Raw genomic sequence first — 56,679 nt, forward strand, 5'->3', positions numbered from 1 at the left:
ATGGCGGTCATCACAAGGGTGACGACAACATAGGGTTCACTGCGCCAGAAACTGTTGAAATAGGTGGTGGCTGCCAAGGCAACCAGCGCAACCGCCGTGGCCGCTATCAGATAGCGCGGCCCATACCGCAACCCGTTGCCGACAGTAACCCATAATACCATCGCAAACACCGGTGCAGTGATTGCTCCGCCGACAGCCATTGCAAACGTCATCGCCAGATAGTCGTTGGACATGGCAAAGATGCGGCGTTTTAGGTTGTAACCGGGCCGTTTTACGATGTTGTGAAGCAGGAGCCAGGAAACGGGAATGTAAAAGACGGAGTAGATGAGCAGCGCTATGGTAACCGTATTCAACTCGCGCTCGCTCGCGGAAAGTGCGATTATGATATAGGTTGCAATGAACGGGACTGTAACGATGCGCGATATTGCCTGGCCGCGTTCCGCATCATATTGGCTTCCTCTGTTATCAGCATAAGACGCTATTTTCCCGAAAAGGCTGTTCACCCAGCTCATATTTGTGCCCCTTGCCCATAGTTCCCCGATTGAATGTATCATTTCAGCCAATCGACAGACAGTCCTCGCTGAGGTGGTGCGGCGGTAATCGCAAGTGCGACTGTCTTCCGCCATCTGTCGCTTTATCTGATGATTTTTCCCAGGAGGAGGGCTATGGCCAGAAGAAGAACATGGCTTGCAAAACTCTGAATAGAGTAGGCAGCAAGCCACAACCGGAATCACCGAAAAGTCTGTTGGAGCGGGTGAAGGGAATCGAACCCTCGTATGCAGCTTGGGAAGCTGCCGTTCTACCATTGAACTACACCCGCCTATCTCGCTCGAGCCGTGCCAGACAGACAGACAGACAGACAGACAATCGAAATCAAAAGCAGACGAGACCGATAGTCAACCCGATTCGCTGATCATGCTGCAAACTATCTGTATATCAGCCCCTGCGCATCCGCCCGGTCACGACAGCCACACCAAGTCCTATCCAACCCAGCACTGCAATCAGCAGGACAGGTGCGGCAGGGATCATCAACCAGCCCATCACACCCATCGTATAGAGCGTGTCGCCGATATCCATGCCGCCCAAAAGGCAGGGATGAACACTGCCCTCATCCACTGTGCAGCCAAGCGTTGTGGCGATCGCGTAGGTCGCCAATACTGAAAACAATGGCAGCAGAGCAATGATAGTGATGACCGTCAGGAGGATGACAAGGAGGCGTCGTTTGGACTGGGGCTGCTGGGGCATTGCGAATATCCAGTTCTTTCAGGGAAATCCGTTATGCATATCAGCCTCTGCCAAACCAAAGTTTTGTCAATCAGTGACTGCTCACGACCGGAAATGTTTGGAGAGTTTCAGGCCCTGCGCCTGATAGTTCGAGCCGAGATCGGTGCCATAAAGAGCTTTCGGCCGCTCCAGCATGTGTTCATAGATGAGGCGGCCAACAATCTGGCCATGCTCCAGAATGAATGGCACCTCATGGCTGCGCACTTCGAGCACCGCGCGGCTGCCCGTGCCTCCCGCTGCGGTGTGGCCAAACCCCGGATCAAAGAACCCGGCATAGTGAACGCGGAACTCACCCACCAGCGGATCGAACGGCGTCATCTCGGCTGCGTAGAGTGGCGGCACATGCACAGCCTCACGCGATACGAGAATATAAAATTCATCCGGATCGAGCACCAGTTCGCGCGCGCCGCGATCATGGATCGGCTCCCAGAAATCGAAAAGGTCGTGGGCACCGCGCTTGTCAACATCCACCACGCCGGTGTGATGCTTGCCGCGATAGCCAACAAGACCGTTCTTGTCGCCGGTCAGATCAATAGACAGGGCGATACCGCCGCCTGAAATGTTCGGCGTATCGGAAGCAACCAGCGTTTCATTTTTATGCAGCGCGGTCAGTTCCGTCTCATCAAGCTGCGCCCGGCCCGTGCGAAAACGTATCTGGGACAGGCGCGAGCCGACACGCGCAACAATCGGAAAAGTTCGGGGGCTCACTTCAAGATAGATAGGGCCGTGATATCCCGCGGGCACCTTGTCGAATTCCTGAGCGCCATCGACGATAACGCGGGTAAAAATATCAAGACGGCCAGTGGAACTCTTAGGGTTGGCCGATGCCGAAACGCCCGCAGGCAGAGCAAGGCTTTCCAGCAGCGGGACAATATAGACACAGCCGGTTTCAAGCACTGCACCTTGGCTAAGGTCAATCTCATGCAGCTTCAGCTTTTCCAGCTTGTTGATAACCGGGGTTCCCGGTCCTGGCATGAAGCTGGCGCGCACACGATAGGCTTTCGTGCCAAGCCGCAAATCGAGACTGGCTGGCTGAATTTGATCGGCATCGAAATCCCGTTCGGTTTTCAGCGCACCGGCCTGATGCAATGCCCTGATGCCACTATCCGCCAGAATGCCCGCTTCATGTATACTCATATCAACCGCCGCGACCTCACTAAATTTCACAAAAGCTTTAGCGCCTCACCCGATTGACGCAAGCCGCCAAGAGGATTAAAGCACTTTTATCCCGTGGTGATTTGGCCGGCCGGCTTGCAGCCACGTTAAATAATTTGCTAAAAGAGGCCCGGTCTCGTCCGGCCTTTTTGCGATTCCCGCAAGGCCGGTTTTTTATTGGCCAGATTCTGGCAGATTGAGAAGACGATGACCACAACCCGCAAGCTGCGCCCCGCGACACAACTCGTTCATGCCGGAACCCTGCGCTCCGGTTTCGGTGAAACATCGGAAGCCCTCTTCCTCACTCAGGGCTTTGTCTATGACAGCGCCGAAGCCGCTGAAGCCCGCTTCAAGGGCGAAGAACCCGGTTTCATCTATTCACGCTATGCCAACCCGACCACCGACATGTTCGAAAAGCGCATGTGTGCCCTTGAGGGCGCGGAAGATGCCCGCGCCACTGCTTCCGGCATGGCCGCCGTTGCCGCTTCAATCCTGTGTCAGGTCAAGGCCGGTGATCATGTTCTGGCAGCGCGCGCCCTCTTCGGCTCCTGCCGTTACATTATCGAAACGCTCCTGCCGAAATATGGCGTCGATTTCACCTTGATCGACGGTTCGAAGACCGAGAATTGGGAAAAAGCTATCCGCCCGAATACGAAGGCGCTGTTTCTGGAAAGCCCGACCAATCCAACGCTCGAGATTGTCGATATCGCTGCCGTGGCAAAGATCGCCAATTCTGTCGGCGCCAAGCTGATCGTCGACAATGTGTTCGCGACGCCGCTGTTCCAGAAGCCGCTCGAACTTGGGGCGCATATCGTTGTTTACTCGGCAACCAAGCACATTGAGGGTCAGGGACGTTGCCTTGGCGGCGTTATCCTTTCCGACAAGAAATGGATCGACGAAAATCTGCACGAATATTTCCGCCACACGGGTCCGGGCCTCAGCCCCTTCAACTCATGGATCATGCTGAAAGGTCTAGAGACCTTGCCGGTGCGCGTGCGTCAGCAAACGGAAAGCGCGGCAAAGATTGCCGATTTCCTCGCCGATCATCCGGCAATTGCCAAGGTGATTTACCCCGGCCGTGCCGACCATCCGCAGGCCGATATCATTGCAAAGCAGATGACAGGCGGTTCAACTCTTGTTGCGTTTGAACTGAAGGGCGGGAAGAAAGCGGCTTTCGATTTCGAAAATGGCCTGGAAGTGGTGCGAATTTCCAACAATCTCGGGGATTCGAAAAGTCTCATCACTCATCCCGCGACAACCACTCATAAAAACCTTACAGATGAAGCGCGCGCAGAACTGGGCATTTCGGATGGGCTGTTGCGTCTGTCCGTCGGCCTTGAAGACGCCGATGATCTGATCGAGGATTTTGACACCGCCCTCAAGGCAGCCAAATAAGCCACTGCCGATGCCGCACTGAAACCAATTTCAGTGCGGTTTTGGTATATTTAAGTATAAATTTTGAGATAATATTGAATATTCACATTAATTTTAACCAACTTTATGTATTGTAATGGTTGACGTAATGGCTGCGACCCGCAATATCAGTGGTGAAACAAGGTTTATTATGTATCGCGCCGTTACCCGTGACATTGAAGTTGTCGTAGAACCATTCTATCTGGAGGAGCAGTCCAATCCGGAAGAGAACAGATATGTCTGGGGATATCGGATTACGATTGCCAATGAATCCGATGGGACTGTTCAATTGCGGGCCCGTTATTGGAAAATTACCGATGGAAACGGTCAGATCGAGGAAATTCGTGGACCGGGTGTGATTGGCGAACAACCGGTGCTCAATCCCGGCGACTCATTTCAATATTCATCGGGCTGCCCTCTGACGACAACCTCTGGTGTTATGGTCGGGCGCTACTCCATGGAAACCGAGGCCGGAAAATTGTTCGATATCGAGATTCCGGCTTTTTCGCTTGATTTGCCAGACCAATTGCGGACATTGAATTAACTATCGACCAAGCGGTTTGATTTATAGCGCAGTCGTTTTAAGCGCCATTTTTGACAAGCAAGAGTGCATGAGCTGATGACCACCCAAACTGAAATACCCTATGTGAAGGCGCTTGCCTGTTCCATTGTCACTTTTGCGGTCGGTTTTGGTGCGCTGCTTATGGGGTATGCTCTGCCAAGCATTCAAGCCGGAAAAGCCGGCATACCGGAACTGCTGGCGCTGGCGCTCGTTCCGGGCCTTGTTGTCGGGCTGTTCGCCAAGCGGTCGGTCAAGCCATGGCCATTATGGTTGATCATCAGTGCATTTATCGTGCTGCTCATCGTCGTCACCGTTGCTCACGAGGCACTGGTTTCCTGGCGGATGACCAACGGAATGCAGCAATAGCGAATATCGGAATGGGCGATGCGTGACAGCGCCAGTTCGCTAGGCTTTCCTGACGAATTCTGTTCTGAGAACCAAGCCCTTGACCTGCTTGGTGTTGCATTCGACTTCGCCTTCACGGCCATTCAGACGAATGTTCTTGACAAGCGTGCCACGCTTGATTGTTTCAGATGTCCCCTTGACCTTGAGATCCTTGATCAAAGTGACTGAATCGCCATCCTGAAGCTCGTTTCCGTTGCTGTCACGTACTTCCATAATGGCGATCCTTATTGCCGGGGGCGCTCGCGCGCCTGAGGAAAAATCAGTTCTTTGGCAGGAATTCTGCTGGGTCGAACTCATATTGAGTGGAGCAGAATTCGCATGTTACGCTGATCTTGCCATCTTCAATGCTGTCAGTGATCTCTTCAGCGGTGAAACCGGAAAGAACACCCGCAATCTTGTCACGCGAGCACGAGCAATCGTCATTGACCGGGACCGCGTCAAATACACGGACACCGCGCTCGTGAAACAAACGATAGAGCAGCCTTTCAGCCCCGACTTGCGGATCGGTCAGTTCCGAGCTTTCGATGGTGGCGACCAAAGCCTTTACTTCGCTCCAGTCATCATCTTCGTCGAATTCTTCATCATCCTGATCAGCGTTGGGCGCATCACCAGCCGGAAGATCGCGCTGGCGAATACGCAGCTCGGATTGCGGCAAAAACTGCACGATCAAGCCACCAGCACGCCATTGTTCAACGGGCTTACCGTCCTCGCCGCGCTCGATAAGCTTGGCGACCGATAGACGGATATCCGTCGGGATCTGTTCCGACTGGCGGAAATATGTCTTGGCGATCTCCTCCAGATTGGAGCCGTCAAGCGCAACAATGCCCTGGTAGCGCTGGGTGTATTCGCCCTGATCAACTGTCAGCGCGAGTGTTCCGGTGCCCATCAACTGTTCGGGAGACAGCTCATTTGCAGCAATTGCCTCGGCCAAACGGTCCTCGTCGTAACGGGCGTAGGCACGTACTGAATTGGGCGTACGAAAGTCGACAACAAGCATGTCGACAGGTCCATCGGACTGCGACTGAAAAATGAACTTGCCATCAAACTTCAACGACGTTCCCAAAAGAACGGTCAGGACAATGGCTTCCGCCAGCAACTTTGCCACCGGCTCGGGATAGTTGTGACGGCTGAGAATATCATCCAGCGTTGCACCCAGTTGCACGGCGCGGCCACGGGCGTCGAGCGCCTCGACCTGAAACGGAACAACGGCGTCGTCCCCGGCGAAAACATATTCGTCAGGGCGATTGGCAATGTCAGACATATCAGACACTCGGGCGACCTCCTTCGAGACACCAGGCTAGAATTGCTTTTTGCGCATGCAATCGATTTTCAGCCTCATCAAAAACAACGGAATGGGGTCCGTCAATGACTGAATCCGTCACCTCTTCACCGCGATGCGCTGGCAGGCAGTGCATAAACAGCGCATCGGGGTGCGCATGCTTCAACAAAGCATCATTGACCTGATAGGGCATGAATACATTGTGACCGCGCGCGCGGCCTTCCTGACCCATCGAAACCCATGTATCAGTGACGATGCAGTCGACGCCCTCGACCGCGGCAATCGGATCGGTCGTCAGCCTGACATTGCCACCGGCACTCTTGGCCCATGCAAGATATTTGCTTTCCGGCTCGCTGCCATCAGGCGTGGCAATGTTGAGGTTGAAATCAAAACGTGCAGCAGCTTCCACAAGCGAGTGCAACACGTTGTTGCCGTCACCCGTCCATGCGAATGTCTTGCCCTTGACCGGGCCACGATGTTCTTCAAACGTCATGATATCAGCCATGATCTGACAAGGATGTGTGTCATCCGTCAGGGCATTGATCACAGGCACGGTGGCGTTCTCGGCCATTTCCGTCAACCGGTCATGGGTCGTTGTGCGCATCATGATGATATCGACATAGCGCGAGAGCACCTTTGCCGTATCGGCGATGGTCTCGCTACGGCCGAGCTGCATTTCCGACCCCGTGAGCATGATGGTTTCGCCACCGAGCTGGCGCATACCAACATCAAAGGAAACGCGGGTACGTGTCGAAGGCTTGTCGAAAATCATCGCAAGCACCTTGCCTGCGAAGGGTTTTTCGATGTTGCCTGCCTTGAGCCGGTTCTTGCGCGCACGTGCGTCATCCAAGATCGTACGCAACACACCAGAAGAAAGCGCCGAAATATCCGTGAAGTGACGGAGGTCCTGCTTGATTGTCATGACAGTTCCCTACGCACTCTTCTGCCGGGCTGTGACCGACAGACGTTCGGCAGCCGCTTCAATCCGCGAAAGAGCCTCGCGTGCTTCTTCTTCCGTTACGACCAGTGGCGGCAGCAAGCGAACAACGTTGTCACCCGCACCAACAGTCAACAGATGCTCATCGCGCAGGGCCTGCACAAGCGCTGTGTTTGGAACAACACTCTTGATGCCCATCAACAGACCACGGCCACGCACTTCCGCAACAACTTCCGGGTAGCGATCGGAAATCGAGGCAAGACCCTGCTTCATGAACAGTGCGATCTGCTGAACATGCTCAAAGAAGCCATCGGCAAGAATGACATCAAGCACCGCGTTGCCTACAGCCATAGCGAGCGGATTGCCGCCATAGGTCGTGCCATGCACACCTGCCGTCATGCCCTTGGCCGCTTCAGCGGTTGCAAGACAGGCGCCGAGCGGGAAACCGCCGCCAATACCCTTGGCAACAGCCATGATGTCAGGCGTGATGCCCGACCATTCATAGGCAAAAAATTTGCCCGTACGTCCGACACCAGACTGAACCTCATCGAGGATCAACAGCAGGCCATTCTCGTCACAAATCTTGCGCAGGCGGCGCAAATCTTCATCGGGAACCGGGCGCACACCGCCCTCACCCTGAATCGGCTCGATCAGGATCGCAGCAGTCTGCGGACCAATAGCCGCCTTCAGTGCTTTCTCATCGCCAAACGGCACCTGATCGAAACCTGATACTTTTGGGCCGAAACCTTCGAGATATTTTTCCTGACCGCCAGCCGCAATTGTAGCCAAGGTACGGCCGTGGAAAGCGCCTTCGAACGTAATGATATGGAACCGCTCGGGGTGGCCATTCACATAATGATAGCGACGCGCGGTCTTGATCGCACATTCCAGAGCTTCCGCGCCGGAATTGGTGAAAAAGACTTTGTCGGCAAAGGTGCTGTCAACAAGGCGTTGACCAAGGCGCTTCTGCCCGGGAATTTCATAAACATTGGACAGATGCCACAGCTTGTCAGCCTGGGTCTTCAGGGTCTCGACAAGATGCGGATGCGAATAGCCGAGCGAATTGACAGCGATGCCAGCGGCGAAATCGAGATATCGGTCACCGCCCTCGGTAATCAGCCAGACACCCTCTCCTCGCTCAAAGCGCAGATCCGCACGAGCAAAAGTGTCGTATAGCGGTTGCGCGTTTGCGTCCGTCATGTCGTTTCGGGCCTCCAATACCCTATTTGGATCTGCTGTTTGCTAAGATGAAACCGGCAGCGATGAAATCAAAAAGCCGCCCACAAGGGCGGCCTGACGCAGGTAATATCATCATTCAAATTGCAATTGTCAAATAAACACTTCAGAAACCGGGGAGATATTACCCTTTGCAAAGAACGGTCTTTCCTCAAGTTTTTCAAAACTATAACCATACCGTCATACGGAAAGCGACATGTTCTCAAAGAAATGTCATTTATGCCGCGTTTCCACGCGCAAGTTGGGGAAAACCCAAAAAAGCATAGCTGCTTCCCACGCCCGACTCTTGTCACAGAGTCATCGCATATTGTAGCTTGAGAAACGGAATAGCTAGATTTCGTGCGGCGGACCTCGTCACCTGGATAGATATAGTATCTGCAATCTGGAGCAATCCAGATGTGAAGGAAGGATTCAGCCTAGAGTCCGCACAATACGGAGCCAAGGAAGATGAACTGGACAGATGAGCGCGTAGAACAGCTGAAAAAGCTTTGGGCCGAAGGTCTGAGTGCAAGTCAGATCGCAGCACAGCTGGGTGGTGTCAGCCGCAATGCGGTCATCGGTAAGGTGCACCGCCTGAAACTGTCAGGACGCGGCAAGACCACATCGACACAAACGCGCAGCAAAAAAGTCAATACAACAGCCACAAGCGGCCATCGCAGCGGTGTTACAACATCTGCACAGATGACAAGCCGGGTGGTTACCAAGAGTATTGGCGCAACGGCACTGCAGCAGGAATATTTTGCTGACACCGTGACGCAGACGGTCATGAAAACTTCGTCGACTGACGTCGTTGTACCGATTTCACGCCGCCTCGAACTGGTGCAACTCAGCGAGCGCACCTGCAAGTGGCCAATGGGTGATCCGCTACAGCCTGATTTTCACTTCTGTGGAAATGATGTGGCTGAAGGTGGCCCTTACTGCACCTATCACTCCCGCTTGGCTTACCAGCCGGCGTCGGATCGCCGACGCGTTCGATAAGCGGAAATGCAATTGGAAAAGGCGCCTGAGGGCGCCTTTTTTGTTTGTTCTCATGCCCTGGTTTTTTGCGGCCCAAAAGCGACCGTAAAAGATGATCCTTCGCCGACACGAGAGCGGACCACCAGACGAGCGCGATGGCGCGTCAGAATATGCTTGACGATTGCCAGGCCCAGTCCCGTGCCTTTCTGGGCGCGGCTTGTCTCTATGTTTACGCGATAAAAGCGCTCGGTGAGCCGCGGGATATGTTCTTCCGGTATGCCGGGACCAAAATCCTGAACGGTGGCCTTGATACCATCGCCATTGTTGCTGAGTTCAACAATAATCTTCTTGCCCGACTGGCCATATTTACAGGCGTTCTCCAGCAAATTCTGGAAAACCTGTGTCAGTTCATCCCGATCGCCAAGGACCATGACAGGTCCCGGATCAATGTTCCGTTCAATCTCGATGTCCAGATCGGCAGCAAGCGGTCGGAGCGAGTCAACAACATGATTCAGAACCGTGGTCAGATCGACCTGATCCTTGACGGCGATATGGGCTTTCATCTCGATACGCGACAAAGACAGGAGATCATCAATCAACCGCGCCATACGTTCGGCCTGCTTCTGCATAATCTCAAGAAAATTATCGCGGGCGACGGCATCGTTGCGCGCTGGTCCGCGCAAGGTTTCAATAAAGCCACTGAGCGAGGCAAGCGGCGTGCGCAACTCGTGGCTGGCATTGGCGATGAAGTCTGATCGCATGCGTTCAAGCCGATGCGCCTCGGTCAGATCACGGAATGACAGGAGATACTGCCGGTCCGGACCACCTTGATCAAGACGAAGGACGGTGGCGCGATACCAGCGCTCCACCGGAACACGTTCAGAATAGTCAATCGATCCGGCCTGCGCATCGGACATGACTGACTGGACGAGGGTCTGCATTTCTGGTGCACGAAAATGCAGGAGCAGCGTTCCGCCCCGCGCCAATGGACCGAATGCACCATTGGCAGCGGGGTTCACATAGAGAATTGTACCCTCGTGATCGAAGATGATCAGCGGATCTGGCAATTGGGCAGCAAGCTGTTGACCGGATAGGCGAAAGATCGCTGCATCGTTTATGGGCTGGACTGCGCTCGCATCATCAATGCGCGGAATGCTTGCGGAGAGTGCCACAACACCAAGCAGCAGCAGCATTAAAATCGCAAAGCTCAACCACCAGGAGGCACCGGAATTGAGCACAAGCGCAGTGAGAAAGGCAGCGGCACCCAGAATGTAGCGCGCACGGATGATCCGTTGCAACGCTCTTTGCCGCAAACCGCGGCTTTCCCGACCCGAACCCAATATGCTCATGCATTCAACTCCCTGCCCTGCCATGCTTTGTCATCGACACTGGACGCCACAACGCTGTCCCAATAACATGGCTTCATGTCAATTGAGGGAGGCTGTATTGGCCAAGAATTCGAAAAAGAAATCCGACCAGCCACAAGTCGGTAAGACAACACTTAAACTGAAGATTGATGGGAAGAAGCGCAGCTTCAATATTGATGATCCCAAATTGCCCGATTGGATTGATGACGGTGCCCTTGCATCTGGGGATTTTCCCTACACCGAGAAAATGGACAAGGACGAATACGCAGACACCTTGGAGCAGTTGCAAATAGAACTTGTGAAGATGCAAAGCTGGCTGCAGGACACCGGCCGCCGCGTTGTATCGGTTTTTGAGGGCCGCGATGCCGCTGGCAAGGGAGGCACGATCTTCACCTTGCGCCAATATATGAACCCTCGTAATGCGCGCAATGTCGCGCTGCCCAAGCCCACCGAAACAGAAAGCGGGCAATGGTATTATCAGCGTTACGTCTCACACTTTCCGACAAGTGGAGAATTCCTGACGTTCGACCGCTCCTGGTACAATCGGGGTGGCGTCGAACCTGTTATGGGCTTTTGCACGCCGGAACAGCATGAATCCTTTCTGGAGGAAACCCCCGGCTTTGAGCGAATGATCGTGGCTGACGGTATTTTCTTTTTCAAATTCTGGCTCAACATCGGGCAGACCATGCAGCTCAAACGTTTCCATGATCGCCGCCATAGCCCGCTGAAGAACTGGAAGTTCTCACCGATGGATATTGCCGGTGCCGAAAAATGGGATGACTACACAAAGGCGCGCGACGAGATGATGGCCCGGACCCATACTGCCCATGCGCCATGGACGGTTGTACGCTCCAATGACAAGCGCCGCGCACGCATCGCCGTTATCCGCCGCGTTTTATTAAGCCTGCCCTACAAAGATCGGGACCTTGAAGTTATTGGCAATGAAGATGCGCTGATCATTGGTTCTGGCCCGGGGTTTCTTGAATAGACCGCGCAGGGCGATGCGGTGTTTTTTCCCAAAGGAATGGCAAGTGGTTCAATTGCCGCAAAGCCCGCCATGCGGCGAAGGACATGAGCAGCCAATAGAGCGGTATCCATGGTAAAATCGGGCCGGGCATTCTGGTGCCCGCCAGCGCGCGTCGTCCCAGCGTGTGGAACGATAAATATCCCATGACGATATTGAGGATATCAACAAGAAGAAGTTCCCGGATTTCCGCAAAGGCACCACACCCGGAAAGCCAACAGAAGGTGGCTCCGACAATAAAAAACAGAGTGAACGGGTAAAGCAGCGAGGAAACAATCATCCCCGCTGCCAACAAATGATAAGCAAGGAAGCGCTGAATGCCCAGTTGCCTTAGCAATATAACAGGCCGGCGCATCTGAACGAGCCAGGTCTGTATCCAGCCTTTGAACCAGCGCGTGCGTTGGCGAAACCATATGTCAATTTCGGTGGGTGCGTCTTCAAGGGTTGGACGCGAAATCATCTCGATCCGATACCCCAGTCGAGCCAGACGGGTTCCGAGTTCCGCATCCTCGGTGACATTATGTGGGTCCCATCCTCCAGCGGCTCTCAAGCAATCATTACGAAAATGATTGGAGGTGCCACCAAGCGGCAGCACCAACCCATGATGCGCAAGCCACGGCAGGAAGCTCCTGAAATGGGCCGCATACTCGAAAGCGAACATCCGCGCGATCATGCTTTCATGGGCATTGGCCACTTTGAGCGGAGCCTGAAGACATCCAAGTTTTTCATCAGCCGATTGGAAGCGCTGGAAGGCTTCAAGCAACTGGTCCGGATGGGGGCGATCCTCGGCATCATAGATGACAACAAATGCCCCCTTCGACAGCAGCAATCCGTAATTGAGTGCCTTTGGCTTTGTTCGCGGACCGCTGCCGGATATTGGCAGGACGTCAAAACACTGAGGCATTTCTTCACGCTTGAGTGCAGCCAGCGTCGCCTCATCGTCCGCTTCGCACAGAAACAGAACCTGTAGTTTCGATCGTGGCCAGTTCAGCCCCAACATGGCTTTCACCAGTTGCGGAACAATGTCGGCTTCCTGATAAAGCGCCACCATAACCGTGTAAACAGGAAGCTCATCGGGTCTGATTTCAAGCAGAGGTGATAGGCTATCGCTACTCAAGCTCCTGCAAGCAGCCAATCGCAACGTGACGCAGGAAAGGAAAAACAGGGAAAGAATAACGTGCAGCCCCTGCCACGTCAGTCGCGCGTTGTGAAAGGCCAACAACAGAAAACAGGTTGCCAATACGCCGAGTAAAACACCTTGCTGGCCTGTCAGGACAATTTTTGCCGAGTATTCCTGATGTGTGTCCTCGACCATTCTTGATGCTTCATTGACGAGCAACTTTTCGTGGCCTGATCTTAGAAGCTCACGTACACCTGACGGCGTGGTTACCCTCAATCGCGTTACCAAATCATCGCGCTCTGACAGATCGCGCTTGATAACAGCAATATCATTGATGGTTGGCGCGATATAAATCAGCGCATTATTATCGCGGGTGAGTACCGTTGCGATGCGTGCGCGTGGCAGAATGCTCATATTCAGGCCCCCGCGCAAAACAATGGTTGTGCTTCGGGGAACCTCTTCAAAAGCCACCCCCACTACATCAGCAATACACTGCCCGACCAATCCATCATCGCCGCATGTGCTTGCATAGAGTTCATCAATAAAAGACGTGTTGTTAATGATGGAGGCCGTGAAAGCAGCTTCTATCAGCGCTTTCGCCAATCCCGCACGATAGAGTCGCGCAGCCAGAACAACCTCAATTTCACGGGAACGCACTGGCCGTCTACTGGATATATGTTTCCTGAATGCTCCCGATGGATAGAACGTGTTTCTTTCGCCGTGAACAAGCCAACATTATAAACTCAACCTACAATTCGAAATTGAAAATGAAGTTCAAAACAATTTATAGCTTTATAAACAATAGGTTATACTTGTAGGCACGATTTGCATCCATAACAATCCCTCGAAAGTCGAAGCCAGTTATCAAATCCGGTGCTGCCCGGCAGATCGGCACGAGATAAACCCGACCACAACCATCAAACCTGTCATGTCAGAACCAGCCGTGCTAATCTTCGGGCAAATCACACCAGCTTCTGAGATCGAATGCATATCCGGACAATCGCTTTTTGCACTGCAGGTTTCCTCATGGCGGGGCTGTCCCAAGCCGTTGCCGCATCGGATTTTCCGCATTACTGGGATGGGCGGGAACATGTCGCAAAACCTGATCTTTCCACGGTCGAGCGTATCCGGTTTGTCACCACCGTGGATTATCCGCCATTCAATTTCGTAGACGCAAGCGGGCGCATTTCCGGTTTCAATATCGATCTGGTACGGGCCATCTGCAACGAGTTGAATGTGACTGCGATTTGCCAGATCGAAGCGCGGCCATGGAACGAACTGCAGCAAACCGTGGAAAACGGTGAAGCCGAGGCGATTATCGCTGGTTTGAAACCCACAACAGCGCTGCGAGAAAAGTTCGCATTCACCGCTCCCTATATGCGCTTGCCTGCCCGTTTCGTTACCTTAAAGGAAACGGTCCTTGCCGAGCCTTTGGCTGACAAGCTTGAGAGCAAGGTGGTTGGCGTCGTTGCCGGGTCCGTTCATCAGGCGATTTTTGCTGATTATTTTCCAAAAGATCGATGGGTCGGCTATCCCACGCGCGAATTGATGTTGAAGGATTTGCTGGACAAGAAAATCGACGCGGTTTTTGGCGACGGGTCTGATCTGTCGTTCTGGATTGGCAGTCCGGAAGCCAAGAATTGCTGCGCGTTTGCTGGCGGACCCTACATTGCGCCGCAGTTTCTGGGCGATGGTATGATGATAGCCACCACGACGAAAAACACCGATCTCGTTGATGCCTTCAATTTTGCGTTGAAATCCATGGAAGAAAAAGGCACGACCTCTGAACTCTATCTGCGGTACTTCCCCGTCGATTTTTATTAAAACCGCCTACCAACAGTCCTGTGTGACGCCGTGGCAATTGACGCGGCGAAGCTGCCGCCATAGTGTCCGCGCGCTTCACCACATGGCAGGAAAACAGGAAACCGAGAATGACTTCGCGCCCCAATACCCAAATCGAACTGACCCCCGAGCTTATCGCGGCGGCAGCAGAGGCCAAAGCATGGCCCTTCGAAGAGGCGCAGAAGATTATCAAACGGTATGAGAAAACAGGTTACCCGGAAACGGTCCTGTTCGAAACGGGTTATGGTCCATCCGGTCTTCCCCACATTGGCACATTCGGCGAAGTGGCGCGGACCTCGATGGTTCGCCACGCCTTTCGCGTCCTGACAAAGGACAGCGTCAAGACAAAGATTCTGTGCTTTTCAGACGATATGGATGGATTGCGCAAGGTTCCAGACAATGTACCAAACCGCGATATGATGGCGTCATATCTGGGCAAGCCGCTCAGCCGCATCCCTGATCCCTTCTCCAACGAATATCCATCGTTCGGCGCCGCCAATAATGCCCGGTTGCGGGCGTTCCTCGACCGCTTCGGCTTTGATTATGAATTTGCATCCGCCACGGATTATTATACATCGGGCCGGTTTGACGAAACGCTGCTCAAAATGCTGGCTGCTTATGATGATGTCATGAACATCATCCAGCCAACCTTGGGTGAGGAACGCCGCGCGACCTATTCGCCGTTCCTGCCTATCAGCCCCACCACAGGCATTGTCCTGCAGGTACCCATGATTGCCCGCAACGTGCAAAAGGGTACCATTACCTATGAAGATCCGGATACCGGCGAGCACATAGAAACGGAAGTCACTGGCGGCAAGGTCAAGTGCCAGTGGAAGGCTGATTGGGCCATGCGCTGGACCGCGCTTGGTGTCGACTATGAAATGGCGGGCAAGGACCTGATCGACTCCGTTACGCTGTCATCCAGAATTTGCCGCGCTATTGGCGGCCGCGCGCCCGAAGGCTTCAATTATGAGCTTTTCCTTGATGACAAGGGCCAGAAGATTTCGAAGTCGAAGGGCAATGGCCTGACCATTGATGACTGGCTGACCTATGCCCCGACCGAGAGCCTGTCGCTCTATATGTTCCAGAAGCCGAAGACCGCGAAAAAGCTCTATTTCGACGTGATCCCGAAGGCAGTGGACGAGTACTTTACGTTCCTTTCTGCGTATCAGCGGCAGGAATGGAAGGAGCGGCTGGGCAACCCGGTCTGGCATCAGCATTACGGCAACCCGCCCGTACTTGATATGCCCGTGCCCTTCGCCATGCTGCTCAACCTTGTCAGCGCTTCGAACGCCGAGAATGCCGACGTTCTCTGGGGCTTCATTTCCCGCTATGCGCCCGGCGTGACACAGGAGAACAATCCGAAGCTCAACGAACTTGTCTCGTACGCGATCCGCTACTTCAATGATTTCGTCAAGCCGACGAAGAAGTTCCGCCCGGCCGATGAGGTTGAACTCGACGCACTGAGGGGCATTGATGCGAAACTCGCGACATTGCCTGCGGATGCGGATGGCAATGCGATCCAGAATGCCATGCTGGACGTCGCGCGTGGCATTGAACGCTATCAGGATCTCACCAAGAAGAGCCCCGAGGGTGGACCCGGCGTATCCGTGTCGTTCTTCCAGATGCTCTATGAGGTGCTGATCGGACAGGAACGCGGACCGCGCTTTGGCTCTTTCGTCGCGCTTTATGGGATCAACGAAACACGGGCGCTCGTCAAAAAGGCATTGACGGGTCAATTGGCTTAGTTCTTCCATATCAGGAGTAAAATCCTCGGGAGGAATGGATGATTGACCATACCGGCGTGAACGTCAGCAATTTCGAAGAGAGCAAGAAGTTCTATCAGAAAGCGCTGGCGGCCATTGGCTATGAACTGATTGTCGAGTTTCCCGCCTCCGTCACCGGAAGCGCTGATGTTGCCGGTTTTGGGGAAGGCGGCAAACCGGATTTCTGGATTGCCAGCGGCACACCGAACAATCCCCCTATTCACGTTGCGTTTCGTGTCGGCAATCGTGCGCTTGTGGATGCTTTCCATAAGGCAGCACTTGAGGCCGGTGGCAAAGACAATGGCCAACCCGGACTGCGTGCCCATTATCATCCTGATTATTATGGGGCCTTTGTACACGATCCGGACAGCCATAATGTGGAAGCTGTCTGCCACGAGCGTTGAGGAGTTAAGCTCTCTACTGTGGCTTCGGCGGAAATGATGCGTCAGGTGCAGTCACAGGCGGCGTTGCTGGCTGTAGCTCTGGCACTTCGCCGGAAGAGTCAAGCAATGGCGCCTCGTCAATTGCGGGAAGCGTCGGGGGCGGACTGCCAAAAACTCCGAGCTTCGCCTCCTGTGCCCTTTTCATGTTTTCGGCCAGAGATGTGCCATCACCGGCCCGTGCCCAGCCATTATCAACCAGCCATGCGGCCAGATTGATGGTGCCAAGCTTACACTGGGTCGAAATAACCGCCTCCGGCGGCTGACCGGGGACATTGCACTCTATCGCTCTGGACCGAAGCCAATTGCGAAAAGCAGTGCGGGCCGCCATGCCGCAGGGCCATGATGCACCGCCGTCAATTGCACAGGTTTCATCAGGGGATATAATGTTGATGCCCTCAACAGCGATCTTGTAGCCGGAGGCCTCAACTGCCCCCGCAGCGGTCGCCACTGGCCGGTAAAGCAATTTGGGTCTTGCCGTATTATCAACCGGCACAGGCGGTGGTGGAGGTGGCGGCGGTACTGCCTGCCCGATTTCGCTCAGAGGTTGACGTGGCTCGATGCGTTGCAGAGGTACTGTTTCCTTACCCGTAAAGGAAAAACCATCCGGATCAACCTGCCGTGCAGCAGTTGTTGTTTGTGGTGCTTCCTGCGGCTGGTCAGAAGCACCCGGCGCCTCACCGTCCGCATCATCGGGTATTTGAAAGTTTTCCGGAGCAATCATCACATCTTGTCCGCTTACACCTGATGATGGCAGCCCGATATAAAACGGCGAGATGAAGACATAGGCCAAACCAAGCCCGACCAGAATGGTCAGGACATAGAGCGGTATCTGACGCATGGGGGAATTCGCTCCCTATTATTGGCTGGCCCACACTATCCGGGCAATCCAGTCGATATGAACCGCATCGAACGTCCGGTTGGCGTGCTCCGGGTTCATTGACAGCAGTTCAATAGTGCGCGGGGTCTGGCGTGCGAGAATCTTGGCCATGACCTCACCCTCTTTTGTGCGGACAACGACACGATCGCCGCGCCGTACGGGCGCACCGGGAGCGACAATGATTGTGTCGCCGTCGCGATAGAGCGGCAGCATGGAGTCTCCGGAAACTTCCAGCGCATAGACGGCATCCCCCGATCCAACAGGAAATTCAACCACATCCCAGCCTTGCCCAACCGGAAAGCCGCCATCATCGAAAAAACCACCCGCACCTGCCTGGGCAAAACCCAGCAGCGGTACGGAACGCATCACACCGCTTCCAGCTCTGTTGCCCTTGCCGCCGATAACCAGCAGCATGAATTCATCCAGAGAAGCGCCCGTCGCTTCCATGATCTTGGCCAGCGATTCCGTCGAAGGCCACCGCGCACGGCCATCTACAGCATAACGTTTGGATTTGTTGAATGTGGTGGGGTCAAGCCCGGCACGCTTCGCCAATCCCGAAACGGAAAGCGAATGGCGTTCCGCCAGCGCATCAATGGCCGCCCAGATTCGGTCATGTGAAAACATCAGATTCTTCCAGATAAAGGAAAAAATACCTTTACTAAAGTTCTAGGAGCAATTTGTGGAAAAGTCGAGTTAAAACGCGGAAAACTTTCTTATGTTCGTGGTTCGACAAGCTCACCATGAGGGAGAGGGGTGATGCAACGATAATCGCAAAGAGTGCAGCACAAAGACTGCAGATCACAACTGTTTCAGAACTTGACTCCCTTGCATCACCCCTCTCCCTCATGGTGAGCTTGTCGAACCACGAACCACACAACAACAACCCACGATATCCATGCAGAGCTCCAATTGAACTATCTGCAATAACAATGAGGGGATCAGTATCTGATCCCCTCATCTTTTAATCAGGCAGCTTTTTTCTTCTTGGCTTCAACCGGATAGGGATTAAAGCGCTCATAGAAGGTTTCACCTGTCTCAGCCATATCAAGCAGCAGTTTTGGTGCCTTGAACTGGGCGCCATACTTCTTCTGCAAACCTTTGGCGATCTTCACGAACTTCGCTGCACCGATACCATCGATGTAGGACAATGTTCCGCCCGTATAAGGTGCAAAACCGAAGGCAAGGATCGAGCCGACATCCGCTTCGCGCGGGTCGGTAACAATGCCTTCTTCCATGACGCGAGCAGCTTCCAAGGCGATGGTAAAGAGGAAGCGCTGCTTCAGTTCTTCCACATCGATCTTATCGGCGTCCTGCTGCGGATAGAGTGTCTTCAGTTCTGGCCAAAGATGCTTCTTGGCTGGCTTGGCCGGGTAATCGTAGAAACCCTTGCCATTCTTGCGGCCGCGACGGTCATACTTGTCAACGAGCGTGTTGACCAGTTCCACATGACGCGGATCGACAGCTTTCGGGCCAAGATCGGCAAGCGTTGCCTTGAGGATTTTCTGCGACAGGTCGATGGCCGTTTCGTCGTTGAGCGCAAGCGGTCCGACCGGCATGCCGGCCATGCGCGCAACATTCTCGATCATTGCAGGCGGAACGCCTTCCACGAGCATGTTGTAGGCTTCCGACATGTAGCGCAGAACGCAGCGATTGACGTAGAAGCCCCGCGTGTCGTTGACGACAATCGGAGTCTTCTTGATCGCACGGACATAATCCAGAGCAACGGCCAGCGCCTTCTCGGAAGTCTTCTTGCCCAAAATAACTTCGACCAGCATCATCTTGTCGACGGGCGAGAAGAAGTGAATGCCGATAAAGTTCTTTGGCCGTACCGAAACCTTGGCAAGACCGGTGATCGGCAATGTCGAGGTGTTGGATGCAAACACAGCCGCAGGCTTCAATACGGCTTCCGCCTGTTCCGTTGCCTTGCGCTTGACTTCACGGTCTTCAAACACAGCTTCGATGACAAGATCCGCACCATCAAGTTCCGCATATTGCGTTGTCGCGGTGATCAGCCCGAGGAGCTTTTCCTTGTCCTCGGCAGTTGCCTTGCCCTTCTGGACTTCCTTGGTAATCAGGTCAGCCGTATGCGCCTTGCCCTTGTCGGCAGCTTCCTGAGTCTGGTCGATCAGAACGACAGGAATACCGGCTTTCGCCGTGACATAGGCAATACCAGCACCCATGAAACCAGCACCGATAACACCGACCTTCTTGAACTTGGTTGGTTTGACGTCGACAGGACGGCGCGCACCCTTGTTCAGTTCCTGCAAGGAAACGAACAGCGAGCGGATCATCATGCCAGCTTCGGTGCTCTGCAGGATGTTGGTGAAATAGCGCTGCTCGATCTTCAGACCCGTATCGAAAGGCACGAGAAGGCCTTCATAAACGGATTTGAGGATGGCGGCAGCACCCGGATAGTTGCCATAGGTTTCACGGCGCAAAATGGCCGTTGCGGCTGGCCAGAGATTGGCACCAGCTGCCGAATAGATCGCGCCACCGGGGAGCTTGAAGCCCTTTTCATCCCATGGCTGGACAGGCTTGAGGCCCGCCTTGATCATCTTCTTGGCTGTTTCAACGAGCTTCTTGGCGGGAGCGATTTCGTGCACCAGACCCATGGCCTTGGCGCGCGCAGCGGTCAGGCTGGAGCCGGTCGTCATCATCTGCAGGGCGTCCTGCTGATTGGTCAGGCGCGGAACACGCTGCGTGCCGCCAGCGCCCGGAAAAATACCGACCTTGACTTCAGGCAGAGCCATTTTCACCGATGGATCATCGGAAACAACACGGCCATGGCAGGCCAGCGACATTTCGAATGCGCCGCCCATGCAGGTGCCATTGATGGCGGAAACCCAAGGCTTGCCCGATGTTTCGAGCTTGCGGAACAGGCCGCCCATCTTGCCGGTGTTTTCGAACAGAAGCTCAACGGCCTTCTTGGGGTCCTTGGCTTTTTCGTCCTGAAACAGCTGGAACATGCGCTTGAGCATGGTCAGGTCAGCGCCGCCGGAGAACGTATCCTTGCCCGAAGTAATGACAGCGCCCTTGATGGCTTCGTCCTTGGCAACCCGGTCAACGATGGCGTCGAGTTCCTTCATCACCTCTTCGGTGAAGACATTCATCGACTTGTCAGGCATGTCCCATGTTACGAGCGCAATACCATCAGCGTCGACGTCGAATTTGAAGTTTGTATAGCTCATCTTCTGCTCTCCCTCAGACGCGTTCGATAATGGTTGCAGTGCCCATACCGGCACCAATGCACAGTGTGACCAGCGCCACATTCAGGTCGCGGCGCTCCAGTTCGTCAAGAACCGTGCCGAGGATCATCGCACCGGTTGCGCCGAGCGGGTGGCCCATGGCAATGGCGCCACCATTCACGTTGATCTTGTCACGCGGAATGTTGAATGCCTGCATGTAGCGTAGGACCACGGCGGCAAAAGCTTCGTTCAGTTCGAACAGATCAATGTCCGAAATCTTCATCTTGGCGCGCTTCAGCAGCTTCTCGGTGACATCAACCGGGCCTGTCAGCATCAATGCCGGATCGGAACCGATATTGGCAAAAGCGCGGATACGGGCGCGCGGCTTGGCGCTAAGCGCCTTGCCTGCACTCTTCGAGCCGAGAAGAACGCCAGCAGCGCCGTCAACGATACCGGAGGAATTACCGGCATGGTGGACGTGGTTGATGGTTTCAACTTCCGGATGCGCCTGAATGCCAACGGCGTTAAAGCCGCCCATTTCGCCGGGCATCACAAAGGATGGGTTGAGAGAAGCCAGCGCCTGCATATCCGTGGTCGGACGCATGTGCTCATCATGGTCGAGGATTGTCAGGCCGTTCTGGTCCTTGATGCTGAGCACCGAGTTCTTGAAGTAGCCCTTCTTCCAGGCTTCACCGGCACGCTTCTGGCTTTCGACCGCATAGGCGTCGACATCATCGCGGGTGAAACCATATTTGGTGGCGATCAGATCTGCTGATACGCCCTGCGGCATGAAATAGCCGGGCAGGCCAACGGATGGGTCCATGTACCAGGCACCGCCGGACATGCCCATGCCGACGCGTGACATGGATTCCACACCACCAGCGATAACGATGTCATCGGCACCCTGCACGATCTTGGCAGCGGCAAAATTTACCGCATCGAGACCTGACGCACAGAAGCGCGAAATCTGCATGCCCGGCGCCTTGAAATCGTAACCGGCTTCAAAGGCGGAAGAGCGCGGGATAACAGCGCCCGCTTCACCCACAGGATCAACGCAACCATAGATGATGTCATCAACCAGTCCCGTGTCGAGACCATTGCGGTCGCGCAGCGCTTCCAGCACCTTGGCACCCAGACGAACGGCGGGCACTTCATGCAGGCTGCCATCCTTCTTGCCCTTGCCGCGCGGTGTGCGGACGTGGTCATAAATATATGCTTCGGCCATTTCATTCTCCCTTTTCGAACCGTAGCTCAGAGGCTGCGGGCGATCAAAAGCTTCATGATTTCATTGGTTCCGCCATAAATCCGCTGAACGCGGGCATCACGGAACATACGTGCGATCGGATATTCATTCATGTAACCATAGCCGCCATGCAGTTGCAGGCATTCATCGACAATTTTGTTCTGCAGGTCACTGAGCCAATATTTCGCCATGGAGGCAGTGACCGGATCGAGGCCGCCATTGACGTGGCGCTCCACGCAATGATTGTAGAAAACGCGGCCAATTGTGGCTTCCGTCTTCATCTCGGCCAGCTTGAACTGGGTGTTCTGGAACTCGATGACCGCCTTGCCGAAAGCCTTGCGTTCCTTGACGTAATCAGAGGTGATTGCAATGGCGCGTTCGGCCATGGCAATTGCCGTACCACCAATCTGAAGGCGCTCCTGCGGTAATTGCTGCATTAGTTGGACGAAGCCCTCACCTTCCTCGTTTCCCAAAAGATTCGAGGTCGGCACACGGACATTGTTGAAGAACAGTTCAGATGTATCGTTGGATTTCAGCCCGACTTTGTCGAGGTTGCGGCCGCGCTCAAAACCCTCCTGCCCATCGGTCTCCACAACGATCAGCGATGTGCCCTTGGCACCCTTGGCGGGATCGGTCTTGGTGACAACGACAACCAGATTGGCCAGCTGGCCATTGGTGATGAACGTCTTTGAACCATTGATGACGTAGTGATTTCCGTCCTTCTTGGCGCTTGTCTTGACGCCCTGAAGATCAGAACCGGCACCCGGCTCGGTCATGGCGATGGCGCCAATCAGTTCGCCGCTTGCCATCTTTGGCAGCCACTTCTTCTTCTGTTCTTCCGAACCATAGTGAAGAATATAGGGAGCCACGATTGAATTGTGCAGGGCGATGCCGAAGCCATCGACGCCGACATGGCTAATGGCTTCAAGAATGGCGCTCTCATGGGCATAAGTACCGCCCGCGCCGCCATATTCTTCCGGCATCGAGGCACAGAGCAGACCATTCTGGCCAGCCAGTTCCCAGACAGAGCGGTCAAAAATTTCCTGCTTCTCGAAACGGTCGTAGTGGGGCAGAACTTCGGCTTCGAGAAACTTCGAAGTCATGTCCTGCAACATCACCACATCTTCGGTTTTCCAGTCCGGTTTGGGCACGCCCAACACATCTTCCGGCCGAATAGACATTTCTAACCTCCCTAGAAATCATCGCTCATCACAAATGGGGGCCTCCGCCCCCATTTGCCAGAAATCAGAACGCTTCTGCGGCCAGCGTCATCATGGTGTCCGCGCCGGTCTGGATGCGGGCCAGATGCGCCGATGTCTCGGGCATCACACGTTCCATGAAGAACTTTCCAGTGACCAGCTTGGTCTCGTAGAAATCCTTCCTGGCCGAGCCTTCCGCCAGTTTCGCATTAGAAGCCTTGGCAATCTGCGCCCACATGTAACCCAGCGAAACCAGACCGAAGAGATGCATGTAATCAGTCGACGCTGCACCGGCATTGTCAGGGTTTGCCATGCCGTTCTGCATCAGCCACATGGAGGCAGCTTGCAGATCGTTCAACCCCTTCTTCAGATGCTTGGTGAAGAAGGCAAGCTTTTCATCGCCGCGATTCTCTTCGCAGAAATCGCCGACTTCCTTGAAGAAAGCCATGACAGCGCGGCCGCCATTGGCACCAAGCTTGCGGCCAACGAGATCGAGCGCCTGTACGCCATTGGCGCCTTCATAGATCATGGCAATGCGTGCATCGCGCACATACTGGCTCATGCCATGTTCTTCGATATAGCCGTGACCACCATAGACCTGCTGCGCCATGACCGCATGTTCAAAGCCCTTGTCGGTCAGAACACCCTTGAGGATAGGGGTCATCAGGCTGAGAATATCATCGGCAATCTGCTTGTCGCCTTCATCATCCGAACGGTGTGCCACATCAGACTTCAAGGCAGACCAGAGAATGAACGCACGGCCCGCTTCATTGAATGACTTGATGGTCATCAGGATACGGCGAATATCCGGATGAACGATGATCGGATCGGCCTTCTTGTCCGCCGCCTTCGGTCCGGTCAAGGAGCGTCCTTGAATACGCTCGCGGGCATATTCAACAGCATTCTGGTAGGCGATTTCGCCAATAGACAAACCCTGCAGCGCAACACCCAGACGCGCTTCGTTCATCATCGTGAACATGGCGCGCAGGCCCTTGTTCTCGCCGCCGATCAGATAGCCGGTGGCTTCATCATAGTTCATCACGCAAGTGGAATTGGCGTGGATGCCCATCTTTTCTTCGATGGATCCACACGACACACCATTGCGGGTACCGGCATTGCCGCTGTCGTCAAGATTGAACTTGGGAACGATAAACAGGGAAATACCCTTCACACCCTCAGGCGCGCCTTCGATACGGGCAAGCACCAGATGGATGATGTTCTCGGACATGTCATGCTCACCGGCCGAGATGAAAATCTTTTGGCCAGAGATCTTGTAGGAACCATCGGCATTAGGAACGGCCTTGGTGCGCAGCAGGCCAAGATCGGTGCCGCAATGGGGCTCGGTGAGGTTCATCGTGCCGGTCCAGGTGCCATCGACCATTTTCGGCAGGTAGGTCTGCTTCTGGTCGTCACTGCCATGGGTGAGGATCGCAGCGATCGCGCCCTGCGTCAGGCCGGGATACATGATCAGCGCCATATTGGCTGAGGACATATATTCACCAACGGCAACGTGCAGCGCATAGGGCAGACCCTGACCACCGAATTCCGCCGGTATGGAAAGGCTCATCCAGCCGCCTTCGCGATACTGGTCAAAAGCCGCCTTGAAACCCTTTGGCGTCGTGACAGTGCCATCCGCATGGCGCACGCAACCTTCATGATCGCCGGACTGGTTGATCGGAAACAGGGTGTTTTCCGCCAGCTTGGCACCTTCGCTCAAAATTGCTTCGACGATATCCGGCGATGCATCAGCGAATCCTGGCAGATTGTTGTAGCGTTCATAGCCCAGAACATCGTTCAAAATGAAAAGCGTGTCTTCAACGGGCGCGCGATAACTCGGCATCAGTTTCCTCCAAAACATAAACGAGCAAAACGGCCCGGAGACTTCGGTGCCGTCGGATTTTCCACCTCTCTAACAAATTTTGACGTTTCCGTAAACGTCAAAATTTTGTGATATTTTGCCCCTGTGGATCAATCTTTCTCAATTGGGTGTCTTGTTCAATGAAACTGTAAGTGAGAATGGAAGAAGATATCGTCCAGTAGTTGCCTGATGGCGCAAGCTATCACGTTTTTATTGTTTGTAGTGCTGGGCATTTTTGGCCGAAGTTCTGAGAGGAAAATCGATGCAATTGCCGGATTCCGATCAGAAAAAGCCACCAAATCCGCGTGATGCACTTACTGTAGCCCGGATCGTCAGGGTCAATCATGCGGGAGAGTTCGGTGCGATACGCATCTATTCCGCACAGATTCTTGTGGCCAACTGGTTTTGGGCAGATTGCATACCAGCACTTTCCGAAATGCTCGAAGATGAACGCAATCACTGTGCAATTTTTCGAGCCGCCATGCCTTCTCGCAACTCCCGACCCTGCCGTGTTATGCAGTTTTGGAGTTACGGTGGCTGGATACTCGGCTTTCTGACTGCCCTTTTAGGCAGGCAGGGCATATGGGCATGTACAGCCGCTGTGGAAGCTGCTGTACACCGTCATCTCGATGACCAACTGCATTTTCTGAAACAGCGTGATTTTCAATTATATGGAATGATCCTGTCTATTCGTGAGGAAGAGCTTGCGCATCTGCGCCATGCAGAAGAACACCTTCAAACACCGGGAGTGATGCTCCAGGTTTTGCGCAAAGTGATATCTTTCGCGACGGATTCCCTGATCTGGCTGTCAACCTGGGGTGACTCGACTAGGATGACGCATGCGCTGAAAGCAAATAAAAACAGCGCCTGAACCCCATCTCTTAACCAGTTGTTTACCACGTTTCGCCAATGTCACGGTGTCGGTGAACCGTGTCTATGAGTGATTTGTTTTTCACGGCTTGTCGGACCGCATGGGGCGAATAGTCCCGGCTTTCCGGATAGCAATGTGCAGAACGCATTCAGAAGCTTCGGAAGACCGAGACAACAATGCCAGGAGTGACAGGCGACCATTGCCAGCGCTTCCGGCCCTGCCCCGTAGGATAGAATTAACCCGCCAGACCGCTGGCGTAACCACGGCAAAGCAGGCGTCCATGACGAACCAAAGGTCACTACTGGAACAGGTCAATGTGAACCGCTCACGCCGCGAGACTTCTTCGCTTGATGGTATCAATCGCACGCTCGAAGCGCTGGAAGCCCAGCTGCGCGACTCCGCGGAACCCGATTATCCCGAGGATGACCAGAGTGATATTGCTGACCGTTTTGCCGCCCTCGCCTCGCGGGCAGGGAGCACGCGCGCTCCAATGCACAAGCCATCCGACGATCTGCCCGCCTTTGCCAGCAAGCCACAGAACGGCAAGCACGACCTTTCTGCCATCGCCGCCCGTATCAAGCAGTTGCGGGAAGAAATGCGCGACGATACCCGCGCGCCCACACGTCCATATACTGAACCACATACGCAAACCTTGCAGCGATTGAACCAGTCAACGGCCAGCCGCCAGCCGAACAATGTTATCGGTCGTGGGGATGAGGACCATCTCTCGATGCTGCGCGGTGATCTTGACGAGCTGAAGCGCACCGTCACGGCACTGGCTCGTGAAGAACAGGTCAAGAGCCTCAACAATCGCCGGGATGTGATGGACGAGCATATCTCAAACACCGGCACGGCAGGTTTAAACAACCATTTCATGCGCCAGATGGATGAGAGGCTTGACGAAATCAGCCGCGCTATCGTCGCAACAGCCCGCCCTGCCCAGACTAACCATCACGATACCGATGCGTTTGAACGCCTTGAAGCGCGTATCGCAACACTAAGCAGCAAGGTCGAGGCGGTGGCCTATGACCGCACCTCTGACACTGTTCTGCAACGCATGGGCGAATTGGCCGAGCGTGTGGATCATCTGGCCGCCATGCGCACGGCTCCGGCGGTCAATCTTGATGCCCTTTCGGAACAACTGTCTGCCGTTACCCGCCATCTTGAAAACACACCCGCCTCCATCAGCATTTCTGATTTCCGCGATCTGGAAGACCGGGTTCTGCAAATCATCCACCGGCTGGAAACAGCGCACCAGCAGGCACCCGCCGCCGATCCTGTCTTCATGAACCAGATCGACCAGCGTTTTGAAGAGTTGACCCGCCGTCTCGATGACCATCACATGATGGCCGAGCACAGCGATATCAGGCTGACCGACAATCTCGAAGCCCGCTTTGACGATATGGCGCGCTATATCGCCCAGAACGTCCCACAGGCCGACGGCGCGAATGATGCCATTCGCAATCTTGAGCTGCAGATCGCCGGTCTTGCCGAGCATCTGTCCCAGTCGAATGAACGTTACGCTGAATTTTCAGCCATTCCGCCGCGTCTCGATGCGATCGAAGAATCGATGGCCATGAACCGCGACTTTGTCGTAGAGGCCGCGCGTCAGGCGGCTTCGGAAGCCATTCGCAACTCGGCCAATTTCGGCAACGCCCATGATGGCGCCATCGCCCGCGAACTCGCCGATGATCTGAAAGCGCTGGAAGGGCTTGCCCGTAAATCGGAAGACCGCAACACCAAGACCTTCGAGGCTATCCACGACACGCTGCTGAAAATCGTTGACCGTCTCGGCTCACTGGAAAGCGGTGGGGTGGAGGGGCCACGTGCCGCTGCAAAGGTCATGGCAACGGTTGACGCCTATCAAACACCGCAGCGTGAGGCAGAGAACGCCTTTGAAACACCGGTTTTTTCCAAGCTCAATGATATCTCGGCACAGGTGACACTCGCTGGTGATGACACTGACGAACTGGAACAATCGGCTCCGGCGCGCAAATCACTGCTTGGTAACCTGACACGTGGCATGAAATCCCGCAGCAGGCAGGAGCTGGCGTACCGCGAACCGACTATCGAAGCGGTTGATAGCGACGAACAGGCCGATGACAAGGCTGACCTTGATTCCGAGATTCTGAACCGTCCGCTTGAGCCCGGCTCCGGCATGCCTGACCTGAATTCCATTCTCAAGCGCGTTCGCGATGAACGCCGCGAGATGAACCTTGCAGGTGATGCCACTGTTGGCAAGGCGGATTTCATCGCTGCCGCCCGCCGTGCTGCACAAGCCGCCGCTGCGGAAGTTGAAAACCAAACCCGTGGTTCCGGCCATGGCAAGGATACTGCTGAAGGCAAGAAGGGCAGCCTTCTTGCGCGCCAGCGTAAACCCATTCTTCTTGCCATCGGCGCAATCATGATTGCCATTGCCGGACTGCAATTGAAGAACGCGTACTTTAGCGGCCCTGCCGCAATCAGCAGTGATGCGGGCTCGCTCGCCGCACCGCTTGTGCCAACAGCTGACCCCAAGCCACAGCTTGCCGCGACTGCCACACCTGAGACATCTCCGGCCACGCCTGCCATAGCACCGCAGGTTCCGGCGGAAAGCCCTCAGGTAGACGATCAGGCCACGGCGCCTGCTCCAACGCAGGAAACCGTAGGCAGCCTGATTGCCGCACAGTCAGCGACAGATGTACCGGCGTCAGCAAAGGTTGATACAGCAGCCACCCCTATTCCCGCCATTCCAATGGAAGCAGGTCCTGAACCATTGCGGGAAGCTGCTGCCAGCGGCAATCCCAAGGCATTGTTTGAAATCGGCGACCGCTACATGGATGGCCGCGGCGTGCAGAGCGACTATGCCAAGGCAGCCGAATGGTACAATCTCGCCGCCGATAAGGGTTTTGCACCGGCACAGTATCGTCTCGGCAATTTCGCGGAAAAAGGCCTCGGCGTTACGCGCGACCTCGCCAAGGCAAAAACCTATTATCAACTGGCCGCCGAACAGGGCAATGCCAGCGCAATGCACAATCTTGCCGTGCTGTTTGCGGCCGGTGCGAATGGTACGCCAGACAATGAATCTGCCGCCATGTGGTTCACGAGGGCAGCCGAGCTTGGCGTGAAAGACAGCCAGTTCAATCTGGCCATTTTGTCCGCCAAGGGCATGGGTGTTCCGCAGAACCTTGAGGAAAGTTACAAGTGGTTTGCGCTTGCTGCCAATGCCGGTGACAAGGATGCAGGCCAGAAGCGCGATGAAGTGGCGAAAGCCATGACGGCGGATCAGCTGACCCGGGCACGCGAAGCCACCGAGCTTTGGAAGCCAAAGGCGATGAACCCGGAGACCAATGCGCTCAGCACACCGGCGGAGTGGCGCGAAAGCCCTGTTACAACGGGTTCGGTCGACATGGAAAAGGCGATCCGCAATATCCAGCTGATCCTCAACAAGAACGGCTATGATGCCGGTGGTTCGGACGGCAAGATGGGAACGAAGACCCGCGATGCCATCATGGCTTTCCAGAAGACCAATGGGCTGAAGCCGACAGGTAATATCGACAAGGATCTGGTCAAGCGGCTGCTTGAAAAGAACACCTAAATCGACAACGACGACTGTTGCGACAAATCGTTTCGCCTTTGGGGCAACACGTTGACCCCGCAACAGTCATTGTTTGACTTGGCGCTTGGCTGAGGGCAAGAAACTTTAAAGCATCCTGTGTCAGTCTACAGCCAGAATGCATTAAAGAATTTCTGTCATCATGGTGTGCGAACAATCGCAACAACGCCGTGATGGGTTCGGGGTCTGAATTGGGTATCTACCTGCCAATAGCCGAGATTTCGGTCAATATCTTCGTGCTGTTCGGCATGGGGGCAGCGGTTGGATTCCTGTCCGGCATGTTTGGTGTCGGCGGCGGATTTCTCATCACGCCACTGCTGATCTTCTACAACATCCCACCCGCTGTCGCCGTTGCAACAGGTGCCAATCAGGTTATCGCGTCCTCCTTCACCGGGGCGCTCACGCACTTCAAACGCGGCTCACTCGACGTCAAACTGGGGACGCTGCTCGTTATTGGCGGTATAGCCGGGGCTGGGGTTGGTATCTATGTCTTCGTGCTCTTGCGCGAACTCGGTCAGCTCGATCTGATCGTATCATTGCTATACGTTATATTTCTGAGCACAATCGGTGGCCTGATGCTGGTGGAAAGCATCAAATCCATGCGGCGGACAAAGGCTGGGCAACTCGCCACCCTCAAGAAGCCCGGCCAGCACAATTGGGTGCACCGCCTGCCCTTCAAGATGCGGTTTCGCGCCTCCAAGATCTATGTGAGCATTATCCCGGTTCTGGTGCTTGGCGCTGCCATCGGCTTTCTCTCATCCATCATGGGTGTCGGCGGTGGCTTCATCATGGTTCCGGCCATGATCTATCTTTTGAAAGTGCCAACCAATGTGGTTATCGGCACGTCACTCTACCAGATCGTTTTCGTGACCGCCTTCACCACCGTCATGCAGGCGACGACCAACCAGTCAGTTGATATCGTGCTTGCGTTCCTGCTGATGAGCGGCGGCGTCATCGGCGCTCAATATGGCACGCGTATCGGCCAGAAGCTACGCGGCGAACAATTGCGCGCCCTGCTTGCCACATTGGTTCTGGCCGTGGGCCTGCGCCTTGCCATCGAACTTTTTGTAACACCTGATGATCTCTATTCAATCGCCATTGCGCTCACAGCACCGGCGGCGTCATGAGAATTCTCATAATTGTGTTCCTTCTGACCATGGCATCGCTGTCGGCAGCCTTCGCACAGCAGATTCCCGGCAATAAGGAGACTGTCGAGATCGGGCTCTCAACCGATACAATTGCGATCACGTCAGGTTTTCGCGGGACAGACCTCACCGTCTTTGGCGCTTTCGACAATGCTGATCCGCTGATCCAGCGGCAGGGCCGCTATGATATCGTCGTGATCCTGCAGGGACCCGAACGCAATTTTGTCGTTCGGCGGAAAGACCGGTTCTTCGGCGTCTGGGTCAATTCAGAATCGGTGACTTTTCAGCACATCCCGGCATCCTATTCACTGGCCTCAACGCGCAGCCTGCAGGACATTGCCGTTCCCAAGACATTTGCCCAACTGGCGCTCGGGGTGAACAATATCTTTTATGAGCCCATGCCTGATGGCTTCGGCTCCAGCGCATCGCTGCGGGAATTTACAACGGAATTGCCGCGCTTGAAGCTCAAGCAAAACCTGTACAGCCAGCGCCCGGGAGATGTGCAGTTCCTGTCATCCACGCTCTTTCGCGCAACGCTGTCGCTACCGGCCAATGTGCCGGTCGGCAAGCATGTCGCGCGGGCCTTTCTGTTCCGCAATGGCGAATTTCTGCGCGAGAGTTCCACCAGTCTCAATATTGTAAAAGCCGGGCTGGAATATCGCATCTACAAGGCAGCGCATGAAAACAGCCTGCTCTACGGTCTGTTCGCGGTGTTTCTGGCCGTTTTTACCGGCTGGATGGGCCGCCTGATGTTCCGGAAAGACTGATCAGGCGCGGCGGGCGACGACGATCAGACCCTGCAAGGGTTCACCGCGATCAAAACGGATCGCCTCATGGTCAATCGTCGAAGCAACCAAACCATGTTCGGCCAGAACCCGGCGCACATACGCTTGCGAATGCGTATAACGCAGCGAGGATTGCAGGATCAGTTCTCCATCCTCGACGTGGGTTTCCACTGAAAAGGCGAATAGTCCATCGGAGCCAAGTGCTTCGACAAGGCGCGAAAAGGCCTTATCGAGATCGCCGACATAGACAAAGACATCCGCCGCGATGATGAGATCGGCTGAACCTGCGGGATAATCAAGTTCATTGACATCCCCTTTGAAGAGACGGTCATAGACCCGCTTTTCTTCGGCTTTCTGCAGCATGGCCTCGGAAAGATCCATGCCAGCCATATGGTCGACATCCGCCCGGAAATAATCTCCCATCAGGCCGGTGCCGCATCCAACGTCAAGCATGGAACGATAATGCCTTGCGGGCGCTACTGCCTTGATAGCCTTTGCCAGCAATTCCGGTACACGGTAGTGCAGCTTTTGCAGAAGTGCCGTCTCAAATGTCGGCGCGTAGGCATCAAACAAAGTCTCGACATAGGCCGTGGGCGGATTATCAGGCATGACGGCATAGCCCGAAGCTGCCAGCTTCAACGTTGCGCCAAAACGATCACCGGGATCGCGTTCCAGCAGGCGGCGCCATGTTTCGGCAGCCGCATCGTCATCGCCTGCGGCTTCTTCCATCTCGCCCAGACGAAACAGCCCGGCAGTCCAATCCGGAACAATTTCCAATGCCTGCCGCATCAGGTCGGCGGCGGCTACATGGTCGCCGGACTCGAAAAGCATATCCGCATAGGAAGCGCGCCGGTCCGCGATCAGATCACCCGATGACAGGAACGCCCGTGCCATGCTGGTTCAGTTCGAAACCAGAACGCGGATGGAAAAGACGTCGATCGCCTTGCCGGTGCGGGCAATATCCGAGTTGATCTTGATAAAACCGCCAGCAGCGGGCTTCTTGCCTTCCGGGAATTGCAACTCGAACAGATATTCATTGCTCGCATCAGTGACATCGTAGCGCTTGCGTCCGCAATCACCGAGCGTACCGAAATCGCAGCTCACAGCCATTTGTGTGGCGGAGCCGTCTTCAGCTTTGGCGATAATGTCAAAGATGGCGTGCTTTCCCGCCAGTTGCTGAAGCACACCCTGCCCGACCTGGAAGGTAATGTCATCGTTCTCGCCGGGTGACTTGATCCGCACGAACTTCTGCACATTATCGCCTGCAACGCTGGCTGTCGCCCGGCCCGACATTGAAACACGGGTCATATCAGCAGGATCGAAAATCGATATCCAATTACCATCAGCGGAAAGTTGCCCTTCCTTCATTGGCTCATGGCTACCCACAGCAGGGCCACCGCTCGATGCTGGCGGTGTGCTGCCGGATGGCTTCGAATTGATCAGGCCCGATGCAACAAGCCATAGCAAACCGATCGCGACCAGCAGAATCGCAAAAATGATGATGAACTTGGTAAGACCGCGCGCTTTCTGGTGTTCGCGCGTCTTCTTCACCCGCGGCTGATTATAGGCAGGCCGGTAATTGTCAGCGCGATTGTTATCTGTAGGGCCAAGATCGGAATCGAGCGATGCATCCATGGATGGCTCAACGCGGCCAGATGCTGCCTGTCGCCGCTGCGCGGGCTCTGGTGAAATGGATGGCTCGCGCCGCTCCACAACGGGCTCCGGTGCGCCGCGCGAAGGGTTGCGTGCTTCACCTTCAATGCGGGTAATTGCGGCTTTCAGGCGTTCGCGGCGTTCCTCGCGCTCTGCTTCATCGAGCGCACCATTGGCGGTCAGGGAGCGTTCATGCGCTGTCCACGCCGATTCGTAAATCTTCTGGCGAACGGCAGGATTACTCACATCCGCTTTGGCGAAAGCATTCCGGATGGCTTGTTCAATCGCTTCCAACTGGACGATTTCCCCTTCAAAGCAGCTCGTATGACCCGGCTAGGCATAGACGATTTGACTGCTTATTCAAGACTACCGCGGCGCAATGATGGCGGTTTTCGTCCTAAGTGATGCTCATTTCAAACAAGTCTCACCCGGCAGCTGTGCGAGCGCGTTGCCGGGTGAACAATATTCAGATGAAGCGGCTGAGAAATGCCCGCGTGCGCGGATGTTGCGGATTACCGAGAACATCTTCGGGTTTGCCCTGCTCGACGATATAGCCGCCATCCATGAACACCACTCTATCAGCTGCTTCCCGCGCGAATCCGATTTCGTGGGTGACAACGATCATGGTGAGGCCCTGATCAGCGAGATCACGCATGGTCGCCAGCACCTCGCCGACAAGCTCCGGGTCAAGCGCCGAGGTCGGTTCATCGAATAACATCAGCTTCGGCCTGATCGCCAAGGCTCTTGCAATGGCGATGCGCTGTTGCTGTCCACCGGACAATTGCCGGGGATAGGCGTCAGCCTTGTGCGTGAGCCCGACGCGCGCCAGCAGTTCCATTGCCAGTTCGGTGGCCGCCTTGCGGCTTTGCTTGTGTACACCAATGGGCGCTTCGATGATGTTCTGCAGGGCAGTCATGTGCGGATAAAGATTGAACTGCTGGAACACCATCCCGATCTGCCGCCGCTGGACAGCTATGGCCCGTGCGGGGAGCTTGTTGAGCCGTCCATTGCGCAGGGAATAGCCGATCTGTTCGCCAGCAACCACAATCGAGCCCCGGTCAATTGCTTCGAGATGATTAATGCAGCGTAGGAAGGTGGATTTGCCCGAGCCCGAAGGGCCAAGGACAACCACCACTTCACCGGGAGCTACATCGAGGTCGATACCCTTGAGCACCTCGACTTCGCCAAAGGACTTATGGACATTGCGAGCCCGCACCAGCGCATCGCCGGGTTCGATGCCGTTCATCGAAAATTGTGCTGTCATTTGCTCACCTCCACGGCTGGCACCGTCGCCGCTGCAGCAGCAACCTTGTCCTGTTTCCTGACGGTCGAAGATCCGCGTTCGCCGCGACCGTAATAGCGCTCGATGAAGCCCTGTCCGATATTGAGGATCGATGTGATGAACAGATACCAGATCACGGCAACCATCAGCATCGGAATGACCTCGAAGGTTCTGTTGTAGACAGCCTGCACCGAGTAGAGCAGGTCAGCCATGGCAATAACGCTGACAAGCGATGTTGCCTTGATCATGCTGATCAACTGATTACCTGTGGGCGGCACGATGGAGCGCATGGCTTGCGGAATAATGATACGCCGCAGCGCACGCGTGCGCGTCATACCAAAAGCTTCGGTGGTTTCGATCTGGCCCTTATCAACGGACAGAAGTCCGCCACGAATGATCTCGGCCATATAGGCAGCCTCGTTCAAGGCAAGCCCGGCAATAGCTGCAGTCATTGGTGTAATGAGGTCGTTGGTATTCCAGCTGGCCAGCGTCGGACCGAAGGGAATCGCGATGGAAATTTCCTGAAAGAGCGTCGAGAGATTGTACCAGAAAATAAGCTGGACCAGCAGCGGCGTGCCGCGAAAGAACCAGATGTAAAGGCCCGCAAGCGAGCTGGCGAGACGGTCATTTGACATGCGGGCAATGGCAAGAATAAGCCCTATGACAACGCCAATCGCCATGGCAACAACGGTCAGACCCAAGGTGACATAAAGGCCGCGCAAAACAGTCGCTTCGGTGAACCATTGGAACACAACAGGCCAACCGAAATTCTGATTATTGGCAATAATCCAGAGAAAGTTCGCGGCAACGAGAAGCGTGATGCCCCACAGCAACCAGCGATCCGTGCGAAAGGGCTTATGCGCATTCGCCACATCGCGAAGCGCAGCCTCTGCATCGCCCGTTGCGGGCGATGCCAATGTTGGTGTGTTCTGGCTCATTTTGCAGCTTTACCCGCAAGATTGATCCCCGGCTCCTTCAACATGTTCTTCTCAAGCCCCCACTTCTTCAAAATGGCGGCATAGGTGCCATTGTCCATCAGGGTCTTGATGCTTTCCACCAGTATGGGGCCAAGTGGCGAACCCTTGGCAACCACCGCGCCCTGGAAAATATCATCAAAGCCGTTCTTCAGGCCAGTGCCTGTCAATTCGAGCTGACCATTGGCCTGCTCGACGAAATAGATCAGCGGGGCCTGCGAGGAGAAGAAGGCATCGGAACGCTTGGAGCGAACAGCCAGAATAGAAGTCGGCTGGTCGGTGAAGGACTGAACTTCGATAGCTGGTTTGCTGTCCTTCAGGCATTTTTCTGCCTGTTCCTTGATGACTTTTTCAGCCGAACCGCCAGCCATGACGGCAATACGGCTACCGCAGGTGTTGTCGAGCGAAGTAATGCCCTTGGGGTTGCCCTTTTGCACGGCAAACACCACGAACTCCTGTACGTAATCAACGAAATCATTGGCAGCCTGACGCGACGGATAGTCCCCAACCGGCCCCATGGCAAACTGGTAGCGCCCGGAATTGATGCCGCTCAGGAGTGCGGGAAGACCACTGACTGTTGCATGTTTGATCTCGACGCCCCACAATTCACCGACAGCCTTGGTCAAATCCGCGCTGGCACCCTCCATCTCTGTATTGCCGGTGACAATCTCATAGGGCGGAAAGGAACCATTGTTAACGGAAGTGATGCTGCCAGCCTTGCGGATTTCCTCGGGTAACTTGGCGCGAAGTGCCTCGTTGACAGTCTGTTTGGCAATAGCCACCTCCGCGGCCATTGCGGGTGCAGCAAACAGAGTTGCCGCAAACAATGCAGTATAAGTCAGGTGTTTGAGTTTCATTGTCGTTCCCCTTTTTATTATCTTTGAATGGGTGTGGTTTTCAGTTGGCCGCATCGGCCAGTTCAGGCCGGGCAAAGCGGCGATTGGCCAGAACCGGCAGGATCGCACGGGCATGGTTTATCCGCTTCGGATCAATATCCGCGAAGATGAGTGACGGGCCTTCTCCTGCCCGCACAACGGCCACGCCCAGCGGGTCGACCACCATGCTCGCACCGATATTGCGCTCGCCGCACTCGCCGACGGCGACAATATAGCAGGTATTTTCCAGCGCCCGCGCCGTCACCAGCACCTCCCAATGCGCCTCCTTGCCCGGCCCTTTGACCCATGCAGCCGGCAGAATCAGCACATCGGCACCATCAACCGCATGACGGCGAGCCAGTTCAGGAAAGCGCAAATCGTAACAGGTCATGAGGCCTAGTTTGAGCCCTGCAATTTCGATCAAGCCAGGGATTTCACCGCCGGGCTGCACATTGGTCGATTCCTTGGCGGCAAAAGCGTCATAAAGATGCAGCTTTAGATATTGCGCGACGATCTCGCCGCCGCAAATTGTCACCAGATTGTTGAAGACACGCTGACCACCGGTCGGCACATGTATGCACATCATCACAGTCATATCGCTGTTCCGGCTCTCCGCCAGCAAATGGGTCATGAACGGACCATCCAGCGGCTGCGCCGTTTTCAGCACAATATCGGGATCAGTGATGTCCCGGGCAAGAATACCTTCCGGTAGAACGAGAAGATCGGCACCACCAGCATGGGCGTCGCGCATCAACTGCGTGCAGATATCGGCGTTTTCCTGCCAGACCTTGCTAACGGCGAACTGTCCAAGCGCGACCCTCATGCCGGAACTCCCGTATGGCTGGTTGCGCCAAAGGACTGGCTCGTTTGATGCGGGAAAAGATCGGTGGGCGACAGAAGCATTGGTGTCAGTCCTTGCAGGTGCAGTTGTTCGGCAAAATCCGTGATCATCCGTTCATTGGCGGCAAAACCGCTATCGTTCCAGCTGGCGGGCAGATCGCGCGCCACGTGACCAAGTTCGTCGATGATCCACGGCGTGGTCTCGGCATATTTGCGGCGTTTTTCCAGCCAGACGCGCTGGGATTCATCAAGCAGATTGCTCAGCTCTTCCGGCAGCCAGGGGTGTTCGGCGACAAAGGACGCCTTGAGCCCCAGAAGGTGCATGCCGGGGATGTAACCAACCTCGTGGAAATAGGCGAGTTCTTCAGTGCGGAAATCCGTCAGCACATGGCGGAATTTGGAATCAGGACCAAAAAATCCCTCAGGCATGAATGGCGTGAACACGGCGTCAAGTTCGCCGGCTTCCAGCAACTGCATCATCGGGCGCTCGCCCGGCACCGCTTCAATACGACCGGGGCGGCCAAAGCCATCGAGCCTGTCGGTGATGGGATGGGCTTCCGTGAGGCGCCCGGCAAACCAGAACGCGTCCTCAATGCCGACACCCGCATGGGAGAGTGCAGCGCGGGTCCATGTGTTGCCCGAGTCGCGCCAACCGGTGACGCCGATCTTTTTGCCTGCCAGATGCTCAAGCCGGGTAACCGGGCTGTTTTTCGCCGTGATGATGCAGCGATGGCGGAAACCGCGCATGACGAAATTTGGAACACCAATAACATCCATCTCGCCATTGGCCCGCCCAGATGCGTAGCGGCTGAACGACATTTCGGCGGCATCATGATGCGGATCAGCCGCAATGTTCCCGACAAGCGTGCCAACGCGGTCGACTTTGACATCAAGCCTGTCCGAGGTGACATCCCCCAACGCCAACGGCGTATAATAATCCCAATCGCGAACGGCCAATCGAACAGTGATACGCAAGACATTTCCTCATTGCATTTTCGGTTTTCATGAGGGAAGCTAAATGTTCATTATTGACTGATCAAATGCTTTTACGTTACTGAACATTTAAAAGAGGAACAGAAATGAGCGAATTGGCCTCCGTTCAGTGGTTTGCCGAGAAATTAAGTGACCGAACCATGCGCGGCATCGCTGTTGAGACCAGCGCCCTCATCCGCGCGGGGGCCATACCCGTGGGCACCAAACTGCCTGCTATCCGCGATCTCGCCTATACACTCGGCGTCAGCCCGGCCACGGTGTCGGAAGCCTGGAGTGAATTGCGGCGGCAGAAGATCATCACCGGGCGCGGGCGCAACGGCACATGGGTCAGCGGCGACCGCATCGCGCCAAAACCCCTGCGGCTGGCCAGTTCAGGCGATTACGGCGATGGCGTGCTCAATCTTGCCATCGCATCCCCCGATGTCAGGCTGCTTCCGCCATTGGCAGAAGCATTGCAACATGGAGCGACAGCAGAAGCACTCAACAGTTATGAGCGCGTTCCCATCCTTCCCGAATTGCAGGCTGCCGTTGCACCAAACTGGCCCTATAAACCGGAGGCATTTCTTGCCACCAATGGCGGCTACAATGCAGTCTACGCGCTTTTGCACGCGCTCGTTATGCCGGGGTCATTCGTGGCGATTGAAGAGCCGACCGCTCTTCGGCTTCTCGATATTCTAGAGGACCTCGGCGCTTACATATTGCCCGTCGCATGCGATGAAAACGGCCCATTGCCGGAGGCTCTTGCCGAGGTTCTCATGCGCAAACCCGCCGCTTTCCTCTTCCAGCCACGCACCCATGCGGTAACAGGGCGCGGTGTCAGCTATGAAAGATTTGTCGCGCTTGGCGATGTGCTTGCGGACAGTGATACGCTTATTATCGAAGATGACGGTGTAGGCGATATCTCGTCCCTGCCCCCGATCAGTCTGGGCGATCGTTTTCCGGACCGGGTCATCCATATTGTCTCCTACTCGAAATCACTCGGTCCTGATCTGCGGCTTGCGGTTCTCTCAAGCTCGACGCGAATTGTTGAACAGATTCAGTCCTACCGCAGTTTCAGCGCGGGCTGGACCAGCCGTGTGCTGCAATCGGCCGTTGCTTTCCTCATCAATGATGACGCGACGCAGGCGAGCTTGCAGCGGGCAAAGGAGATCTATCGGCAACGGCGTGACGGGCTGATGCAGGCGCTGCGGGAACGCGGCGTTCATCTGGCGGGCGGCGAAGGGTTCAGCCTGTGGGTTCCCGTTGCATCGGAGCAATTTGCGCTGGTGACACTTGCCGCAAGAGGCATTGCTGTCGGCATCGGCCGCAAATATGTGGTGAACCCGTCACCGCATATCCGCGTTGCCACCAGCATCTTACGCGAGCGGCAGGATGAGGTTGCCGATGCGATAGCGCTTGCGGTGAGGCACCCGGATCATCTTTACTGACGACAACGCCCGCCCGGTCACGCGGCTTTGATCACGCGGAAACATCAGCCACAACCTTTCGCTTGATCACGGCACGCGGTCTGCTAAAAAGAGTTACGTTTACGGAAACGTCAAAATTTATTCCATGGGAGGAAAAACATGGCATTGCCCGAAATCCTGACGAAGAAGCTGCGCATTCCTGTTGTTGGCGCGCCGCTGTTCATCATTTCGCATCCAGCGCTTGTGCTGGCGCAATGCAAGGCCGGCGTTGTCGGCTCCTTCCCGGCCCTTAATGCCCGTCCCGAAGCTCAACTCGACGAATGGCTGGCCGAGATCACCGAGGGCCTGCGCGACCACGACGCCAAGAACCCGGATCGTCCCGCTGCGCCCTTCGCCGTCAACCAGATCGTCCACCGTTCCAACAAGCGGCTCGAACATGATCTGTCGATGTGCGTGAAATACAAGGTGCCGATTGTCATTTCCTCCCTTGGCGCGGTGCCCGAAGTCAACGAAGCCATCCACTCCTATGGCGGTATCGTGCTGCACGACATTATCAACAACCGCCATGCCAATTCGGCCATCCGCAAGGGTGCGGACGGGCTGATTGCCGTTGCTGCCGGTGCTGGTGGCCATGCGGGGCCGCTTTCGCCCTTCGCGCTCATTCAGGAAATCCGCGAATGGTTTGACGGGCCGCTGCTGCTTTCTGGTGCCATTGCCACCGGCAAGGCAGTGCTGGCGGCACAGGCGATGGGCGCTGACCTTGCCTATATCGGCTCGCCCTTCATCGCCACGACCGAAGCGCGGGCTGTCGATGGCTATAAGCAGATGATTGTCGATTCCGCCTCGTCGGATATCGTCTATTCCAACTATTTCACCGGCATTCACGGCAATTACCTGAAACCATCCATCACCAATTCAGGCATGGACCCGGATCACCTGCCGGAAGCCGATCCATCCAAGATGGATTTTGAAGCGGCAACCACAGGCGCCAAGGCGTGGAAAGACATCTGGGGTTGCGGTCAGGGCATCGGTGCCATCAAGGAAATCGTCGGCGCGGGCGATCTCGTTGACAGGCTGGAGCGCGAATATCGCGAGGCCAAAGCAAAACTCTGCGCCGCCTAGAACATCGTACTGTCCATTGGGGGCGATGTTCTAACGCGGTGCATCCCTGTCGAGCGTGATCTGCATAAATGTCAGATCAAGCCATTTGCCGAATTTGGTGCCCACTTCAGGCATATGGCCGACGCTCTGAAAGCCCAATTTTTCATGCAGGCGGATGGATGCTTCGTTGCCGGATTCAATTCCGGCAACCATCACATGCTTGCCAAGCGCGCGGGCCCTGTCGATCAGCGCCAGCATCAGCACCTTGCCAATCCCGCCGCCCCGCGCTGTTTTGTTGACATAAACCGAATGCTCCACCGTGTGGCGATAACCATCAAAGGTGCGCCAGTCGGCAAATGAGGCATAGCCGGTGACATTTCCTGCCTCATCCACACTGACGAGCACCGGAAACCCCTTGGATTGCCTGTCCGCCATCCATGCCCTGCGGTTGGCAATATCCACCTGCGTTTCGTTCCAGATTGCCAGTGTGTTCGCCACCGCATCATTATAAATGTCGAGAATGGCAGGTAAATCGCCTTCACTGGCCTCACGCACAATCACAACTTGCATCCCTTCGCTCTGTCTACTATAGTTTCAATATGTCTCATAAAATAGATAATGTCGATGAGAAAATCGGCGCCCGCATCCGGATTGAGCGCGAGGCACGCGGCTGGTCCCTGACGGCGCTTGCGGAAAAATCCGGCGTCTCGCGCGCCATGATCAACAAGGTGGAGCGCGGCCAGAGCAGCCCGACGGCCATGCTGATGGCGCGTTTTTCCGGTGCCTTTGGCCTGAGCATGTCAACGCTGATGGCGCGCGCCGAAATGCAGGAGGGACGCCTGTTGCGCCACAAGGACCAACCGCTGTGGATCGACCCGGACAGCGGCTATACCCGCCGCCATGTCTCCCCCGCCTCGGACCTGCCTGTGGATGTGGTTCATATCGACCTGCCGGCAAAAGCACGCGTGGCCCTCCCCGCCTCTTCTTATGTTTTCCAGCGGCACCTGATCTGGGTTTTGCACGGCACACTCAGTTTTACCGAGGGTGAAACGTTTCATTTGATGAAACAGGGCGATTGCCTGGAACTTGGCGCCCCCAGCGATTGTGTGTTTGCCAATGAAACGGATGAACCCTGCCGCTATGCGGTGATTGTGGTGAGCACGAGGTAACGCAAATATTCGCGTGGGCATGTTGTGTGGTTCGTGGTTCGACAAGCTCACCATGAGGGAGAGGGGTGATGAAAGGGAGCGAGTTCTGCAACTTTTGAGATCTGCAATCTCTGCAGTTAGCATTGCACTTCCAATCTCCCTCATGGTGAGCTTGTCGAACCACCACCCCAATCAATATCCCCGCCCTCTTTCCACCGACAGGATTAACCGCCCTTGCCCCCTTGCTAACAGGCAAAACACAACACCCCAATCCAACTGTCCCACACTGTAAGGAGCACAGAAATTTTAGCGGCTCGCGCTAAAAGCTGCGATGACAAGGCTTGCAATTCGGGTGCAATAACGCTATCAGGCGCGTCAATCCTCCGGCGTGTTTTTGACGGGCCGGGCGCAAGGATCGGGAAGTCCCTTCCCCGCCGCTTTAGCTCAGTTGGTAGAGCACATCATTCGTAATGATGGGGTCCTCGGTTCGATTCCGGGAAGCGGCACCAGTTTTTTCAAAGACATGAGATTCACAAGCGACATCCCCAAGCGATTCTCGCTTGAAGTAAAAAATGGGAATTTTGAAGACGATATTATCTTCAAACTGAATTACAATCGAAATAGACTGATTGGAAATTATACTTGAAAAACTCAATTGATATATTCGAAGTACTCATCTAGTTTATGAACAATAAATAAGACTATCTGTTACCAATAAAGATAGCGATTTTTCTTCGATAAAAAATGGGGAGGGGTATTATGAATTGTACCGGCGAAATATCACTTGAACAAAATTCTGACAGAACATCTGATCTCCGTTGCCCTCGGTGTAGCGGCATGTACTTACATCAAGGCGGCGTCAGCATTTACCATCGCGGGGAAGACGCCCCCACGCTAACACAAGTTGATGTACGGAGCGATGCGACAGTGTCTATGGGCATCGTGGATGCAAACAGTTCCCGAAATCCAAGCGCGCGCCGCCACGGCCTTGCAATTCGTTTCCACTGCGAAACTTGCAATGCAACGGATTCCACAGTCACAATCGAGCTTACGATTGCACAGCACAAAGGCGCAACTGAGATAGGTTGGCGATTTAGCCCGACTGAGAAACGTTAGCGCAAATCATCCCCAAAGGTCGCCCGCACATAGAACAAGTATCTATTGGAGAAAAATAGTGCGATGAATAATGATCCGAATAAGTCCCCGTTTGTCAGCGAATGGACGAATGCCATTGATCGCGAAAGATATGTATTCCATGCAAGAGAGATTTACGAATCCAATCGGTATATGGAACGGGCGTCACTGCAAGCTCACCTTGATTACGCTAAATGGATCCTCGCATCGCTTCTGGCTGTACACGGTGGTTCGATTTATGCACTGAGCACCTTACGAGATAAATTCATAGAACGGCCTGATGCATTGGAATTTTTGGCGTCGGCAGCAGCTATGAATGTGGCGGGTATAGTATGCACTATACTGACCGCGGGTTTTGCTTGGCTGAATTTTCAGGCACTCGAAATTTCATACTCTCAAAAAGCAAATCCAGCCGTAGTTTATAGAACAGACCGTTTCGATCCTCCTATTTCCAAAACTAATCCTGTTATGGCTACATATTATCTCGCAATATTCTTTGCTGTGTTATCCTTGTACTGCTTCATTGCTAGTGCTTGCGATACATTCAAAGCGATCCATCTGAATTGAAATCCGAAAAGGACCTCTCAGAATGGCGTACGAGGAAAAAATGAGCGTTGTTTATGATAACGTCGCCGAGAAGTTAACTGTCTACTTTCGCGGGAGGAAATACGAATGGAACAAGAAATTTCCCGATGATGCGACGGCTAGAAAATTCGGCGAACAGCACTGCCGGATGCTTGGATGGGCTGGTTAATCTAGGTAGTCGTCGTGGAAGCAGTTCCTGATCCAATACATCCGATCTGAATTCAGCTGCTTACTCTGATTTTAGTCGCGGCGCAGCGTATATGCGGTATGACAATAGGCAGTATAATGACCTGTTTCACCCCTTTCACCGCCCCACATTTCCAACTATGATTCCCCTTGAGGCCGGTCGGAATGGATCGGCGCGGAGGTTAGCCCCTTCCAGCAACGGTCGGTGCCGACCACAAAAACACTTCCTCACTTTAATGCTTTTCGCTGGCTAGCAGGCAAGTAATCAATAGTTTCCGGCCAGAAATCTCCTGACAGCCTTCCGCACGCGATACCAATAGGTTTGTTCCGCTCCATCGCAGCGACGCCATGCGCGTTGGTGGCGGGCGAAAGCTTCGGCCTCGGGATCGCAGTGGTTGGCGATTATGGCTTCGGCAACGCTATCGATTTCACTTGCAGGGATTAGTCGTGGCTCAATGGTGTCTTTCCATATAGTCCACAAGACTAAGCTCATGAATATGAGCACTTGGCCGCCGCAAAAGGCGACAAGAAACCAGATTGCAGCTTTGAGAAGAACATCGAATACCATCAAAGAATTAAACCTCAGCATCCTATCCCACCATTATGAGATGATATACTTCTCAATTATGAGAATGAAAAGCTCTCATTTCTCGATTTGAGCATCTGGTTGCCGCCTCTGTCTCACAAGAGGTGCGCAAATGGAACTTCAACGTCTTTTTGGCGCGAATGTACGCCATCATCGGAGGGCCAAGGGTTGGACCCTTGAACAGCTTTCCGAGAGAACGGGCATTTCGCGCGAAACCATCGGCAAGATTGAGCTGGGAAAAGCCGCGCCGCTTTTTGACACCGCTGATAAGATCGCGTCAGCACTCAATGTGCCAACGCCGGTTCTGTTTGGGGCTGGCACCGTGCCGGGTACAGGCGAGCGTGCGCGGCTTCTGACGGATATTCATCGAACGCTTTCGCGCATGAATGATGAACAGCTTGATCGCGCTGCCAAAATGCTCAAAGCGTTTATGGGGTAATCTGGCATGGGCGATGGCTGTGCCAGACCATGCCTCCACCGGTAGCCGCGCGCTGACTATTTTGTCAGCTTGGCAAGCTGGGTGGTGACGATTGTGCTGAACAGTTCAGGATCGCCCAAAGCCCTTGCCGAGAGCATTGCCCCATGGACCGATGCCAGCAGCATCTGGGCCTCATCCTCGGGCTGCCTGTTCAACCGGAACAGGCCCTGCTCCGCTCCGGCGCGCAGCACGGAGGTAAGCCATGCCGCAAGGCTATGAAAATGGCTGCGAACGCGGGAGGCGACCTCATCGGGGAGCATCTGCATCTCCCCAGCCAGCATCGCGCAGACGCAGAAGGGTTGCGAGGCATCGCGAATGCATGTCTGCCAGTAGTTCAGATAGGATTGCAGCTGTTCGGCGGGGCTTGCGACCTGCTCGTGCAGCGCATTCAGGCCCGCTTCCGCCTGCCGCCTGTAGCGATCCACCAGCACCGCGACCAGCTCGGCCTTTGCCGGGAAATGATGGTGGATGCTCGCCTTGCGGATGCCGATTGCCGCCGAGATATCGGCATAGCTGAACCCGTTATAGCCTCCCGCAACGATGAGAGACTGCGCGACATCAAGAATCTTTTCTGACGTGGAAGCCGTTGATTTCATAGCGCCACCTACCTTCTGGTAGGCTGGATGTCAAGCCTGTGCAGCGCTGCCGCTTCTCACAATGAGGTGTTCAGGCAGCGGGTTGACTCTGCGTCGCAACCTTCCTACTGGTAGGTAGACATTAACAGGGAATTTACCGATGCAAAGCCAATCTTCCACCCAGCCCAATTGGCTGTGGTCCTATTATCTCACACGCGCCATATTCTCCGTCGCCTGGGTTGCCGCCGCCATCCTCTTCAGCACACAGGCCAATCTCGCCGCGCTTCTGCTCGTCATTTATCCGGCATGGGATGCCCTTGCCAATCTGGTTGACGCCAAGAGCAATGGCGGCTTGCAAGCCAACCGGTCTCAGGCGTTGAATGTCGCGGTCAGCACCGTAACGACACTCGCCGTCATCGCCGCTGTCAGCAGCAGCATGTATACGGTTCTGGCCGTATTCGGTGTCTGGGCGATCTTTTCGGGTCTGCTGCAGCTCAATACGGGGGTAAAGCGCTGGCGTTCCTACGGCGCGCAATGGGCGATGATCCTGAGCGGCGCGCAGTCCGCCCTCGCTGGCGGCTTCATGATCAGCCGGTCCATTGGCGATGTGGCACCGACAATTCTGGACATTGCTCCCTATGCGGCGTTCGGCGCGTTCTACTTCCTGCTGTCCGCAGTCTGGCTTGTCGTTACTGCCTATCGCAAAGCGGAGGCGTAAGCGCGGCATCGCTTTACCGGCCCGCAGCCGCGCCGCCCGCGCGGCTGTCATTGCCATGCGGCGACGGTTCATTGTAAATATCCGGGTAAATATCCGGCCTGTTTGCTTTTGGAGGAGACGCAGCATGGATCAGTTCACCGGCGGTTGCCTGTGCGGTAGCGTGCGCATTGTGGCTTCGGGACGACCTTACCGGGTTGGCCTTTGTCACTGCCTCGACTGCCGCAAGCATCATGGGGCGCTGTTTCACGCCTCGGCTATATTCCCTCAGGATGCGGTGACAATCGAGGGCGAAACCCGTGATTATGCCGGGCGGTTTTTCTGCCCGCGCTGCGGTTCACCTGTTTTCGCCCGCAGTGCAGACGAAATCGAAGTGAATCTGGGATCGCTTGATGCCCCCGACCAGTTCATACCAACCTATGAACTTTGGACCATCCGCCGCGAATCCTGGTTGCCGCCATTTCCGCTGGCAAAACGATATGAGCGCGATCGCGAGTCCACCAGCCGCTCCGAAGAGTAGGGCGCGCGAACGCGGCCGACCCTTACCATTATCTCTTGCGCGCCACGATATAAGGTCTGCTGTCGTTGCGGTTCGTAGCGTGGATTTCGCTGGCAAGAATATCGAACCCAGCCTCGCTAATAAACGCAGTCAATTCTGCCATCCCGAAAATGCCGGCATAGGGAGCCTTGCCAATAGCGCGCATCACAGGCAGGGCCAGCCGGATGAGCAGGTTCATTTCCCCGACACAAGGGGTCTTGGAGATGAACAGGCCTTTTGCGTCTAGAAGGGCATGGATGCTGCGCAACGTGCCGGGCAGGTCGCGCACCAGATGCAGATAGTTGAAACCTAGAACCACATCAAACCGGTCTGCCCCTGATGTGATTGTCTCCGCAGTTGCCGTGCGGAAGGCCAGCCCCGCAAGAGGATTGGCAGCGCGTTTGTCATTGGCAATCGCGATCATTTCGGCAGAGATATCAGTGGCAAGATAGCTCTGTACACCACCGGCAAGCCGCAGCGCCGTTGTTCCCGTGCCACAGCCCAATTCCAACACGCGGCATGCGGGGTCGAGCAGAGCGCGGGTGCGGTCCAGCGTGCGTTCATACCCGGCCTGATCCGAAACCTCAGATGCGGCATATTTCCGCGAACTCCGATCCCAGAAACGGGCGTCGCTGGCTGTGTTCATATGTCTGTTCCCTGCAATCCTGATCCGTGCAAATCGTTCCGCTTTGCCCTGCGCGATCCTGTTATCACCAGAATTTCATGTGGGAACATTACCGGCAAGCCAACATCCCTTCCTATTGTAAACGCGGTTTTGTTGACTACAGTCCGCTGGACAATTGTCTACAGGCGCAGAATGGAAAACGTTCTGGCGCGCAATGTCAGGCTTGGCAGATAATAGTGGTAAGTTTATCAGGAAGAACTCGCGGTCCAAGCAAATATCGACCGCAACCGTTCCCTAGAATTTCCATGTGCAGGTGGACGTTCCTGTCCGCGCGGAGCCATCCGGCGTTTCGGTTAATCTGGACGTGCAGTTGGTATTTTGTCCGGCAGGTTTTGGTGTGGTCACAATGGGAAGCCGGGTGTCGCCGTGCTTTGACCTTTGTACCTGTTTTGCAGATGAACCGACCACAAGCGGTTTGGCTGGTGCAATGCAACCGGTCAGCACCAACACACCCACAATACACGCTAACTGCCTCATTGTTCCGCCTTTCCGGTCGCGCCAAATAGATCATCCGGGAGTGACGCCTGCTCAAAAGCTACGCGCAAAGACAGGAACTGGAAATAAGTATTGATACCTAGGAAACCACACAGGGAATATAAGCGCGTCATCGGACTAAATCGCGTTTCGTCAAACAACCGCCGCCTGATCGCTTTACGCACACGGAGCCACATATCCAAAATGAAAGCGCATTTTGTCGACTATAGTCCGTTGGACTATCATCTACAGTGATGATCATTCCACGCGATGGAAAACGTTCGCGGAATTCTGGCGCGCAATGTCAGGCTTGGCAGACAGAAGTTGCAGCTTTCCCAGGAAGAGCTTGCAGCCCAGGCAAATATTGACAGAACGTACATATCCGGCATTGAGCGTGAAACACGCAACCCAACCATTACGATTGTCGCCAAGATCGCGGTCGTGCTTGAAACCACAACGGCCGCACTGCTCACCTGCCATCCTTAAAAACCGCGCCGATGAATGGCGGGTAGCTCGGCCATGCTGAAGATGCTGAAAGCATTTATGGGATAGAGCACGATCCTTTATCCCGGACTGCGCCGCCAAAGCACCGGATTGTCACACGATCTCACAACAGGTTCACACATCCCATCCATAACTGCATGCTCCACCCGCCGTTCGAAATAGGCTTCCGGCCAGCCGATATCCGCAAGGATATGGTCAGGAAGCTCATTGATATGCCGGTACGTACGCGCCGCGCGCCAGTGGCTCGCCAGCCTGAAAAAGAAAGACGCAATATCAGCCATATCGGCCTCCATCATTTTGGTTTCCTGAGTTGCGTGGGTTTGGCGGGGGCGGGTTTCACCCCCCTCTGCCCTGTCGGGCATCTCCCCCACAAGGGGGGAGATCAGCCTTCAATACGGCCTTTGCGAAATCTGAAACGTTTCCTGTTGTGCAATGGCGTTCATGCCAATTTGATTTCCCCCTGTGGGGGGTCCGAAGGACGGGCGAGACCCGTGGCTCGCCCCGGTAGTCCGACAGGGCAGAGGGGGGGGGTGAATGCTGACGGTACCCGCCCCTGCCCCGTCCTTGCCGGCTGCATCCTCACGCGGATTTTGCTGTCGCTTCGCGCAGCTTGTCGGCGCATTCCTCGCAGCAGACTTCGACTGTTTGGTCGCCGATTTTGACTTCAATGACGGTTGCCTCAAGCTTGTCATCACAGACAGCACAGGTTCTCTCAGCCATGATATTTCTCCTTTTTGCCCGCCAATCGGGCATAGCAAGGAGACCACCACGGACAATTGGCCGCTATCGAGATCTTTAGCTGTTTTTGGGATTGGCCGATTGCGCAAAGGCGGTTGGCGAGCGGCCATAGGCCTGCCGGAAGGCTGCCGTGAAGTGGCTGTGGCTGGAAAAACCCAAATCCAGCGCAAGGGCGGAAAGGTCGTCATAGCCAGCCAGAAGATCAAGCGCGCGGGCAAGGCGCAGACGCAGGTGATAGCGATAGAGCGGAATGCCTTCGACCTGCTGGAACACCTGTGTGAGGTACACAGGCGAGCCGCCGATTTCCCCGGCGATTTCGGCCAGCGTCCAGCGACGGGAAAGATCACTTGCCAAAAGCACTTTGACCCGGTCCGCCAGACGGCTGCGGGCAAAGGTGGCGCTGGGCGCGTGCGAGGTGCGCGGTCCAAGACTACGGGCCACCAATGTGAGCAGCAGGCTTTCGGCCTCCAACGGTTCTATCGTGGCGTTTTCCAGATGATGGCGCAGCAGCGCGACCAGTGCCTGCGCACGCGGATCAATGCGCTGATGCTGGCTGCGGAAACCAAATTCGCCGCGCTTTTTGAGAAGGGACGCCGGGGCCAATTCCTGCAGGACAGTTTCGGACAGCGTTATCGACAGGCTTGAGTCACCGCCGCCAACGGGGTGGCTAACCTGATAGCCCTCACCCGCATTGAAAAACAGGACATGGTTGGCATCGGCCACCGCCTGCTCGCTGCCGACATGCCTGACATAGAGCCCGCGATAGGGGAAGACGAGATGGGTGGCGGACGTACACTCTTCGGCGCTGCGATGGCGGCAATTGCCATGGCAGCGCACATTGCTCATGGAAACGACATCCGTATCCAGCAATGCACTGACTTCAAATTCGGGCATGGCTGCCACGTTGCAAACGTCATTCATCGAAGTGCAATCCCGTTCCGGAACGGACGAACAGTACCGCATGCCTCCTGACATCCTCGTGTCAGGAGCGTTCATGCGGACATGGGTTGAGCACATTTAAGGCAGTTTATTGGGGATAAGGCCATGTTTGCCTCGATATTGCCACGTTATGGAATAACTGCTCGCGGACGATAAAAATGGCCTACGGGACCTGATGACGCGATCAAGCGCAGAACAGACAACTGAACCTGCAATCGACGAGAAGTTTGGCGCCACAAGCCAGATCTCGCGCATCATACGCTTTTCATTTTTCACCCACGCACGCTTTATGGTTGCAATCTTACTGGCCGCGATTGCGTCTGCCGGCATGTTCGCAGGCATTCTGACTGTGATGGGCAAGCGCCCGCCAGTCGCACTTGCCACGGCGACGCCTGCCCGGCGGCAGCCGGAGGCTGCCCCGAAAGGTGACCGTTTACCACCACCGACGGTCGCGCAGGCGATCCCCGTAGCCAAGGTGATTGAAAGCCAGGCAGATGGTTCCACCGAAAAATTCGCCTACCATCAGGTGAAAATTGGTGCAGACACTGACGTGCCAAAACAAGGTAGCCCCGGCCATAGCACCGTCCTTAAACAACGGTTCGCCCGCGCTGGCGGCGACCCGTTCAAGGCTATCCTGACAGAAAAGACCAAGACGGCGAAAACCGCTGTCATGCCGGTGGCGCTGGCAAGCCTTGGTGAAGAGCGCATTCTTGTGCGCGGAACACCTGTCAATGTCAGTACGTCGAAGGTACAGCCAGCACCTGCCGTCGAGCAGGTGGTTGCGCTGCCCACCAAAGACGGCGACATCAACAATCTGCTCGCCGCAGCCAATATGACCAGCGAAGACCGTGTCGCGTTGCAGACTGCGCTGAGTGCCAGCAATGATCAATCGCCAGAGCGGATCGAGTTGCTTCTGGAGAAGGCGCCGCACAAGGACGCCCCGGAACGGCTGCTTATGGCACGGCTCTTCCGGCATGACAGTCCGCCTGATGATCTTGGGCGCGACGATGGTGGCATCCTTCAGCGCGTCAACAACCCACGGCTGTATGAGCGGCTGGCGCATGATGCACATGCGGCCGGTGTCGATGCGGCAAACCCTGACACCACGACGGATGATCGGGCACAGGCGGCCGAGAAGGAATTTCCGGCAGCCATGCAGCAACTGGAAAAACTGAATGTTCCTGCCCGTATGGCGGCGCGGATTCTGGAGCTTGCCAAGGAAAACGGCATCAAACTCACTGATGCCGCCCTGCTCGACCAATCCGTCGAGCTTGTTTTCCGCACCAATGAAAAAGGCGAATCCGAGCCGATTGCCGTCACCTTCAACATGAAGGACAAGACGAAGCGGTTTTATCATTACCGCGCAGCGCCGGGAAACAAGGCGGAGTTTTTTGATGAGGACGGCCAGTCCGCTTCCAAAACGCTGATGAAAAATCCGGTACCGAACGGACGCCTTGGCGATGGTTTTGCCTGGCGCACCCACCCGATTTTGAAAGTGCGCAAGCATCACAATGGTGTGGACTATGCGGCGCCTTTCGGCTCACCCATTCTTGCGGCTGGCGATGGCGAAGTGGTGCTGATCTCATTTGAACCGGGCTACGGCAAATATGTCCGCATCAAACATGATGGCGGGTTTTTCACAACCTATTCGCATATTTCGCGCACACCACCGTCGCTGAAAGTCGGCCAGCGCGTCAGTCAGGGTCAAGTGATTGCCTATATTGGTTCCACCGGTCTTTCCACCGGCCCACACCTCTATTACGAGCTGCGGATGGGCGATAAATATTACGACCCGACTGCCACCCAACTACCTGCGGGTACTGATCTGGAAGGCGACCGGCTCGACGATTTTCGCAAGCAAATCAGGCATGTCAACAATATCGAAAACTATATCGGCGCGCGCATCGCCAATGCTTTTGCGCCGCAGGATGATGGCCGGGTACAAACTGCCATTCATTAGAACTGACCGGCCAATGCCGGTCAGTCCTGTTGTTTTTGGCGCTTAATGAGCACCCACTTCACTATCGAGATGCGCCATCTGCGCGGCGGCGTAACGATCGCCAGCCGCCGCGCCTTTCGGTACGGCCTGTTCGATGCGGTCAAGATCGTCCTTTGTCAGGACCACATCAAGCGCACCCAGCGCTTCACTCAATCGGTCGCGTCGGCGGGCGCCGACAACCGGAATAATGTCATCGCCCTGTGCCGCAACCCAGGCTATGGCAATCTGCGCAACCGTCACTCCCTTGGCCGCGGCGATCTTCTGCAAGGCATCAACCAGAGCCAGATTCCGGTCGACGTTCTCGCCCTGAAAACGTGGGCTGTGGCTGCGGAAATCCGTTGGACCGGTGGCATTTTTTTGCCAATGGCCGCTGATAAGGCCGCGTGACAGGACGCCGTAAGCGGTAATACCAATGCCAAGTTCGCGGCAGGTCGCAAGAATGCGATCTTCGACACTGCGCGAAATCAGCGAATATTCGATCTGAAGATCGACAATCGGATGGACGGCAGCGGCGCGGCGGATGGTTTCCGGGCCAACTTCCGACAGGCCGATATGTTTGACAAAACCGGCTTGCACCAGTTCGGCAATGGCACCAATCGTCTCTTCAATCGGCACATTCGGATCGAGGCGGGCCGGACGGTAAATATCGATAAAGTCAACACCGAGCCGTTGCAGCGAATAGGAAAGCGCCGTTTTGACAGCGGCGGGTCTGGCATCAAAGCCTATCCAGCCGCCCGCCGGATCGCGCTGCGCACCAAACTTGACGCTGAGAATGGCATCGTCACGCTTTGTGCCCTTGAGGGCTTCGCTGATCAGCATCTCGTTATGGCCCATATTGTAGAAATCGCCAGTATCGAGCAGGTTAATACCCGCCTCGAGTGCTGCGTGAATGGTTGCAATGCTCTCGGCCCGATCTGAAGGACCGTATATGCCGGACATGCCCATGCAACCGAGGCCCAAAGCGGAAACTTGCGGGCCGGTTGCACCAAGTGGACGAATTTGCATCGTATCGAACTCCTTTTTGCTGCCGCACACCATGCGGCAGGTAGGGCTCTTATAAACCGGAGTGGTTTGTGCGATAATCCAGTTCATTATGCACGGGTTGTACGGAAAATCGGACAATGACTGAACCCAATCTCAGCGATCTTGATGCGCTTGTGGCCGTGGCCAGTTCACGCAGCTTTCGCGGCGCGGCGAAGTTGCGCGGTGTATCCGCCTCCTCGCTGAGCGATGCTATCAGGCGTCTGGAGGAGCGCGTTGGCGTTCGCCTGCTCAACCGCACTACGCGCAGCGTGACACCGACGGAGGCAGGCACGCGGCTGCTCGAGCGGCTGACGCCTGCACTGGGTGAAATCACCGGAGCGCTTGATGCACTCAACAGTTTTCGCGACAGCCCGACGGGAACATTGAAGCTCAATGTGCCCGGCATTGTGGCGCAGCGCGTCCTGTCGCCAATTGTGAACGCGTTTCTCACTGCTTATCCGGGCTCACGCTTGAAGTATCCACCAATGACACATTTATCGATGTGCTTGCGGCAGGTTTTGATGCGGGTATCCGCTACGATGAAAGCATTGAACTTGACATGATCGCCGTGCCCATCGGCCCGCGCAGGCAGCGCTTTATTTGTGTTGCAGCGCCCGCCTATATCGAAAAGCATGGCGCGCCCCGGCATCCGAAGGATTTGCTGGAACATGCTTGCATACGTCACCGCTTTGCCAGCGGCGCGGTCGCATCCTGGGAGTTTGAGCGGGATGGCGAACTGGTAAAGGTCAATCCAACAGGGCCATTGATTGCCTCCACCATGGAGCTTGAATATGGTGCAGCAATAGCGGGGCTGGGTATTATCTGCACATTCGAAGAGTTTCTGCAGGAGGGGCTCGCAAGCGGCGCGCTGCTCCCTGTCATGCCAGAATGGTGGCAGAGTTTTTCCGGACCTTTTCTCTATTATCCAAGCCGCAACCACATGCCCACGCCGCTGCGCGCTTTTGTTGATTTTATCAAATCCGGCAGAGACCAGAGAACTTAGGCATCCTCGCCAATAACCGCATGCGGCGTAAGCCCCACAAGGCGCGTATACAGCTCCGGATCTGTGGCACCCTCCGTGTTGACGATGAAGACGCGCGAACGGCTATCAAGATGAATGGCCTCACGCATCGTCTGATCTCCTGCGACAGCAAATAACCCCGCAAGACCGGCGCCCCCACTTTCCCCGGCAACAACAGGCGTATCGTTACCCAGCGGCCGGGCCAGCTGGTTCATGGCAAGGACGGCACCTTCTTCTTCCACCTTCATAAACGCATCGGCAGCACGGGTAAGAACCCGCCACGCCACGGGCGAAGGTTCATAACATTCAAGCATCGCCATGACGGTTGCTTCGCCATGGGCAATTTTCACCACCTCGCCCGCCGCCGCACTGGCAAAGATGCAGGCCGCGCGTGCAGGCTCGACCACGATAAAGGTGGGACGCCTGTCACCGAAGAGAAGCGCCAGATGTCCTGCCAAGGCCGCAGCCACACCGCCAACGCCTGCCTGCACGAATACATGGGTCGGCAGTTCAGGCAGATCACGCAATGCTTCGCGTATGATGGCTGTGTATCCTTGCATCACCAGCCCGGGAATACGCTCATAGCCCGGCCAGGACGTATCTGATACGACGGTCCAGCCCTTCGCCTCGCTTACCCGCGCCGACTCGCGAATGGAATCATCATAGGTGCCATCCACCCGGATCATCTCGGCACCATAACGGACAATGGCAGCCACCCTTTCATCGCTCACTCCGGCATGGACGAAAATCGCCGATTTTGCGCCGACAAGCTGCGCGCCTGCTGCAACCGACTTGCCGTGATTGCCATCTGTCGCGCATCCGAAGGTCATGCGACTGGCTATGGCCCGCACCTGTTGCGCATGAAGTTCGCTGACGTCAACGATCCGACCGAGCTGGCGATTGGCTTCCTCAAGCACAAGCCGGATGACGGCGTAGGAACCGCCCAGTGCTTTGAAACTGCCAAGACCAAGACGCTGCCCCTCATCCTTGACGTGGAGCGCTGCAATGCCAAGTTCTGCGGCAAGGGCTGGCAATGCATGCAGTGGCGTTGGCACATGATTGTCGCGATAGGATAAAAAACGCTCAACCTCCTTGGCCGCCTCTGCACCAAGCGTCTGCGCATCGGTTATATCGAGCGGTTTGTTATGATCGGGGTGCTGGTTGAGGATCAGCATTGCTCTTTCACTCCTGTGATTGACGTATTTATATTGCGATACAGGTGATAAAAGCGCTCTGATTTGACGCTGCTTGTGCAAGTTTGTTTCGTGAAAGACATCCAATGGCAAAGAAATCATTGATAGGGGGAAATGATCTCGATCATTTCGATCTCGCGATTCTCGACATCCTGCAAAGGGATAATGCCACGCCGCAGCGGATTATTGGCGAGGCGGTCAATCTGTCCGCGCCAGCTGTGCAGCGCCGTATTAAACGCATGGAGGAAACAGGCATTATTCAGGCAAATATCGCCGTGCTTGATCCTGCAAAGGTGGGGCAACCCATCACGCTTTTTGTCGAAGTTGAGGTCGAGAGCGAGCGTATCGACCTGATTGACGCGGCCAAAAGGAGCTTTGCTGCTGCCGCGGAGGTACAGCAGTGCTACTATGTAACCGGCGAGGCTGATTTTATTCTGGTGGTCATTGTTGCCAGCATGACCGAATATGAAGCCCTGACCCGCAGACTGTTCTTCGGCAATCACAACGTCAAACGGTTCCGCACTGTCGTGGTGATGGACCGCGTCAAGACAGGAATGACCATCCCATTGAAGTAAGAGCGGCGCGATATTGATTGCGCTAAAACCAGAGGGCCTTATTCGGCCTCTTCATCATCTTCGTCCTCGTCATCGGACTCTATCACGTCCCATATAAAGGCGTGCAGACGCTCCTCGATGCTTTTCCTGGAAGCACCGGCTTTTTCCATCTCGCGCTTGATTTTCAGGAACTGAGCCTTGTCCTCCGGCGAGAGGTATTTTGCGGCGTTTTCGAGCGATGACAATGAACTGGACATGCGCGGCTCATACCTTCTCAAGCACGACAATGGAAGCAGGATATCACGACAGCCCTAGTTGTCGATGAAATCGCGCTCAAGCTTGTTATGGCCTGACGGATCGAGCCCGTGTCCTAGCGCTTAATGCAGTGGCAACCCGTACAGAAATCTTCGGTTTTCAAAAAAATTTCGAGGCAATGTAGAATCGGGCTTGGCTCGAACGTCCTAGGGCTACAAGCCACATTTGAAGGGATGGAACCATCATGAAACGCTCAATATTCAAGGCAATCGCCGGCGCGCTGTTCATCGCAGCCGCAATACCGCTGGCGCATGCACAGGATGCGGCAAAGTCCGCCTATGCCGAAGTCAATGGCATGAAAATGTATTACGAGGTTTCCGGAAGCGGCGATCCGCTCATTGTGCTGCATGGCGCCTATATGAATATTCCATCGATGGGCAAGATCATCCCGATGCTGGCCAAGAACCACAAAGTCTATGCGCTGGAGTTTCAGGGCCACGGACGCACCAATGATATTGACCGGCCGATCACCTATGCAAACCTGGCTGACGATACCGCCGCGTTCATGGATGCCGTGGGTGTCAAGAAAGCCGATGTCTTCGGCTATTCCATGGGTGCCGGTGCCGGACTGCAACTTGCCATCCGTCATCCGGATAAGGTGACGCGGCTGGTGGCGG

Annotated in this window: 53 protein-coding genes, 2 tRNA genes, 3 pseudogenes and 1 riboswitch (1 of these 59 only partly in view); of the genes and pseudogenes, 25 read left to right on the forward strand and 33 right to left on the reverse strand. The window is 55.3% G+C overall.

All coding sequences use genetic code 11. The annotated features are described in order from the left end of the window. The 4 genes and pseudogenes from BLU05_RS24630 to BLU05_RS24645 form a co-directional block, all read right to left on the reverse strand. Positions 1 to 512 (reverse strand): annotated as a pseudogene (locus BLU05_RS24630) (hybrid sensor histidine kinase/response regulator); the annotation flags it as partial. 234 nt (positions 513 to 746) lie between these two features. After that, a tRNA-Gly gene (locus tag BLU05_RS24635) sits at positions 747 to 820 on the reverse strand. A gap of 116 nt (positions 821 to 936) precedes the next feature. After that, positions 937 to 1,245, reverse strand: a complete 309-nt coding sequence (locus tag BLU05_RS24640; protein ID WP_091886321.1) for a hypothetical protein — start codon at positions 1,243 to 1,245, stop codon at positions 937 to 939. Between the two features lie 81 nt (positions 1,246 to 1,326). Next, complete coding sequence (locus tag BLU05_RS24645) at positions 1,327 to 2,421, reverse strand: 2'-deoxycytidine 5'-triphosphate deaminase (RefSeq protein ID WP_091886324.1); 1,095 nt, start codon at positions 2,419 to 2,421, stop codon at positions 1,327 to 1,329. Between the two features lie 83 nt (positions 2,422 to 2,504). Further along, positions 2,505 to 2,584: riboswitch (SAM riboswitch) on the forward strand. Between the two features lie 62 nt (positions 2,585 to 2,646). Here BLU05_RS24645 and BLU05_RS24650 point away from each other — a divergent pair. The 3 genes from BLU05_RS24650 to BLU05_RS24660 all read left to right on the forward strand — a co-directional run bounded on the left by BLU05_RS24650 (position 2,647) and on the right by BLU05_RS24660 (position 4,780). Further along, positions 2,647 to 3,834 (forward strand): O-succinylhomoserine sulfhydrylase, encoded by a 1,188-nt coding sequence (locus BLU05_RS24650; RefSeq protein WP_091886437.1) that lies wholly within the window; start codon positions 2,647 to 2,649, stop codon positions 3,832 to 3,834. Between the two features lie 169 nt (positions 3,835 to 4,003). Beyond that, on the forward strand, positions 4,004 to 4,396 hold the full coding sequence (gene apaG, locus BLU05_RS24655) for a Co2+/Mg2+ efflux protein ApaG (RefSeq protein WP_091886440.1): 393 nt from the start codon (positions 4,004 to 4,006) through the stop codon (positions 4,394 to 4,396). Between the two features lie 75 nt (positions 4,397 to 4,471). Continuing rightward, positions 4,472 to 4,780 carry a hypothetical protein gene (locus BLU05_RS24660; protein ID WP_091886327.1) on the forward strand — a complete coding sequence of 103 codons (309 nt, stop codon included), beginning with the start codon at positions 4,472 to 4,474 and terminating at the stop codon, positions 4,778 to 4,780. Between the two features lie 39 nt (positions 4,781 to 4,819). Here BLU05_RS24660 and BLU05_RS24665 read toward each other — a convergent pair whose 3' ends face one another. From BLU05_RS24665 to BLU05_RS24680, 4 genes are read right to left on the reverse strand one after another with little or no spacing between them, the layout of a single operon-like run. Continuing rightward, a complete protein-coding gene (locus BLU05_RS24665; RefSeq protein WP_091886329.1) occupies positions 4,820 to 5,032 on the reverse strand; it encodes an alkylphosphonate utilization protein in 213 nt (70 codons plus the stop codon). 46 nt (positions 5,033 to 5,078) lie between these two features. After that, on the reverse strand, positions 5,079 to 6,080 hold the full coding sequence (locus BLU05_RS24670; RefSeq protein ID WP_091886332.1) for an Hsp33 family molecular chaperone: 1,002 nt from the start codon (positions 6,078 to 6,080) through the stop codon (positions 5,079 to 5,081). 1 nt (position 6,081) lies between these two features. Then, the gene (argF, locus tag BLU05_RS24675; RefSeq protein ID WP_091886335.1) at positions 6,082 to 7,020 is read right to left on the reverse strand and encodes an ornithine carbamoyltransferase; all 939 of its coding nucleotides are present in this window, start codon (positions 7,018 to 7,020) and stop codon (positions 6,082 to 6,084) included. Positions 7,021 to 7,029: 9 nt separating this feature from the next. Continuing rightward, the gene (locus tag BLU05_RS24680) at positions 7,030 to 8,235 is read right to left on the reverse strand and encodes an aspartate aminotransferase family protein (protein ID WP_091886337.1); all 1,206 of its coding nucleotides are present in this window, start codon (positions 8,233 to 8,235) and stop codon (positions 7,030 to 7,032) included. A 483-nt stretch (positions 8,236 to 8,718) separates the two neighbouring features. Here BLU05_RS24680 and BLU05_RS24685 point away from each other — a divergent pair, with 483 nt between their 5' ends. After that, positions 8,719 to 9,249 carry a GcrA family cell cycle regulator gene (locus BLU05_RS24685; protein WP_091886340.1) on the forward strand — a complete coding sequence of 177 codons (531 nt, stop codon included), beginning with the start codon at positions 8,719 to 8,721 and terminating at the stop codon, positions 9,247 to 9,249. 50 nt (positions 9,250 to 9,299) lie between these two features. Here the strand turns inward: BLU05_RS24685 and phoR are convergent, their stop codons facing one another. Next, entirely contained in the window at positions 9,300 to 10,577 is a 1,278-nt protein-coding gene (phoR, locus tag BLU05_RS24690) for a phosphate regulon sensor histidine kinase PhoR (protein ID WP_091886342.1), read from the reverse strand. Between the two features lie 97 nt (positions 10,578 to 10,674). Here phoR and ppk2 point away from each other — a divergent pair, with 97 nt between their 5' ends. Then, positions 10,675 to 11,583 (forward strand): polyphosphate kinase 2, encoded by a 909-nt coding sequence (gene ppk2 / locus BLU05_RS24695; RefSeq protein ID WP_244518540.1) that lies wholly within the window; start codon positions 10,675 to 10,677, stop codon positions 11,581 to 11,583. Here ppk2 and BLU05_RS24700 read toward each other — a convergent pair. Continuing rightward, a complete protein-coding gene (locus tag BLU05_RS24700; protein WP_091886346.1) occupies positions 11,552 to 13,396 on the reverse strand; it encodes a glycosyltransferase in 1,845 nt (614 codons plus the stop codon). The genes ppk2 and BLU05_RS24700 overlap by 32 nt on opposite strands. Positions 13,397 to 13,765: 369 nt before the next feature. On the opposite strand from BLU05_RS24700, the gene BLU05_RS24705 reads away from it, so the two are divergent. From BLU05_RS24705 to BLU05_RS24715, 3 genes are all read left to right on the forward strand, one after another. Then, positions 13,766 to 14,563, forward strand: a complete 798-nt coding sequence (locus BLU05_RS24705; RefSeq protein WP_244518542.1) for a transporter substrate-binding domain-containing protein — start codon at positions 13,766 to 13,768, stop codon at positions 14,561 to 14,563. Between the two features lie 107 nt (positions 14,564 to 14,670). Continuing rightward, positions 14,671 to 16,329 carry a lysine--tRNA ligase gene (locus tag BLU05_RS24710; protein WP_091886350.1) on the forward strand — a complete coding sequence of 553 codons (1,659 nt, stop codon included), beginning with the start codon at positions 14,671 to 14,673 and terminating at the stop codon, positions 16,327 to 16,329. A gap of 38 nt (positions 16,330 to 16,367) precedes the next feature. Next, entirely contained in the window at positions 16,368 to 16,751 is a 384-nt protein-coding gene (locus tag BLU05_RS24715) for a VOC family protein (RefSeq protein ID WP_091886353.1), read from the forward strand. A 13-nt stretch (positions 16,752 to 16,764) separates the two neighbouring features. Here the strand turns inward: BLU05_RS24715 and BLU05_RS24720 are convergent, their stop codons facing one another. The 6 genes from BLU05_RS24720 to BLU05_RS24745 form a co-directional block, all read right to left on the reverse strand. Continuing rightward, a complete protein-coding gene (locus tag BLU05_RS24720; RefSeq protein WP_091886355.1) occupies positions 16,765 to 17,628 on the reverse strand; it encodes a thermonuclease family protein in 864 nt (287 codons plus the stop codon). A gap of 18 nt (positions 17,629 to 17,646) precedes the next feature. Continuing rightward, positions 17,647 to 18,291: a LexA family transcriptional regulator gene (locus BLU05_RS24725; protein WP_091886357.1), complete on the reverse strand. Its 645-nt coding sequence runs from the start codon at positions 18,289 to 18,291 to the stop codon at positions 17,647 to 17,649. Between the two features lie 341 nt (positions 18,292 to 18,632). Next, complete coding sequence (locus tag BLU05_RS24730) at positions 18,633 to 20,855, reverse strand: 3-hydroxyacyl-CoA dehydrogenase NAD-binding domain-containing protein (RefSeq protein ID WP_091886360.1); 2,223 nt, start codon at positions 20,853 to 20,855, stop codon at positions 18,633 to 18,635. A 13-nt stretch (positions 20,856 to 20,868) separates the two neighbouring features. Then, positions 20,869 to 22,077, reverse strand: coding sequence for an acetyl-CoA C-acetyltransferase (locus BLU05_RS24735; protein ID WP_091886362.1), 1,209 nt, complete (start codon positions 22,075 to 22,077; stop codon positions 20,869 to 20,871). Between the two features lie 26 nt (positions 22,078 to 22,103). After that, positions 22,104 to 23,276, reverse strand: coding sequence for an acyl-CoA dehydrogenase family protein (locus BLU05_RS24740; protein ID WP_091886365.1), 1,173 nt, complete (start codon positions 23,274 to 23,276; stop codon positions 22,104 to 22,106). 64 nt (positions 23,277 to 23,340) lie between these two features. Beyond that, positions 23,341 to 25,134, reverse strand: a complete 1,794-nt coding sequence (locus tag BLU05_RS24745) for an acyl-CoA dehydrogenase C-terminal domain-containing protein (protein WP_091886368.1) — start codon at positions 25,132 to 25,134, stop codon at positions 23,341 to 23,343. 280 nt (positions 25,135 to 25,414) lie between these two features. Here BLU05_RS24745 and BLU05_RS24750 point away from each other — a divergent pair, with 280 nt between their 5' ends. The 4 genes from BLU05_RS24750 to BLU05_RS24765 all read left to right on the forward strand — a co-directional run bounded on the left by BLU05_RS24750 (position 25,415) and on the right by BLU05_RS24765 (position 31,530). Continuing rightward, positions 25,415 to 26,023, forward strand: a complete 609-nt coding sequence (locus BLU05_RS24750) for a demethoxyubiquinone hydroxylase family protein (RefSeq protein WP_091886371.1) — start codon at positions 25,415 to 25,417, stop codon at positions 26,021 to 26,023. A gap of 280 nt (positions 26,024 to 26,303) precedes the next feature. Further along, on the forward strand, positions 26,304 to 29,600 hold the full coding sequence (locus BLU05_RS24755; protein WP_175540745.1) for a peptidoglycan-binding protein: 3,297 nt from the start codon (positions 26,304 to 26,306) through the stop codon (positions 29,598 to 29,600). A gap of 191 nt (positions 29,601 to 29,791) precedes the next feature. Then, the gene (locus BLU05_RS24760) at positions 29,792 to 30,745 is read left to right on the forward strand and encodes a sulfite exporter TauE/SafE family protein (protein WP_175540746.1); all 954 of its coding nucleotides are present in this window, start codon (positions 29,792 to 29,794) and stop codon (positions 30,743 to 30,745) included. Further along, positions 30,742 to 31,530, forward strand: coding sequence for a TIGR02186 family protein (locus BLU05_RS24765; protein ID WP_091886377.1), 789 nt, complete (start codon positions 30,742 to 30,744; stop codon positions 31,528 to 31,530). The genes BLU05_RS24760 and BLU05_RS24765 overlap by 4 nt, the downstream gene beginning before the upstream one ends. Here BLU05_RS24765 and BLU05_RS24770 read toward each other — a convergent pair whose 3' ends face one another. The 7 genes from BLU05_RS24770 to BLU05_RS24800 form a co-directional block, all read right to left on the reverse strand. Beyond that, positions 31,531 to 32,442: a methyltransferase domain-containing protein gene (locus BLU05_RS24770; protein WP_091886380.1), complete on the reverse strand. Its 912-nt coding sequence runs from the start codon at positions 32,440 to 32,442 to the stop codon at positions 31,531 to 31,533. Positions 32,443 to 32,448: 6 nt separating this feature from the next. Continuing rightward, positions 32,449 to 33,495: a hypothetical protein gene (locus BLU05_RS24775; protein WP_091886382.1), complete on the reverse strand. Its 1,047-nt coding sequence runs from the start codon at positions 33,493 to 33,495 to the stop codon at positions 32,449 to 32,451. Positions 33,496 to 33,667: 172 nt separating this feature from the next. After that, positions 33,668 to 34,447, reverse strand: coding sequence for an amino acid ABC transporter ATP-binding protein (locus BLU05_RS24780; RefSeq protein WP_091886446.1), 780 nt, complete (start codon positions 34,445 to 34,447; stop codon positions 33,668 to 33,670). A gap of 14 nt (positions 34,448 to 34,461) precedes the next feature. Next, positions 34,462 to 35,421 (reverse strand): amino acid ABC transporter permease, encoded by a 960-nt coding sequence (locus BLU05_RS24785; RefSeq protein ID WP_091886384.1) that lies wholly within the window; start codon positions 35,419 to 35,421, stop codon positions 34,462 to 34,464. Beyond that, the gene (locus BLU05_RS24790; RefSeq protein ID WP_091886386.1) at positions 35,418 to 36,314 is read right to left on the reverse strand and encodes an ABC transporter substrate-binding protein; all 897 of its coding nucleotides are present in this window, start codon (positions 36,312 to 36,314) and stop codon (positions 35,418 to 35,420) included. The genes BLU05_RS24785 and BLU05_RS24790 overlap by 4 nt, the downstream gene beginning before the upstream one ends. A gap of 40 nt (positions 36,315 to 36,354) precedes the next feature. Beyond that, positions 36,355 to 37,155 carry a deaminated glutathione amidase gene (locus tag BLU05_RS24795; protein ID WP_091886389.1) on the reverse strand — a complete coding sequence of 267 codons (801 nt, stop codon included), beginning with the start codon at positions 37,153 to 37,155 and terminating at the stop codon, positions 36,355 to 36,357. Next, positions 37,152 to 38,147: a substrate-binding domain-containing protein gene (locus BLU05_RS24800; RefSeq protein WP_091886392.1), complete on the reverse strand. Its 996-nt coding sequence runs from the start codon at positions 38,145 to 38,147 to the stop codon at positions 37,152 to 37,154. The genes BLU05_RS24795 and BLU05_RS24800 overlap by 4 nt, the downstream gene beginning before the upstream one ends. A gap of 104 nt (positions 38,148 to 38,251) precedes the next feature. On the opposite strand from BLU05_RS24800, the gene BLU05_RS24805 reads away from it, so the two are divergent. After that, positions 38,252 to 39,592 carry an aminotransferase-like domain-containing protein gene (locus BLU05_RS24805; RefSeq protein ID WP_091886395.1) on the forward strand — a complete coding sequence of 447 codons (1,341 nt, stop codon included), beginning with the start codon at positions 38,252 to 38,254 and terminating at the stop codon, positions 39,590 to 39,592. A gap of 138 nt (positions 39,593 to 39,730) precedes the next feature. Further along, positions 39,731 to 40,693 carry an NAD(P)H-dependent flavin oxidoreductase gene (locus BLU05_RS24810; protein ID WP_091886397.1) on the forward strand — a complete coding sequence of 321 codons (963 nt, stop codon included), beginning with the start codon at positions 39,731 to 39,733 and terminating at the stop codon, positions 40,691 to 40,693. A gap of 30 nt (positions 40,694 to 40,723) precedes the next feature. On the opposite strand, the gene BLU05_RS24815 is transcribed toward BLU05_RS24810, so the two are convergent. Further along, positions 40,724 to 41,233 carry a GNAT family N-acetyltransferase gene (locus BLU05_RS24815; RefSeq protein WP_091886449.1) on the reverse strand — a complete coding sequence of 170 codons (510 nt, stop codon included), beginning with the start codon at positions 41,231 to 41,233 and terminating at the stop codon, positions 40,724 to 40,726. 38 nt (positions 41,234 to 41,271) lie between these two features. Here BLU05_RS24815 and BLU05_RS24820 point away from each other — a divergent pair, with 38 nt between their 5' ends. The 3 genes from BLU05_RS24820 to BLU05_RS24830 all read left to right on the forward strand — a co-directional run bounded on the left by BLU05_RS24820 (position 41,272) and on the right by BLU05_RS24830 (position 43,521). Further along, a complete protein-coding gene (locus BLU05_RS24820) occupies positions 41,272 to 41,841 on the forward strand; it encodes a helix-turn-helix domain-containing protein (protein WP_091886400.1) in 570 nt (189 codons plus the stop codon). A gap of 412 nt (positions 41,842 to 42,253) precedes the next feature. Beyond that, positions 42,254 to 42,329, forward strand: a tRNA-Thr gene (locus BLU05_RS24825). Positions 42,330 to 42,999: 670 nt separating this feature from the next. Continuing rightward, a complete protein-coding gene (locus tag BLU05_RS24830; protein ID WP_091886401.1) occupies positions 43,000 to 43,521 on the forward strand; it encodes a hypothetical protein in 522 nt (173 codons plus the stop codon). Between the two features lie 469 nt (positions 43,522 to 43,990). Here the strand turns inward: BLU05_RS24830 and BLU05_RS26635 are convergent, their stop codons facing one another. Next, a complete protein-coding gene (locus BLU05_RS26635) occupies positions 43,991 to 44,293 on the reverse strand; it encodes a hypothetical protein (RefSeq protein WP_348271775.1) in 303 nt (100 codons plus the stop codon). 130 nt (positions 44,294 to 44,423) lie between these two features. Between BLU05_RS26635 and BLU05_RS26640 the strand changes: the two are divergent. After that, positions 44,424 to 44,591, forward strand: a pseudogene (locus tag BLU05_RS26640) (helix-turn-helix transcriptional regulator); the annotation flags it as partial. Between the two features lie 215 nt (positions 44,592 to 44,806). Here BLU05_RS26640 and BLU05_RS24845 read toward each other — a convergent pair. Then, positions 44,807 to 45,385 carry a TetR/AcrR family transcriptional regulator gene (locus BLU05_RS24845; protein WP_091886404.1) on the reverse strand — a complete coding sequence of 193 codons (579 nt, stop codon included), beginning with the start codon at positions 45,383 to 45,385 and terminating at the stop codon, positions 44,807 to 44,809. A 139-nt stretch (positions 45,386 to 45,524) separates the two neighbouring features. Between BLU05_RS24845 and BLU05_RS24850 the strand changes: the two genes are divergently transcribed. Further along, positions 45,525 to 46,082: a DUF308 domain-containing protein gene (locus BLU05_RS24850; RefSeq protein WP_091886407.1), complete on the forward strand. Its 558-nt coding sequence runs from the start codon at positions 45,525 to 45,527 to the stop codon at positions 46,080 to 46,082. 124 nt (positions 46,083 to 46,206) lie between these two features. Then, a complete protein-coding gene (locus BLU05_RS24855) occupies positions 46,207 to 46,599 on the forward strand; it encodes a GFA family protein (RefSeq protein ID WP_091886410.1) in 393 nt (130 codons plus the stop codon). A 28-nt stretch (positions 46,600 to 46,627) separates the two neighbouring features. Here the strand turns inward: BLU05_RS24855 and BLU05_RS24860 are convergent, their stop codons facing one another. After that, complete coding sequence (locus BLU05_RS24860; protein WP_091886412.1) at positions 46,628 to 47,263, reverse strand: class I SAM-dependent methyltransferase; 636 nt, start codon at positions 47,261 to 47,263, stop codon at positions 46,628 to 46,630. A gap of 783 nt (positions 47,264 to 48,046) precedes the next feature. On the opposite strand from BLU05_RS24860, the gene BLU05_RS24865 reads away from it, so the two are divergent. Next, positions 48,047 to 48,262, forward strand: coding sequence for a helix-turn-helix domain-containing protein (locus BLU05_RS24865; RefSeq protein ID WP_091886414.1), 216 nt, complete (start codon positions 48,047 to 48,049; stop codon positions 48,260 to 48,262). Positions 48,263 to 48,339: 77 nt separating this feature from the next. On the opposite strand, the gene BLU05_RS24870 is transcribed toward BLU05_RS24865, so the two are convergent. From BLU05_RS24870 to BLU05_RS24875, 3 genes are all read right to left on the reverse strand, one after another. After that, a complete protein-coding gene (locus BLU05_RS24870; RefSeq protein ID WP_175540747.1) occupies positions 48,340 to 48,576 on the reverse strand; it encodes a YjiS-like domain-containing protein in 237 nt (78 codons plus the stop codon). A 283-nt stretch (positions 48,577 to 48,859) separates the two neighbouring features. Continuing rightward, positions 48,860 to 49,000 (reverse strand): hypothetical protein, encoded by a 141-nt coding sequence (locus BLU05_RS26350; protein WP_175540748.1) that lies wholly within the window; start codon positions 48,998 to 49,000, stop codon positions 48,860 to 48,862. A 75-nt stretch (positions 49,001 to 49,075) separates the two neighbouring features. Then, on the reverse strand, positions 49,076 to 49,912 hold the full coding sequence (locus tag BLU05_RS24875; protein WP_091886452.1) for a helix-turn-helix transcriptional regulator: 837 nt from the start codon (positions 49,910 to 49,912) through the stop codon (positions 49,076 to 49,078). 220 nt (positions 49,913 to 50,132) lie between these two features. Here BLU05_RS24875 and BLU05_RS24880 point away from each other — a divergent pair, with 220 nt between their 5' ends. Continuing rightward, positions 50,133 to 51,917: a M23 family metallopeptidase gene (locus BLU05_RS24880; protein WP_091886419.1), complete on the forward strand. Its 1,785-nt coding sequence runs from the start codon at positions 50,133 to 50,135 to the stop codon at positions 51,915 to 51,917. A gap of 42 nt (positions 51,918 to 51,959) precedes the next feature. Here BLU05_RS24880 and BLU05_RS24885 read toward each other — a convergent pair whose 3' ends face one another. Further along, positions 51,960 to 52,961, reverse strand: a complete 1,002-nt coding sequence (locus BLU05_RS24885; RefSeq protein WP_091886422.1) for an aldo/keto reductase — start codon at positions 52,959 to 52,961, stop codon at positions 51,960 to 51,962. A 116-nt stretch (positions 52,962 to 53,077) separates the two neighbouring features. Here BLU05_RS24885 and BLU05_RS24890 point away from each other — a divergent pair. Further along, a pseudogene (locus BLU05_RS24890) lies at positions 53,078 to 53,982 on the forward strand (LysR family transcriptional regulator). On the opposite strand, the gene BLU05_RS24895 reads toward BLU05_RS24890, so the two are convergent. Beyond that, positions 53,979 to 55,175 carry a diaminopropionate ammonia-lyase gene (locus BLU05_RS24895; RefSeq protein ID WP_091886425.1) on the reverse strand — a complete coding sequence of 399 codons (1,197 nt, stop codon included), beginning with the start codon at positions 55,173 to 55,175 and terminating at the stop codon, positions 53,979 to 53,981. The pseudogene BLU05_RS24890 and the gene BLU05_RS24895 overlap by 4 nt on opposite strands. A gap of 104 nt (positions 55,176 to 55,279) precedes the next feature. Between BLU05_RS24895 and BLU05_RS24900 the strand changes: the two genes are divergently transcribed. After that, the gene (locus BLU05_RS24900) at positions 55,280 to 55,768 is read left to right on the forward strand and encodes an Lrp/AsnC family transcriptional regulator (RefSeq protein ID WP_091886428.1); all 489 of its coding nucleotides are present in this window, start codon (positions 55,280 to 55,282) and stop codon (positions 55,766 to 55,768) included. Between the two features lie 38 nt (positions 55,769 to 55,806). Here BLU05_RS24900 and BLU05_RS24905 read toward each other — a convergent pair whose 3' ends face one another. Then, the gene (locus tag BLU05_RS24905; RefSeq protein ID WP_091886431.1) at positions 55,807 to 56,004 is read right to left on the reverse strand and encodes a hypothetical protein; all 198 of its coding nucleotides are present in this window, start codon (positions 56,002 to 56,004) and stop codon (positions 55,807 to 55,809) included. Between the two features lie 353 nt (positions 56,005 to 56,357). On the opposite strand from BLU05_RS24905, the gene BLU05_RS24910 reads away from it, so the two are divergent. Beyond that, on the forward strand, positions 56,358 to 56,679 hold the beginning of the coding sequence (locus BLU05_RS24910) for an alpha/beta fold hydrolase (protein WP_348271776.1). Its footprint extends 446 nt past the window's final position; 322 of the gene's 768 nt are visible here — the first part of the coding sequence; the start codon lies at positions 56,358 to 56,360; its stop codon lies off the right edge, out of view.

The organism is Phyllobacterium sp. OV277, from assembly GCF_900104355.1.
Taxonomy (GTDB): Bacteria; Pseudomonadota; Alphaproteobacteria; order Rhizobiales; family Rhizobiaceae; genus Phyllobacterium.

Bases quoted from the DNA above. Each gene is read 5' to 3' on its own strand.
- argF (WP_091886335.1), bottom strand. From the start codon at position 7,020: ATGACAATCAAGCAGGACCTCCGTCACTTCACGGATATTTCGGCGCTT.
- BLU05_RS24670 (WP_091886332.1), bottom strand. From the start codon at position 6,080: ATGTCTGACATTGCCAATCGCCCTGACGAATATGTTTTCGCCGGGGAC.
- BLU05_RS24710 (WP_091886350.1), top strand. From the start codon at position 14,671: ATGACTTCGCGCCCCAATACCCAAATCGAACTGACCCCCGAGCTTATC.
- BLU05_RS26350 (WP_175540748.1), bottom strand. From the start codon at position 49,000: ATGGCTGAGAGAACCTGTGCTGTCTGTGATGACAAGCTTGAGGCAACC.
- BLU05_RS24795 (WP_091886389.1), bottom strand. From the start codon at position 37,155: ATGAGGGTCGCGCTTGGACAGTTCGCCGTTAGCAAGGTCTGGCAGGAA.
- BLU05_RS24820 (WP_091886400.1), top strand. From the start codon at position 41,272: ATGTCTCATAAAATAGATAATGTCGATGAGAAAATCGGCGCCCGCATC.
- BLU05_RS24680 (WP_091886337.1), bottom strand. From the start codon at position 8,235: ATGACGGACGCAAACGCGCAACCGCTATACGACACTTTTGCTCGTGCG.
- BLU05_RS24865 (WP_091886414.1), top strand. From the start codon at position 48,047: ATGGAAAACGTTCGCGGAATTCTGGCGCGCAATGTCAGGCTTGGCAGA.
- BLU05_RS24785 (WP_091886384.1), bottom strand. From the start codon at position 35,421: ATGAGCCAGAACACACCAACATTGGCATCGCCCGCAACGGGCGATGCA.
- BLU05_RS24650 (WP_091886437.1), top strand. From the start codon at position 2,647: ATGACCACAACCCGCAAGCTGCGCCCCGCGACACAACTCGTTCATGCC.
- BLU05_RS24760 (WP_175540746.1), top strand. From the start codon at position 29,792: ATGGGTTCGGGGTCTGAATTGGGTATCTACCTGCCAATAGCCGAGATT.
- BLU05_RS24895 (WP_091886425.1), bottom strand. From the start codon at position 55,175: ATGCTGATCCTCAACCAGCACCCCGATCATAACAAACCGCTCGATATA.
- BLU05_RS24715 (WP_091886353.1), top strand. From the start codon at position 16,368: ATGATTGACCATACCGGCGTGAACGTCAGCAATTTCGAAGAGAGCAAG.
- BLU05_RS24740 (WP_091886365.1), bottom strand. From the start codon at position 23,276: ATGTCTATTCGGCCGGAAGATGTGTTGGGCGTGCCCAAACCGGACTGG.
- BLU05_RS26635 (WP_348271775.1), bottom strand. From the start codon at position 44,293: ATGGTATTCGATGTTCTTCTCAAAGCTGCAATCTGGTTTCTTGTCGCC.
- BLU05_RS24830 (WP_091886401.1), top strand. From the start codon at position 43,000: ATGAATAATGATCCGAATAAGTCCCCGTTTGTCAGCGAATGGACGAAT.
- BLU05_RS24765 (WP_091886377.1), top strand. From the start codon at position 30,742: ATGAGAATTCTCATAATTGTGTTCCTTCTGACCATGGCATCGCTGTCG.
- BLU05_RS24705 (WP_244518542.1), top strand. From the start codon at position 13,766: ATGGCGGGGCTGTCCCAAGCCGTTGCCGCATCGGATTTTCCGCATTAC.
- BLU05_RS24660 (WP_091886327.1), top strand. From the start codon at position 4,472: ATGACCACCCAAACTGAAATACCCTATGTGAAGGCGCTTGCCTGTTCC.
- BLU05_RS24685 (WP_091886340.1), top strand. From the start codon at position 8,719: ATGAACTGGACAGATGAGCGCGTAGAACAGCTGAAAAAGCTTTGGGCC.
- BLU05_RS24855 (WP_091886410.1), top strand. From the start codon at position 46,207: ATGGATCAGTTCACCGGCGGTTGCCTGTGCGGTAGCGTGCGCATTGTG.
- BLU05_RS24780 (WP_091886446.1), bottom strand. From the start codon at position 34,447: ATGAACGGCATCGAACCCGGCGATGCGCTGGTGCGGGCTCGCAATGTC.
- BLU05_RS24730 (WP_091886360.1), bottom strand. From the start codon at position 20,855: ATGAGCTATACAAACTTCAAATTCGACGTCGACGCTGATGGTATTGCG.
- BLU05_RS24755 (WP_175540745.1), top strand. From the start codon at position 26,304: ATGACGAACCAAAGGTCACTACTGGAACAGGTCAATGTGAACCGCTCA.
- BLU05_RS24770 (WP_091886380.1), bottom strand. From the start codon at position 32,442: ATGGCACGGGCGTTCCTGTCATCGGGTGATCTGATCGCGGACCGGCGC.
- BLU05_RS24850 (WP_091886407.1), top strand. From the start codon at position 45,525: ATGCAAAGCCAATCTTCCACCCAGCCCAATTGGCTGTGGTCCTATTAT.
- BLU05_RS24745 (WP_091886368.1), bottom strand. From the start codon at position 25,134: ATGCCGAGTTATCGCGCGCCCGTTGAAGACACGCTTTTCATTTTGAAC.
- apaG (WP_091886440.1), top strand. From the start codon at position 4,004: ATGTATCGCGCCGTTACCCGTGACATTGAAGTTGTCGTAGAACCATTC.
- BLU05_RS24645 (WP_091886324.1), bottom strand. From the start codon at position 2,421: ATGAGTATACATGAAGCGGGCATTCTGGCGGATAGTGGCATCAGGGCA.
- BLU05_RS24790 (WP_091886386.1), bottom strand. From the start codon at position 36,314: ATGAAACTCAAACACCTGACTTATACTGCATTGTTTGCGGCAACTCTG.
- BLU05_RS24720 (WP_091886355.1), bottom strand. From the start codon at position 17,628: ATGCGTCAGATACCGCTCTATGTCCTGACCATTCTGGTCGGGCTTGGT.
- BLU05_RS24905 (WP_091886431.1), bottom strand. From the start codon at position 56,004: ATGTCCAGTTCATTGTCATCGCTCGAAAACGCCGCAAAATACCTCTCG.
- BLU05_RS24665 (WP_091886329.1), bottom strand. From the start codon at position 5,032: ATGGAAGTACGTGACAGCAACGGAAACGAGCTTCAGGATGGCGATTCA.
- BLU05_RS24640 (WP_091886321.1), bottom strand. From the start codon at position 1,245: ATGCCCCAGCAGCCCCAGTCCAAACGACGCCTCCTTGTCATCCTCCTG.
- BLU05_RS24870 (WP_175540747.1), bottom strand. From the start codon at position 48,576: ATGATGGAGGCCGATATGGCTGATATTGCGTCTTTCTTTTTCAGGCTG.
- BLU05_RS24750 (WP_091886371.1), top strand. From the start codon at position 25,415: ATGCAATTGCCGGATTCCGATCAGAAAAAGCCACCAAATCCGCGTGAT.
- BLU05_RS24725 (WP_091886357.1), bottom strand. From the start codon at position 18,291: ATGTTTTCACATGACCGAATCTGGGCGGCCATTGATGCGCTGGCGGAA.
- BLU05_RS24845 (WP_091886404.1), bottom strand. From the start codon at position 45,385: ATGAAATCAACGGCTTCCACGTCAGAAAAGATTCTTGATGTCGCGCAG.
- BLU05_RS24735 (WP_091886362.1), bottom strand. From the start codon at position 22,077: ATGGCCGAAGCATATATTTATGACCACGTCCGCACACCGCGCGGCAAG.
- BLU05_RS24805 (WP_091886395.1), top strand. From the start codon at position 38,252: ATGAGCGAATTGGCCTCCGTTCAGTGGTTTGCCGAGAAATTAAGTGAC.
- BLU05_RS24885 (WP_091886422.1), bottom strand. From the start codon at position 52,961: ATGCAAATTCGTCCACTTGGTGCAACCGGCCCGCAAGTTTCCGCTTTG.
- BLU05_RS24860 (WP_091886412.1), bottom strand. From the start codon at position 47,263: ATGAACACAGCCAGCGACGCCCGTTTCTGGGATCGGAGTTCGCGGAAA.
- BLU05_RS24900 (WP_091886428.1), top strand. From the start codon at position 55,280: ATGGCAAAGAAATCATTGATAGGGGGAAATGATCTCGATCATTTCGAT.
- BLU05_RS24880 (WP_091886419.1), top strand. From the start codon at position 50,133: ATGACGCGATCAAGCGCAGAACAGACAACTGAACCTGCAATCGACGAG.
- phoR (WP_091886342.1), bottom strand. From the start codon at position 10,577: ATGAGCATATTGGGTTCGGGTCGGGAAAGCCGCGGTTTGCGGCAAAGA.
- BLU05_RS24875 (WP_091886452.1), bottom strand. From the start codon at position 49,912: ATGCCCGAATTTGAAGTCAGTGCATTGCTGGATACGGATGTCGTTTCC.
- BLU05_RS24810 (WP_091886397.1), top strand. From the start codon at position 39,731: ATGGCATTGCCCGAAATCCTGACGAAGAAGCTGCGCATTCCTGTTGTT.